The organism is Afipia sp. 1NLS2 (assembly GCF_000178995.1).
Lineage (GTDB): Bacteria > Pseudomonadota > Alphaproteobacteria > Rhizobiales > Xanthobacteraceae > Afipia.
This window is the reverse complement of record NZ_ADVZ01000003.1, coordinates 450,525-508,195: the sequence shown is the minus strand read 5'-3', so window position 1 is coordinate 508,195 and position 57,671 is coordinate 450,525. Positions and strand designations below refer to the sequence as shown.

Here is a 57,671-nt window from a genome sequence, read left to right as displayed (position 1 = left end):
CCAGCCACCCGCCCCCAATTGGTGGAAAGCCACCCCTTTGACGCGACGAGCATTTGCTGGTGGCGCTACCGCCTGTGCAATGCTGCGACTCGGATTCGCTCGTGCGGCGGTCATTGCGCGAGGTGTCAAAATCGGCCCCATCAGCTCTATTGAGGGCTACGGCGCGGCACTGCGTACGTCCAGCACGATAAGCCGCTTTGCGCTGGTCGAGATCGGCGCAGACTGGTGCGAATTCTGCCAGATCATTACCGAGCGAATTCTGCCCAATCCGGAGGTTGCCGAGCTGCTGGCTCAAATGGCGCTGATTCGCATCGATGTGACGTCAATGAGCGAGAGCAACAAGAAATTGCTCACATCGCTTGCGGTAGATGGGCCACCGACCGTCTTCGTCTCCGACACGCATACGGGGCGCGAATATCCCAAAACACGATCCGTTGGTAGCTTCGATGCCGAAAGTCTCATCACGCGACTTCAACACTTCGCGCGCTGACGCAACTGTCAAACAAACATTCCATTGAGATAGCGGACCAAAGAGAGATCCATGAAACGAACATTATTTCTGGCTTTTTTTATCGTAACCGCAATAGGAGCTTCCTACGCATCAGCCCAGACAAGCATCCTGAAAGCCGATGATGCTTTCAGACTGTCGGTTGATCGAAGCGAAAACGACCAGGTCGCTCTGCACTGGAAGATTGCTCCGGGCTACTATCTTTATCGAGATCATATCCGCGCTGGCGATACATCTAGCCAAAAGTCAATCAACCTCATTCTTCCCGCAGGCGTTACCAAGCTAGATCCAACCTTTGGATCTACCGTAATCTACCATAGTAACCTTTCGACCTCCGTTCCTGCTTCTGCTATCGCCGAGATCAAACTCCAATACCAAGGTTGCAAGGAAAACAGCATCTGCTATCCGCCGATTACAAAATTCATCGACCTGAAGACACTTTCCGTCTCAGATACTGCGAGCATTATTTCTTCGGAGACTATTCGCTCTGCTCCCGCAGAGGCAACCGCAAGCGGATTTCATCTGGCGGAAGACACCGATTCCGGACTTGTGAGCTCGCTACTTCATTCCGGAGGGCCGATCTGGGTAATAGCTAGCTTCTTCGTATTCGGCCTTTTCCTCGCGTTTACGCCCTGCGTCTTACCGATGTATCCCATCCTCGCTGCAACACTCGCTCGTTCGGGTGAACAGCTCTCCGCCTCACGCGGCGTTGCATTGTCTTCAGCGTATGTCGTCGCCATGGCCACCGCCTTCGGCATGTTGGGCATAGCGGCGGCATGGTCCGGAGAAAATCTCCAGATCGTTCTGCAATCTCCATATGCAGTTATCGCAACTGCTGGTCTGTTTGCAGTATTGGCGATGTCAATGTTCGGCTTTTTCGAAATTCAGTTGCCCTCCCGCTGGGTTAATAAGATCAGCAGCGTTCAGGAAAGCAGGACTGGATCATTCGGCTCAACCGTCTTGTTGGGATTCACATCGGCGTTGATCGTCGGTCCTTGTGTCACTGCACCATTAGCAGCGGCCCTTCTCTATATCGCGCAAACCGGTAACGCTCGGCTAGGTGCGGCCGCACTGTTTTCTCTCGGTCTCGGCCAGGGTCTTCCTTTGGTCCTGCTGGGTGTATTGGGGGGACGCATACTGCCGCGGGCGGGCGGCTGGATGGTGTATGTCAAATACACCTTCGGCTTCGTATTTCTGGCTGCTGCAATCTGGATGGCAAGCCGGATTTTGCCGCCCCACATTTCCTTGGCTCTTTGTGCGATCGCTTTGATTACGATGTCGGTATTCCTGGGTGTATTCGAAAATTTCGCCTATGACGCACCACGCTTCCGACTGCAGAAGGCAGCCGGAATTGTAGTGCTACTTTATGGCGCCATTCTCTTCGTGGGTGCGTCAAGTGGAGCCACAGACCCTCTTCGCCCTTTACAATCCATCTTCGTGACCACCAGAAGGGCTGAAGCCGAGAATATTTCTTTCACGAAGGCATCCTCAACGACAGATCTCCAGGAGCAACTTCGCCTTGCGCGCGACGACGACAAGCCGACGCTAGTCTATGTGACTGCGGAGTGGTGCGTTTCCTGCAAGACGATCGATCGAGAGGTCTTGGATTCGCCTGACGTGAAGGCTGCGCTGCATGATTATCATCGCATCAAAGTCGACGTCACGAACCTCAGCGCCGCCAACAGCGCACTGATGCGCGATATTCATGTTATCGGTCCTCCGACCATGATTTTTTTCGACAAAAGTGCGAATGAAATTCCTGCAACACGTCTGGTCGGGGAAATATCGACCCAATCGCTGTTGGCATCCTCGCGCGGCGGAGAGCAATAATGGGTGCGGTCGCGATTGGGCCGTTGATGCTCTCGACCCAGCACTTTGCTGCCGTTATCGGGGCTCTGGCATTTATTGTCGTCGCATTGCTTATGGCGACAAAGGTGGATGACCGCTTTCATTCATGGGCGTCATTGGTCATCGTCATTTTCCCTTTAGGTTCCCGGATCGGGCATATCATTCAATATCCCACAGACTTTATTCAAGAGCCGATAAGAATCCTTTCCGTTTGGCAGGGTGGTTTTTCCTGGATCGGCGGCTTAATTGCGACTTCAGCAGCAACCCTCCTCTACTTGCGAAACACTAGGTTGCTGGCATGGAGCAGTCTTCCGATCGGTGCTGCGGCGGCCGGCGTTGGAATTGTCCTTTTGGTCTCAGCACAGAGCAATATGAACATTCCGCTGCCTACGACGTCGTTTCAAACAACAGACGGCAGAGCCATCGTTTTGGGAGCGAAATTGACCCGCCCACTGGTACTCAATCTCTGGGCGACCTGGTGCCCGCCCTGTCGGCGAGAGCTACCCATGATGGCGGAATTTGCACACGGGCAATCTTCTGTTGATTTTATCTTTGCCAATCAAGGAGACGATCAATCTACGATCACCACTTTCCTAAATAGACAGAATATCTCGCTCGACACCGTTGTAGTTGATGCCGATGGCCAACTCGCTCGGCACTACAGAATACGAGGCCTGCCAACGACGTTATTCATTGGACGTGATGGAACAATTCAATCTGTCGAAGCTGGCGAACTTTCTAAGGAAACCCTGACTGGCGAAGTCAGCAGTTTGCGGTGAAGCATCTACTTGAATCCTAGAACGGAGGCCGCCATCACAGAAGGTGGTCAACCAGCGCGCGAGCACTTAAGGCTGCCTTAAGGTGGCTACGCAACAAAGAGCATGCGAATTCAGGGTATTCCATGTCTCATAGCCGAAAATTGCGCAATCTACTGGTCATCTTACCGATTGCGGCCCTCGCGACCACCTCGGCCTTCGGGGCAACGCCTGACGACCTAGATCAGAGGGTCAAGTTCAGCGTGGAACGTGACGACGAGTCAATTGGCCTCGAATTGACTTGGATTATCGCACCCAAATCATTTCTCTACCGCGACACCATAAAAGTCACGATCGATGGACGCCCCCTAAGGATGGTGAGCGCGCCAGGGTTGCGCGTGCATCCTTCAATATCCCCAACAAAAGAAATTTACCGCGGCATCGCCATGGCGAACATCATTGAGGACATACCGGAAAAAGGAGAGATACGTGTCACGTATCAAAGGTGCGAGCAAAACGCGACGTGCGATCCGCCAGTTACTCAATCAATTGACCTTGAGACGCTATCGATCCACCGACTTGACGAACGCGAGCTCTCATCTGCAACGGACGTTTCCAACGCGCGGCAATCGCGCACACTCTTCCTGAATCTTATGCACGTTTGTGACGCGGCATTGGTCGCGCAGCACATTACACCGGAGTTAAAATGACCATCGAACTCTCCAGACAGTCATTTCTGCGATTAGCCACCGCATCGACGGCGCTTTTCTTCATACCAAGAGTGAGAGCCGACGATTCGCTCGAGGAGTTGAAGCATATGCTTTTCAACGATCCCGAGTCGCCGACCGCTGGCAATTCAAACGGCAATCTGACCATCATCGATTTCTTCGATTATAATTGCCCGTTTTGCAAGGCGACCGCACCGCACCTTGAGCGGATTGTACGCTCTGACGGCAACATTCGGGTGGTCTACAAAGATTGGCCAATCTTGGAAGAAACATCGATTTCCGGGGCGAGACTGGCGTTAGCCGCAAAGTATCAAGGCAAATATCTCGCAGCTCACGAAGCGATGATGAATATTCCGGGTACTGGCGTCGCGGTCGAGAAAATGCTCGCTGCAATTAGAAAGACTGACGTCGATATAGATCGACTGAATCAGGATATGAAAATCAATGCCTCGGCCATCGACGCACTCATTAAGCGAAATCTCGAACAAGCCGACGCTATTGGTTTACAGGGCACGCCAGGGTTTCTAGTTGGAAAATTCCGGGTCAATCAAGCTCTCACCTATGAAGGCTTTCAGCATGTTGTCGCTGACGCGCGCGAGGCCGCCGCTAAAGAACCGAATCGACGTGAAGAACACCGATAGCAGCGCCTAACCCTATAATCAGCAAGACCAGAAAGGAAATGATCGCGAAAACTGTGTCTTCATCGCGGATGAATGTGAGCGTCATCACGGCGACTCCGAGAATCGGCATGGCGATAAAGATGGCAATGCCTATCGACACTAGACGCACGGAAACGGGCTGAAACTCAACAGCCGCAAATAGCCCCATGGTGATGCCGACGCTGACGATAGCGCAACCGATCCATGTTCCCCATTCCAATAATTTGGAAATCCGGCGCTCGAGAAGTGCATGCTTTGCCAGATTTTCAGTCATCACATTCCTTAAAACCGATGGTGCTGTTATGGAGGCCATTTAGATAAACCGAATTCCAAATGCGTAGAGAGCCATTTGAGCCGCGAGCGCAATCAGTACCACGACGAAAAATAGTCGAAGCTTATCGGCAGGAAGAACCACGAGCACAGCGCTCAAGAGAAACGCTATACGCCATCCCCACGCCGCAAAATCTTCCACCGTGGCATCGTACGTGTGGTTTTGCCACCCAAAGGGGAAGCCCGTGACCGCTGGCTTACCCGCGATGAGGTGGCCCATCTGCTCCGTATTTGCTGGCACGCGCGCGAGTACCAAACTGTGCACAAGGGCCATAACAAAGGCACCCCAACGGGTTTGGCTTGACACACCAACTGACCAAGCGGAGAGGCGCCGAAGGCGTTTCCCTCACGAATCGAAGTTAAGCTCCGGCTAGATAGATGAAACCATATCAATACGAAAACATTAATGAACACTCGCGCCGGGTGACAACCGGCCACAACGGGGACGATGGACGCGGTCATTTTGCCGGTTTCTGACCGCGACACCAACGCATCGGTACGCGCTGACATCTGACCTGTTCTCGACGCGAGCACACACCCCAATTAGAGGCTGGCACCCATGGCGAAGGCTAAAACTCTCAAGGATCTATTCCATGACACGCTCAAGGATATCTACTTCGCTGAAAAGAAGATCATGAGCGCATTGCCGAAGATGGCGAAGGCAGCTCAGAGCGATGACCTGCGGGCAGCTTTCGAAAAGCATCTCGAAGAAACAGAGGGGCAGGTCGAGCGCCTTGAATCCGTCTTCGAGGAGCTTGGTGAAACGACTCGCGGCAAAACCTGCGATGCAATTATGGGGATCTTGGACGAAGGCAAAGAGATCATGTCTGAGTACAAAGGCGCCCCTGCCCTGGATGCCGGCCTACTCGCTGCCGCTCAAGCCGTTGAGCATTATGAAATCTCTCGCTACGGAACGCTCATCACTTGGGCAGACGAACTCGGTTTAAAGAAAGCCAGCCAACTTCTAAAAGAGACGTTGGCCGAAGAAAGAAAAACGGACCAGACACTTTCCAGCATTGCAAAGTCCGGTGTGAACGCGGAAGCCGAGGCTGCATAACCCCATGATGGCGCGCACACAAGCTAGTTGGGGCCGGCACGATAGCGTTGCTTATAAGATTCGATGAGATGATCTGCCGACTGATTTCCAACTGCAAAAGATTTTAGAGCCTCTTCGTGCAAAATCGAAAGTGCAGTCATTTTTAATTGGTTCGCTGTATCGCTTGTCACGACATCGACCAACCGACGTGGGCGTGGCAGATCGACCTTGATGACCTGCCGCAGTCGCAGCGGAAAATTCGACATGATAAGTAGACGATCAGCGAGGAAAATCGCTTCATCAATATCCGTCGTGATAAATAAATGTGTATTCCGCGAGCTTTCAAATAGCTGTGCATAGTATTCCTGCATCAGCCCCTTCGTCATCGCATCAAGGCCGCGGAACGGTTCATCCAGGATCATGACCGCAGGATCATTGATGAGTGCACGCGCCAACTCGGCACGGCGCTGCATGCCCCCAGACAATTGATTTGGGTACGATTTCTGAAACTGATTGAGCCCGACACGGTCAATGGCATCGCGTGCGGCGTCCGCAAGCGATGCTCCCTGTCGTCCTTGGGCTTTGGGCCCGAACACAACGTTCTCATAGGTCGTCATCCAAGGATACAATGCGGATTCTTGAAACACGACAAGCCTTTCGCGATCCGGCTTTGTCACCTTCTTGCCGTCCAACAACACCGCTCCCGAGGTGGGTTGTTCAAAGCTGGCCAACAATCTCACGATCGTACTCTTGCCAGAGCCTGACGGGCCTATCATCACGGTCAGCTTGCTACGTTCCACAGTGAACGAACAATTATCTACGACCGTCTTTGGATAACGATCCGTGCCGTAGGACTTCGACACATCACGAACCTCGAGTTCGCCGCCAACCGATTTTTCTTTCATCGTCCCTGCCCGCGTTATCGTGGCTTCAACCATGGCGCGATCCTGTCTCCCAGCGCACGAATCGCCGAGCTGGAGATGTAACCGGCGATTCCGATACTGATCATGCCGACGATGATTTGCTCGTAGGATCCACCGGTATAGGAATTCCAAATGAAAAACCCGAGGCCTCCTCCGGTGCCACCGGTGCCGCTCCCCATACTACTGCCACCACCGGATATCATCTCGGCCGCCACAACCACTTCCCAGGTCACTCCCATGCCGACGGACGCGCCGACGATGATTGAGGGTAATGTCGATGGCAGGACCACCCGACGAAACACCGTCCACCGTGAGGCGCCCATTGCATAAGCGGATTGAATATATCGCGCATCAATACTTCGCGCGCCGCCAACAACGTTGATGACGATCGTATAGAATGCGCCGAGGAAAGTAATAAACGCTATCGACAGTTCTTGTGTTGGCCAAAAGAGGATCGCCGCCGGCACCCATGCGAGCGGTGGAATCGGACGCAAGACCTCAAAGGTCGGAAAGGCTGTCTGATAGAATGTTCGATTAAGGGCTAATGCCATACCGAATGGAATTCCCAGCACCATGGCTGCGCCAAAACCGCCAAGAACACGGAGAAAGCTGAGATACCAGCTCTGCCAATAGCCGTAATCGCCGATCAGATTGTACCACACCGACAGCACGCGACTTGGTGGCGGGACGACTCCGATAAATGGCAACCGCGCTCCGGTCCAATCACCGAACCTCGAGCCAATCTCCCAGAACACCACGGCTAGAGTAATGGCTATGACAGCTCGCGCAGTTGCGCGCGTTCCAAGCGCGGCAGGCAATCGGGCCAGTGCAAACATGAAGTCTACCCCTCTCGCTCGCCTAATTCGAAGGCTTTCATCGCCTCTTCATGTACGGCATCCATCGTCTCGTCCATCAACTCACGGAAGCGCCGTGACGTCACGATGCTGTAATCCCGCGGGTGAGGCAGATCGATCTTGAGCAGCTTCTTCGTTCTGCAAGGGCGCGAGGTCATGATGACGACCTGATCGCCGAGAAAAATGGCCTCTTCCAGATCATGAGTAATAAAGAAAACCGTGATGCGGTTTCGATAACAGGTCTCGAGAAGCGACTCGTGCATAACCGATTTAGTCAACGAATCGAGCGCCCGGTATGGCTCATCGAGGAGCAAAACCTTGGGATCATTCATCAGCGCGCGAACGATCTCGACACGTCGGCGCACTCCGGACGAAATCTGGCCGGGATATTCATTTTCAACGCCGGACAATCCGGCCTCAGCCATCATCATGCGTGCCTTGTCTTTGGCTTCTTTGACCGACAGTTTTCCTTGCATGACGGGGCCGAAAACAACGTTCTCGATATTTGTCTTCCACGGAAACAGTGCGCCGTTCTGAAACACGACGATGCGGTCTGAACCTGGGTCTGCTTTAGGTTTACCGGGGCCGCAAAGCATCTCATCGTCGAGATAGATCGCGCCGCTCGTCAGTGAATGAAACCCGGCAATCGCGTTCAAAAGCGTTGTCTTGCCGCAACCGGACGGGCCTACCACCATTGTGATCTGGCCAGGCGGGCATTCGAGTGAGCAATGATCGACGGCGACAACGCCGTTTTCGGGGTTTCCGTAGATTTTCACAGCACCTTCGATCCGAATGGTACCGCGAAGGGAGCGCGCTTTGGTTTGTTCGAGCGATGTCTGCATCATTGACCCCCGAGCCCGAGTTCACGAGTGCGCCAGCCCATGAGGAACATCCCGACCGAGCGGATCATGGCGCTGGAGACATAGCCAACGACGCCGAGCGTGATCATTCCAATGACAATCGTCGGATAGCTCACCATCGTGTAGGAGGTGTAGATAACGTAGCCGAGACCGTATTCGCCGGCGATCATTTCGCCTGCGACCAGCGAGAACCAAGCAAGCCCAATCGATATTTCCAGTCCGGTAAAGACGAACGGCAGAGATCCCGGCACAACGATGTGTCTAAAAACCTGCCATCGCGAAGCGCCGAGACAATCGGCAGCCCGGAAGTAACTTTCATCGATGGAATGAACGCCCAACATAGAATTGAGTGTTGTTGCGAAAAAAGCAGGCAAGAAGGTTAGAAATATAACCGGCCCTTCACTGCTCTTGAACATCAGGATCGCAAGCGGTACCCATGCGAGAGCCGGAATCGGGCGCAACATTTCCAAGACAGGAAAAATGTATTCGCGCGCGGTGCGGGACCATCCAATGATGAGCCCAAGCGGAACACCGATGACGGTCGACAACACAAAGGCAATGAAAACACGCTGCAGGCTCGTGAGGATGTGAACGTAATAATCCGGCGTGTAGAACGAAAGACCGAACATCGGCTCGCGGCTGAACCATTCGCGCACTACGGCCGTTGGGCCGGGCATTCCGGCAAAGCGCGGAAGCTTCCAAACCTCGACGCTGAGCCACCAAAATCCGATCAGCAGCGTGAACCCGAGAACCATCAAATAGGGACGCGGACTTTTTTAGCCAGCTCTTGAGCTGATAGAGCGCCGTTTCGAGCTGCATGCGATATCCGCCAAAGGACGCTGGCATGTCAGGACCCGCCGAGGGACCCTGGGTGCGATGGCGGTCCACCGCACCCATTTCTGTATCACTTGCCATGATACGCTGAACCGGGAAGTGCTGGCACGGCTCCAACCGGAGAGCTGAGCTTCCTGTCCTTCAAAACCGCCTCGGCGAACTGCGGCATGACAGCCTCAGGTCGAAGCTGAGCAGTACCGATTCCCTTTATCGAATAGAGAAAATCAGTTCCCTTCTTCATCAAACCCATGACCTCGGGAGTGAACGCAAATGGCAACTCCATCCTGGGATTGGTGCCACCCTGCTCCTTCGGATAGGTTGCATAAAGCGCCGACCATAGGGACTTTTCAGGAAATCCCGTCGTCTGCGTCATAACGAGCTTGATGACTTCCGCGGCGTTTGCCGGATCAGCCAGAAACTGCTGCGCATCGAGTTCAGCATTCAGCCACCCCTTAACGACATCAGGGCGCTGGCTGATCAATTCCGCACTCATCACGATATACGACGAGTCTTTCAGACCGTAGTCGACACCGGAGGAGATGCGGCGCGCCAAGCCTTCCTCTACAAGTCTTGCGGCGACTGGCTCCCAGATTGCGGCGCCATCAAGCTTACCTGCCCGGAAACCGCTGGTTATAACCTCGACGTTCTGATTGAGGTAAGCTGCCGGCTTAACGTTTGCCCGTTCGAACACCGAGCGCGCAAAGATATCCGAACATGTCCCCTTGGGAACGGCCATCTGTTTGCCGCTTAACCACTTGGCGGCTTCGTCGGCGGACTTGAATTCCGGAGCGTCTTTCCGCGCGAGAAGAATGTTGCACTGATCGTAGGCAACGCCGGAGACCCCCACGATCCGGACATCAGCAACATTTTCTTTGGTGGTCGCGATGATTGCAGGAAGATCGCCGATGTACCCGATATGCTGTTTCTTGGCCAACATCGAATTTACGATCGTCGAGCCTTGCAGGCCCACATCGTATGTCACGGTAGAACCCTGTGGGAGGTACTTTTTCCAAAGCTCCTTCCCGTGCAACACCATGACTGACCATACTTCGGTGTAGCAGCAAGGATGCCCGACAACCAAATGAACCGGCTCTCCCGGTTTTCCGAATTCCGCCGATTTGGCTGTCGCCGGACTTAAAACGATAAATACAGCAGCCAATAAACCGTAAACACTCCGACCCTTACACGTCCTCATGGGAGTCTCCCCTCTGGCTCGCGATGCCTGTTGATTTACGACTTTCTTATGCGGATCTTCCGTTGCTTTGCGTCAATCCATTCCTTCGCCATCTATGAAAGCGTCGTTCTCGCTCTCAAGGATATCTCCTCGAAAATAAGCCGGCTGCGGTCGCGCACGCTGAACATGCAGCGAATAAATATCCATGCGGTTGTAATAGCCCGCCATATCGTGGTGCTGTTTGTGCTCCAGGATTTCGGCGACATCGATCTCCGTATGAACAAATCCCTCCGCGTCGCTGCGAATATCGGAGCGCAACGTGCCATCAGGCCCGACGATCATCGAGCATGATCGAGGACAAGCTCTCAGTATGGCTTCCGACTCGGCATTCCCGCTCGCAATCACAGCAAGCGATTCCTCGTCGAGAAACCCGGCGCTCACAATGGTGAAGGCCTTCGCTTCAAACGAGTGAGCAGCAGCACGGACGCGGATCGCATCGCTGAGATCGTAAGGCTTCGCCCCCAGCGGGTTTCGAAATGGCCAGACCGGCGGATAGCTTGAAGTATGAATCTGCTCACTCTGTGCCATCAATGTATATCGAGAGAGCGGATTGTTGTTTTCACCGCAGATTAACGAACCAATACGACCGATACTCGTCGACACGACTTTCAGGCCGGCCCCATCTCCGCTGGTCCAACTCAGTTTCTCATAAAACGTCGGCACAAGTTTGCGGTGGTGATTGAGCAGCTCGCCACGATCAGAAATCAGGACGTTGCTGTTCCACAAGCATCCCTCGCTGTGAGGCGAAACCTCCGAAATTCCCATGCTTACGAATATGCGATGTTTAGCCGCGGCTTCCGCTATCGCCGCCATCTCCGGACCGTCAACACGAACAGAGTTGTCAGCGAACCGTCGAAACATCGAATGACCGTCGATGGGTCTGATAAGCCCATTCCACAACGGAAAGCCCGGAAGAAATGATTCAGGGAAAACCGCAAACCGGGAACCGTCCGCGGCGGCCTTTCCAATCAACTCACATGCTTTGGCGGTGCATGCGGCCTTGTCCAGCATCACGGATGCCGCGTGCACCGCAGTGACAAGCGCTCTCGTCGAACTGTGTTCTGAACCCTTGCTATTCAAAGACATCCCCTAGCTTGGTTGCGGGAAGAAGCATTTTTTCTTCCTCCGTTAATCGGCTTGCGAAATCCTTCCGCATCTGAGAGATTTAGAAAAGCAGAATTTTCCTATGATCGCGTTAGGTAAATATGAATCGCCTCTCGTTGCGCGCACTGCAATATTTTCTGGAAGCTGCCCGAAACAAGAGCGTGACAGCGGCTGCGCGACAACTTCACATCTCGCCTGCCTCGGTATCTGTCGCCATCTCCGACCTTGAAGCCGAACTCGATATTCAATTGTTCGTTCGGCAACCCGCACGCGGAATGAAGCTAACTCCTGCAGGCGAGGTCATTGTTGCAGAGGCGCGATCTCTGCTTGCGCGCGCGGATGAATTTCAATTGCGCGCCGGCGCGCTTGGTCACTCCCTGGAGGGAGAACTAAGCGTCGCCTGCTTTACAAATTTGGGGCCTGTCTATTTTTCAAACTTGCTGGCGCAGTTTTGTCGGCTTCATCCGAGTGTTTCAGTCAAGATTTACGTCTGCGATCAGCAAGAGATTCTATCCGGCCTCGTTGGCGGCCAGTATGAGTTGGCCGTGACGTTCGACCTTGATATTCCCAAACATTTCGAATGGTTGACCCTGGCAGTTATTCCACCGCAGGTGGTTCTTCCCGCCAATCACGAGCTTGCAAATGCGCGGAAGGTATCGCTAAAGCGACTTGCCTCAGAGCCGCTGATTTTGATGGATCTGCCCCATACCCGCGACTACTTCATGTCGCTCTTTCATGGGTTACATATTTCACCAAACCTGAGGTTTAGTTCGACCAACTTCGAAATGGTCCGAACGCTGGTTGGTAATGGATTGGGATATTCAATCTTGAACCTGGTCCCGCACTCCCCTGCGACCTACGACGGCACCCGCATTCGTCATCTGCCGATCGTAGAGAACTTACGCCCGCTTGAGGTTGGTTGTCTGAGCGTTGGCAGGGTGGCACAGCGCCGCGTTGCAAAGGCATTTATAGAATACACTCTCAAGTATTTTACCGAGGCGGATACCACGCAAGTTAAACGTAGCCTTGCACCTCAAAAGAGTGGTCGTAAAACTCGCATATAGGACAAACCTTAAAACTGTGAGAGTTGCCTCAGTAACCGATAAGAAAAAGCTGAACTGGATAGGTTTTCCCTAAATGCTTATCAGTGAACAGTGACTGGATAGCTTTGGCATCAAACCTTATCAGTCATCAACTGGATAGAGGCGCTCCTTCATCGATCGAAAACCTTGAGTCGTTATAGTTTTTCCGACCACTTCTCGAATTCCGCCAAGATCTCCGCAAAGCTTGGCTTCCCCGCATAATATAACGCTCCACCGCGATCGTAGGCCCGCTCATAAAGCAGGTGGGTTGCGGGGTCTTTTAGAAAGAAGGCGTCATTCTGTGTGATGTTTTCATTATCGCCTTGCCGGAATCGCTTTTGTTTATGCTTTGTATAAGCTTCCGTTCCAATGAAGTTCTGCACACTCTCCTGCTGAAGCAGTTCATACGCATCGTAATAATGACGCATGAAGCCGACCGGGTCGGTACCTTCGACCTGTTGTTGACGATATTTGGTCGAAATTGTCTGTAGCTTTTCAACAAAGGTATAGTGCGCTTCATAACAGGGCACGTCTTTCGCGCGGTTACCGTCGGCAGGACATTTCATTGGCACAACCGTTGGCACACCGGAGCGCTCCAATAAGAGGCGCCTCGCAAGTCATTGAAAAGATTGGTGGGCCCGGCAGGACTGCTTCAGCCTCACAAAATCAATAACTTAGAGAAATCCGAGACATCTGATTCTCGCGATGCTTCGCGTTATTTGTCTCAGTCAAATGGTGCGCCATTCAGAATAAAACTGCGAACTCGTATATCATTGAAATAACTATATAATTTTTACAAACCAATCTTCGTGGGAAACGCTTTGTGTCTATTTGGAAGGTATAAGCGTTCAAGGCAAACATGGGCAGAAGATGAGATAGCGGGTTTGGCGGATCTCCTAGACCGGGCAGCGCTCGCAACCTTAGCGCGATCTCCAACAACTGCTCAATTGGCGATCGCCGGCGATAGTGCTAGGTTCAATCAGACTCGGCTCTAGATTTCGGTTCTTGGCGACAGAATCTTGGAATTTGACGCTCTGGCGACCGCACTGGCGATAATAAAGAAGGACTGGTCAGTCCTGTCGTCACGTATCCATACGGCAGAGCACGATATCGTCACCAATCACAAACATCTTAACCTACGTCTGCACTATCCTGCGCTCCGGGACGCCCAGGCTACGGTCGAAGAGCTCGTTAGAACAATTGCTCTCTATCTGACGCATTTCAGCCTCCCACGGAAGCAGGTCGAGGCGGTTTATGCGACGCAAGAGACCATGAAGACAGCGTTCGAACGGCATCAAGCGATCTCACGCTTGGAGCAAGAGGCACGCTCGCTGTTTATCAGGGCGAGAAAATCATCACAGCGCACTGGAGAAGCCGGCGAGCTGCTACTGTATCTTCTTACAGAGTGGTTACTGGACGCACCGCAAATCATTGCCAAGATGTCACTCAAGACCAACGCTCAAATGCCCGTCTATGGCTCCGACGGCATACATGTCCGTTTCGACGCAAAAACTAATCGCCTTGTTCTCTTCTCTGGAGAAGCCAAACTCCACAGCGATATTACCAAAGCAATCGCGTCTGCGGTCACGTCTATCAAAACTGGCTTAAGCCGCGAAAAGATGCAGCATGAGATCGAACTCGTACAACGACACATTGACTTTTCTGGCCTCAATGAGACGGCGCGAACGGCACTCCTTCGCTACCTTGACCCCTTCGACGAGGCTTACAATAATCGGCTCGAGGTGGTGACCTGTCTGATCGGCTTCGATTTCACTGGTTACGCCGGGCGGTCGCCAAACGAACTAGAAGACTTCGATATAAATTTCAAAACCTCAGCGACTGCCAAACTTCGTGAGGTTGGGCCGATCTTTGCGGAGGCTTTAACGGATGCTGGCCTCACCAATCAAAGGGTAGAACTCTTCTTATTTCCTGTACCCTCGGTGTCGGTACTACGCGACCTCTTCCAGAATCAGATTGGCTGGACTCGCGATTAGAATGCAGCCACTCGCTGACAAGGTTTGGGCTAATCCCCACTTCCATGCCGCAGCGAGACGCCTGCAAAGGGCATGGCTCGCACACGACATCGGTGTTGGTCCCGTTGATCACCCCGGCCTTGAAGAAATCGTTCGCATCGTCCGGGCATCGGCCATCCTCGCGTGTTCGAAAACCGCTGACCATCGCGACCAAGCCTATCGAACGATAACATCCGCTTTCGATCTCTATGGTGCATCGGAACTACCTCTTGACCAAGCCACGCGCGTCGTTTTAGCCCGCTTGGGTAACTTCCCTGCCCTAGCTACGCGTCCCTCTATCCGCGACGCCATGCCCTCCCTCCCAGCCAGCCTTATCACAGAGGAACTCATCGTTTCGGATCGCCGAACCATTACACGTCGCGATCGTTCAGTTCTGCTCACCCACTACCAGTTCGGCCTCTGGCGTCGCTTGGTTGCTGGAGAACGAGTGGCGGTCGCAGCACCGACCTCCGCGGGCAAGTCATTTGTACTGCAGAATTTCATTGCCGCGCGCTTGGAGGGGTCAAGTCCCCAGACGATCGTTTACATCGTTCCGACTCGCGCTCTGATCGCGCAGGTCTCCGCTGACGTTCGCAAGCTTCTCATCGGCCATGAAGGGGCTTCAAGCGACGTCGATGTGATTACGATCCCCGTAGAGGCAGGACAGCCCCTACCCAGACGCGCCATCTACGTTCTTACCCAAGAACGGCTTAGAATGATGCTGAGCGCCCATCCCACTTTCCATGCACAGATTATCATAGTCGACGAAGCCCATTCGGTCGGCGATGGCGCGCGGGGCGTACTTCTGCAATGGACAGTAGACGACCTGTTGCAGCGTCTACCGACGACCCAACTCCTGTTTGCCAGTCCTGGCATTCGGAACCTCGACGTCTTTGGACGGATGTTCAACCTTGATGACATAACGATCATGCCCAGCGGCGACCCGACGGTCGCCCAGAACTTTCTGGTCGCGGCGTTTGATGACGCGGAAGCAGGAGACCTGACTGTCCGCTACGTTGAGCCCGCACGTACACTGACTGAGATAGGCCGATTGGCCTTGGCGCGGCGCTCGGTCACCCGTGTCGAGAAACTGGTGAACCTCGCCATCAGTTTAGGCCAGGGCGCGTCCAACATTGTCTACGCGAATGGTGCAGGCGACGCCGAGCATATCGCGCTTGAAATCGCGGCCCGACTCGATCGCTCGCCTACGCCACGAAGGCAGGCACTCGCCCAGCTGGCGGCGGAGACCGTACATTGGTCATATGCGTTGGTGGCATGCGCGAAGAAGGGGGTAGCGTTCCATTATTCGAACATGCCGACGCAAATTCGCACGGCCGTCGAAGAAGCGGTCATACGGGGCGACATCGACTATCTCGTCTGCACCACGACCCTGCTCCAAGGCGTCAACCTTCCCGCTAAAAACCTCTTTCTTTGCCGTCCTGAAAAGGGCGACCGGGTCCCGCTGGAATCGGTCGACTTCTGGAACTTAGCCGGCCGCGCAGGGCGGCTCATGAAAGAATTCCAGGGCAACATCTTCCTCATCGACTACGATCACTGGCGCAAGAAGCCGCTCGACCACCCTCGCGACGCGACCGTCATTCCAGCGGTCGAGGCGGGCCTCCTACAGAAAGGCGCCGACCTTTTACGCGTCATCGAACAGCCAGAGACCCAGCGCCGTGAGATTGATCACATCGACGCTATATTTGGCCGGCTACTGCAGGAGCATTTCTCCGGCACGCTCACGAAGATGTTAAGTCGCATCCCTTCGTACGGCGACGCAACACCGGATTCTCTAGCACTCCAAAAGGCAATTGCCGAAGCAGCCGTTGACATCACCCTACCTACCAGTGTGCTACGCATTAGCCCTAACATCTCGCCGCACAAGCAACAGGCCCTTTATCAAATACTGCGCTTGCGGGCCGAAAGTACACCAGCGAGTGCCATGGCCCTCATCCCTAAACATCCGAGTGACCGTGACGCCTACCAATCCTACGCCGACATTCTCGAAATCTGCCATAAGATCATCGAGGGCCGACCCGATACCTCGCGACTACATCGCTTCCTTGCACTCATCGCGGTGTTCTGGATGCGCGGACGGCCCCTACCACAGATCGTTCAAAATCAACTGCGCCGAAATCCTGATCGTGACCGCCGCGAAATTATTCGTGATACGCTCGAACTTGTTGAGAAGCGGGTACGATACCAATGCGTTCGGCTGTTCAGCTGCTACGGCGCAGTACTTGCCGAAGTACTCCAAGACGTTAATCTTCCGGATGCTGTCAAGACGTTGCCATCAATTCCCCTATTTCTGGAGCTTGGCGCATCGGACAAAACAACGCTCAGCCTCATGTCGAACGGACTGTCTCGTGCCACCGCAACGCGTTTAACGCCTCGTGCTCCGTCACGTGACCTGGATGCAGAAGACGCTATGGATTGGCTTCGCCAAGCCCCGGTGGAGACCTATCGCCTTCCGGCCCTTTTGCTTGAAGAGATTTTAGAGATTCGAGGTGACAAGGCTACTGCGATGACACCAGACGACACCGACAGCCGACGTAAAGAGTAAGCCTCGGGTCAGGCTCCGCATACAGCAGATAGACTTCTGCCGAACGCCGTTAAAGCAGCCGTTCAATATCTCTACGTCTAACGAGGCCAACGGTTACTGGTGTTTCTCGGTCGCACCATCCTTGTTCTTATGGTATGGTCAAAGGACGGGCATAGGGGGCGAAGCGGTATTGAATAGATCAATTGTTTGTTCGTCTTGTGCGAACGAAAAATATACCTGTGGTTTCAGTATCATATTTCGAACGTGTTGCGCTGGACCTGATGTCGCTACAGGTACGCCTCTGACAGTTCGACGACTAGTTCTGTCTCACCAATGACCCTGACGCTCGCCTCACTCGATCATGGCGAACTCTGCCACGGTTGGACATGGACCATCGACGATGAGGACGTACTCGCCGAGCGAGTCGCGCGCATCGTGCTCGGCCAATATCGTCATGTCGCCAAGATCCTGACGGGCGCGGGTGTGTCAGGCCCAGCGGCTCACGCTGAGCAAGCGAACGCCGCAATCAAGCAACTGACCCTCGCTGAGGGCGATGATCCCTGGCACCGTGACGGCTGGCTATTCCAAGCGATCTCGTGGATCGCCGCACACCAGCAGCCTTCCGCCTCACTCACCCGGATGCCGCATATACGCAAGGCTGACAAAGGCTTTGACGGCATGCAACTCGAACTCAACGAAGCTGGTACCGCGATCATCGCGGTCATCGTCTTCGAGGATAAGGCCACCGACAATGCCCGCGACACAATCCGCGACGATGTCTGGCCGGGCATCGTCGCCCTCGAAAAAGGCGAGCGGCTGAACGAACTCAGCCAAGAGGTAAGCGGGATGCTCGACGCGCGCGCCGCAGCCGATCCCGCATTCGACCTCGATACCGCGATCGCCAACACGCTATGGCACGATGCCCGACGCTACCGCGTCAGCATAACTATCGGTGACACTCACAACAACGCCGATGCCCGCGCCAGGCTGTTCAAGGGCTTCGATGAATCCGCGCCTGGCGCTGCCATTCGCCGCCGCGCCGACACCATTTACCTGCCGGCAATGCGCAGCTGGATGGCGAGCTTCGCTGCGCGTGTGATCGTTAAAATCAAGGCCATCGCCAGTGTTTGATCCGACCACTGCGGCGCTGATCCGAGCGGCGCCCCCGCTCCAAGGGCTCGACCTCAACAATCTGCCTAAGCGGCTGACCGAGGCATTTGCCGACATCGTTTCGGCGCGTATCCGCCTGCGCGGTGCGCCCGTTGAAGCGGACGACGAAGCGATGCTCACGACAATCGCTGAGCTTCGCCGCATTGCCGTCGCTCACGAAACCTACACCGCCTTGCTGCCGGATCGTGAGAATCGCGCCTCGGCGGCGTTCGTTGCGGCCTCGGCGCATCAAGCCGTCTCGCTCGCGTTGTGCAGAGCTGAGACCACTAGTCACGTCGACATGGCTGCAGTTAGCCCTGACATCTGCGCTACGCTGCTTTTCCTTCTAGCGGAAGCGCACGCCGATGCCGCCGAGGCTGCCAAGCGTATCGTGCCCGCAGCAGATGCCCGACCAATCGAGCGCGCCTTGTTGTTGGCAATCCGTGGTCTTGCGCAAGGGAGACTCGGGGAGGTTGTGGATGCGGAAGAGCCAGAAATTGATCTCGATGACAATGACCTCGGATTCCGCGCCCTCGACGCGCTTCGCCTCCTGCTGCTACGCGGCGTCACCAATCTTGCGCGGCAATTGCGCTTGCGCATTGACCTCGAGCCCGAAGCGGGGGGCGTCGTACCGGCGCGGGCGCTGTTCGCACAAGTGCGCGACCTTGCCAGCGAGCCAATTGATGGCGCGGGCGTGGCTGGTGAAACACTCCTTAGCCTTTATCCCGGCCCTTTGCATCTCGCCCATTTGCTGCTCGGACTCGAGGGCGACCTGATTGGGACCGCGCTCAGTCGCATCCCGACACCGGGCGGGGTCGATGACAATGGCTGGTGGCAGGTACTCCGTCGCATGGCCCTGCAGCGACCCTATCTCTGGCGCAATCATCGTGAGGCGATCGAGAAGGGCTATCTTGAGCAAGGCGTATCCTCGGCGATTAGTTTTCCGACGGGTGGCGGCAAGTCGACACTTGCAGAACTCAAGATCGCGACCGCGCTTCTGCGCGGAGAGAAAGTCATCTTTCTCGCACCCACCCATGCGCTCGTCGGACAGACTCAGCGCTCACTCAAAAGAACCTTCCAAGACTACAAAATTCTTGCCGATGTCGAGGATGACGTTGGCATCGGTGATGTAGTTGTGCTCGGTGAAGTCACCGTCATGACCCCCGAACGTTGTCTAATGTTGCTGTCGGTCGATCACGATGCTTTCGCTGGCTTAGGACTCATCGTTTTCGACGAATGCCATCTTCTTCATCCGCGCGAGGATGGTAGGAGCCGGCGTGGACTCGACGCGATGCTCGCCATCCTCAACTTGACTCGCATCGTCCCTGCCGCCGACCTGCTGCTACTCTCAGCCATGATGAAGAACACCCAGGAGATTGCCGGCTGGGTGGCTCACCTGACCGGCCGGCAATGTCTAACGCTCGACTTGAGCTGGAAGCCGACCCGACAGGTACGAGGCTGCGTCGTCTATCCCGCCGAGCAGATCAACGCACTTAAGACAGACCTGACTCAAGCCCGCATCGACTATCCTAATCACAACATGCCGCCCGCTTCGGTGAAGAATGCATTACTTGCGCAGCCTTTCGGCCTGTTCAGTCTCCTTCAGACCTGGTCGACCACTGACCGAAGTGACTACGCTTTGCTGCAGCTCCTCACGGATCGTCGCCTGCTATCGAGCGGCCGCGCATCGGGTGGAAGCTGGTATTTAACTCCAAACGGCAACGAGACGAGCGGCGCGATCGCCGCTGCCGCGGCGAGCGCGGGCATGAAGACATTGGTGTTCGTACAAACCACCATCTTTTGCGAGAGCTGCGTTAAGGGATATCCGGCTCGCGTCGCTGCCAGCCAGATCGCGCTTAATGAGGAAGAGCAGAAATGGCGCACCCTTGCCGAAGAAGAGATGGGTGGAGCCGGCTATTGCTACATGAAGCTCGCGGCTGACGGCACGCTTCGGATGGGAGCCGCCAGCCATCATGCGTTGCTTCTACGCGAAGAGCGCGAACTACACGAAAGCCTGTTTCGCCGCCCGGACGGGATCAAGGTGCTATTCGCGACCTCGACGCTTGCGCAGGGCATGAACCTGCCGAGTGAAGTCGTCATTATCTCGGGCGATAGCCGATTCGATCCGCAAGCTGACAAAATGCAGAAGCTCGAGGCACATGAGCTGTTAAACGCCGCAGGGCGTGCAGGACGTGCCGGTGAAGGTGCGCAAGGTTTCGTATTGCTTGTGCCGAGCAAAGTCATTGACTTCGACAATCAGAACAGCCGGATCAACGGCCATTGGATGGACCTGCAGGCAATCTTCGAACAGGCTGACCAATGCTTGGTCATCGATGACCCGCTGAAACTGGTGCTCGACAGCATACACGATGGAGTCACGCAGACCGGCGCCTCAGCTTATCTCTTGAGCAAGCTGCCGCTCGCGATCGCAGGCGCAGAGGCAGATCCAGCCGCGCTACTCCTCAACAGGAGCTTCAGCGCCTATCGCGCGCTAATTGCTGCTGATGCCGACTGGCTGAGCACGAGGGTTGCGGCAGCTTTGGCCGCACGACCAACTCTGGACCTGCCCGAACCCGACCGCTGGATCGAGCAGGTCTCTGGCGCAACCGGCCTCTCCGTCGCGTTGCTTCAACAAATCGTCGAACGATTGGATGCCAACGCCTTTTCAGGAACGGCGATCGAGGTGATCTCGGCGTTGCTCGACTGGCTCGACACGCATCCGAGCCAATTGCTCAGCTTAGCGCGGCCGGAGAGTCTGGAGGAAATGTTTGGCACACCCTACAAAAACCTCACCGACGATGAGGCACGAGGGAAACATGCGTTGTCCTGGTTGCGGAAGCTTTTGCCGATTTGGATGTCCGGCGTACCACTGTGCGAACTCGAAAAGGCATTTCTCGAACGCAGCACCAATCTCAAGCAGTGTAAAAATGCTCGCCACTTCGCGTCCCGACTCGTTCCCGATCTTGCATTTCTGGCGGGTCTCCCTGTCCGGTTACTCGCGGCCCGGCTGCGCGCCGCCGACGACCAGACACCCGTCCCCTCTGTCTTGGCTACACTGAGCAGTGTCGTCCGTGAAGGCTGCGACAGCCCGGACAGTTTGGCGGTGCGCCTCCATTTGACACGTTCGGTATCCCGCGTTGCTGCCCGCAAACACTATGATGCTATCCGCCAGCATATTCAGCCGGGTAACCGTAACGAGAGTTTTGACGACACTCTGGAGCGTATCCGCCATGCTGATGTCGTAGCTAGCTTCGACAAGCTCGACGAGCCCAGTTAACCGACCAGTTCAGACGCCACTGCCTGTTGAGCGCAAGACAGCTTTCAGTTGCTGCAGGCTAGACCGCGAACGTCCGACTTGGGTTCAATGCGACAAACAGCCTCCACATGAGGTCAGTAGTCTGAATAATAGCGAAATAGCGCCGCCGCCAGAGTTCGCAGTTTTATTCTGAGTGGTGGTAGTTTGGCGCGCCTGAAGAGATTCGAACTCTTGCTATGCCACTTCGGATCAGAAGGGGTCATCATCCCAAACGAACAGAGCGCTCTGTTAACCATCGCGCCGGATGTATCGTTTACGAGTCTAGCTTTTTGATTTGGCGGCCTCCACGTTGATGAGGCCAGAGCGCGAGAGCTTTTGGCAGCCGCCACCCGGTGCTGTAACACCGAGCGACGGCCTAACCACAACCGACTAGTTGGAGTCAGTCATGGCTGAGTGCCAGTTTATCCGCGATTCGCGGCCCCCTTCCCATCCCTTGTTGCCGATGATCGCTGCCCGTTTGAGGCGGTGCGGCCGGATCATGTTCCGTTCAGACGGCTGTATGCCCCAGGGCCTGTCCGTTCTCGGCTTCTCATCCGCCATCTAAGCCGGTTTCTCTTTCTTTAGAGAGCATCGCAAAAGGCCGCGAAGCCATTGCACGTCGTGCCAACGCCAAAGCGACGGACATCGCACCGGCCATTCGTGAACTGCAGAAATCTGGCGCGACGTCTTTGCGGGATATCGCCACTGGCCTCAACAATGCGGGAATCCCGACGCCACGCGGCCGGCAATGGTCCTCGCAGTCGCGAAGGCAATTGCATAAGCTGATCTAGGTTACGCTGGAACAGCGGGAGGCGACTTTAAATGCTCACATAGACAGATCGAACGATGGGACGCTCTAGTGCCAGTGCGCGCATTTCGAAGTCTGGCCTATTCCGGGGTTGAGACTATTGGTTGGATCAAGCCTGCGGTAGAACCCCGCCAGCTCGGGCTTGGCGTGATACAAATGGCCGACATTATGTTCGGCCGGATACTCAGCGCCACGCTTATCGAGCAGATCCCACATCTCGTGCTCGAGCGCGAGGCAGTCGTGCCCCTTTTTCACCACGTAGTCCTGATGGAAAACGTGACAGAAGAAGTGACCGTAATAGAGCTTCTTCTCAATCTTGGCGTCCATCTCCGCAGGTAAATGCTCGACCCAGTCGCGATCGTTGCGGCGTAGCGCGATGTCAAGGGCGACGATGTCTTCGACCTCGCGGGCATGGATCGCGCGATAACGCACCGCCGCTCCCGCCACCGCGAAACGGTGCAGAAAAGCAGCTGCGCCCTCCTTCGGAGTACACTCGAACATGTCACCGCGGGCGGAGGGGAAGATGCCGCTCAAATAGTCCCGTGCCTCGACGATACCCGCGCCGCCCATGCGCAGAAGTAGGTGATGTTCGTAACGATTACGGAAATCGTTCATCCGCGCCGGCAAATGCTGCGGCATGAGTCCGGCCATGGCCTGTGCGAGGTGGTCGGAGATAGTCGTCCCCAACCTCAGTCTCTCGGTCAGCGCGTCGATACGTGCCTTGGCGGCGAACAACGCAGGCATCCGGTTGGTCCCCACCTTCTGAATGAACAGGAAGGTGTCCTTGCCGTATTTTGCCGCCACGTCATAAGCTTCGCGATGAATGTATTCGCCCGAGATCGGGACGTTCTGAAAATTGGCGAGGATATAGCGACGAATTTTGGTTAGTTCAGCGGCATCATTCGTGCCTATGTAGAAGACGGCCGTCTCCTTCTCAGCTTTGAACGTGTCGAGCCGCACGGCGAAGACGGCGAGCTTGCCCGCACACCCCACCGACTCGCGAAGACGCCGCGGATCGGCATTGAACCGTGCCGGAGTCTCCGCCTCGACGTCGCGAACATGGGAGACATATTCGCGGTCGGAGGCCCAGGCGTTTGTCGGCACGGCGGCCGGCAGATCACCGCGTTCGACACGCGACAGGATCTGTTCGGGATCATCACCCAAATCCATTCCGAGATGATTAACGAGCCTGACTGAACCGTCGGCGCACACCTCTGCGTACAAGCTCATCTCTGTATAGGCGGGGCCGCGCTGGATCAGAGCGCCGCCCGAATTGTTGCAGATGCCGCCCAGCACTGAAGCTCCAATGCAGGATGAGCCAATCACCGAATGTGGCTCGCGGCCCAGTGGACTGAGGCGCTTCTCCAGCGCGTCCAATGTGGCGCCCGGCAAGCAGAGGACCTGCCGTCCATCTTCGATCAGGTGAATACCCCTCAGGCGCATCACGCTAATCAACACGATCTCGCGATCATAATCCTCGCCCCAGGGAGTAGAACCGCCTGTCAACCCGGTATTCGCCGCCTGGAAGATCATCACTCGTCCAGCCGCAACGGCAGCGTTCAGCACCTGCCACATCTCAATCAGAGAGCCGGGGCGCACCACCGCCGCCACCGGACCACAGCCACAGCGAAAACCACGCGTATAGCGCCGCGTCTTCCGACCCTCCGTCAGCACATGGGACGCCCCCACGATAGCACGCAGACGATCCAGCAAAGCGGCGCGCGACAGCTGGGCCTTGGCTTCAACTTGGATCATGGCGAATTCTTTTCTCCATCAGCAAGCGGACGCGGCAAGGACGCCGACGCGAGATCCACGCCTTCGTCACCACTTCAATGCGATTCCTGCATCACGCTCGCAATATCCGCGACAATCGCACTGACATTATTGATGCTGTTGTTCATCGCGCTCATGGCACGTCGCATTTCATCAACCGCGCCTTGCACCTTACCAATCTGGCTGCCGATATCGATCGTAGCCTTGGCTGTCTGACCCGACAGCACTTTCACTTCCTGAGCGACGACAGCGAATCCAACACCCATATCTCCAGCCCGCCCGGCCTCAATTGTCGCATTCAACGCCAACAAATTCGTTTGCTTTGCGACCTTGCCGATAGTCGTGGCAACGTCTCCGATCCGCGATGTCGTTTCGCTCAGTAATAACATGGCTTTGGCGGCCTCTTCCGCCGCATTGGCTGCTATCGCCGCGACACCCGTTGCTTTCATCATCTGACGAGAGATGTGATTGGTTCGGCTGACATCTTGGATACGCAGAGCGATCACGGACCCCACAAGACTGGTAATGATGTAAGCGAAGGGGCGGACCGCATCGAGCGGACCGGCAAGGCCGTAGGAGCCGATACGCTTTCCGTCGATATTGACGGGCATGTTAATGCCTTCCCGCATACTGCCATTGCTGGCAGCGGCCATATCGGCGTTGACTTCGAACTGATCGACCTCTCCGCCCATGACTCGCGCGGCCGCTGCATGCACGGTCCCGATCCGTTCGCGCAGATTGGAGGCCAGAATGACACCTCCCTGCCCCATGAAGGAGCAGTCGAATCCCATCTTCTCCGCAACCAGATCGCAGATCTGTTGGGTATGAGAAAGATCGATAGTTCCGGATAGCTCGTCGTGACAGTCTGCCGGCGCACTCAAGGAACATCTCCTTGTTTCAATGCAGGGCGCTATCTGAAGCGCAGGTTTTCTCGTGATAGCTGGCTGATCGAGGTGCATCCCATCAGCTTCATGTCGCGCTCGAGTTCGGTCCGCAGCAGGCCAAGCGCACGCTCCACACCGGGTTGGCCGGCGGCGGCGAGCGGATAAAGATAATAGCGTCCGAGACCCACCGCCTTGGCACCCAGCGAGAGTGCCTTGAGGATGTGTGTGCCACGCTGGATACCTCCATCCATCATGACGTCAATGCGGTCGCCTACGGCATCGACGACTTCGGCGAGATGGTCGAAAGGAGCGCGCGAGCCGTCGAGCTGCCGGCCGCCATGATTTGAGAGGATAATCCCCGCACAACCGATATCGGCCGCACGCCTGGCATCTTCGACCGATATGATACCCTTGAGACAGAACGGCCCGTTCCAGCTCTGCACCATCTCGGCCACATCGTCCCAGTTCATCGAGGGGTCCAGCATGTCCGTGAAATAGCGGCCGATCGACATCGCCCCGCCACTCATGTCGACGTGATCTTCCAGTTGCGGCAGCTTGAAGCGCTCGTGAGTGACATACTGGAGTCCCCACATCGGCTTAATCGCAAATTGCAGTATGCCGGCAGGAGTCAGGCGAAAGGGAATGCTGAAGCCCGTGCGCAGATCGCGCTCGCGATTGCCACCGGTGATGCTGTCCACCGTCAGCATCATGACTTCGACACCCGCCTCCTTGGCTCGCTGCATCATGGCGCGATTGAGACCGCGGTCCCGGTGGAAGTAGAACTGATAGATTTGCGGCGTGTCGTGGGTTTTGCGCAGCTCTTCGAGACTCACCGTGCCGAGGGAAGAGACACCGAACAACGTCCCAAGCTTCGCCGCCGCGGCTGCAACCGCGCGCTCGCCCTGGTAGTGAAACAATCGCTGCAGCGCGGTTGGCGAACAGTAGAACGGCGTGGCAAGCTTCTGGCCCATCACGGTTACTGACAGGTCGATCTCGCGCACGCCCCGCAATACATTGGGGACTAGATCGCAATCCTCGAAGCTCCTGCTGTTGCGCCGCTGGCTGCACTCGTCGTCAGCTCCACCGTCGATGTAATCAAAAATCGGCCCCGGCAACCGCTGACGCGCGAGCCGCCGGAAGTCATGGAAATTGTGACATTGATTCAGGCGCATAGCCGACCTCTAGACCATCGTTTGACTATCAAGGGATCTTCCAGAGAAAGAGGCGGGGGAGACCATCCCCCGCCTCCCTCATCAGTGCACGAGGAGACTCAACGGCCAGAGATAGGCCTGACCGAGCACCAGGAAGCCGACAAGGACGGCCAGTGCCAGGCTGTGAAAGAAAACAAAGCGCAGAATGGTGCCTTCGTGCCCGTACCATTTGGTCGCGGTCGACGCGACAACGATACTCTGGGCGTCGATCATCTTACCCATCACACCACCGGAACTGTTGGCAGCCGCCATCAGCACCGGGTTCAAACCCAGTTGTTGGGCGCTGATTTTCTGCAGCCCGCCGAACAGTACATTCGAAGACGTATCTGAGCCCGTAAGAGCAACACCGAGCCAACCGATCATGGCGCCGAAGAACGGGTAGAGAACTCCGGTCTTGGCCATGGCAAGGCCGAGTGTGGCATCAGTGCCCGAGTACTTGGTCACGAAGCCGAGCGCCAGCATGCAGGCGATCGTTAGCAACGAGTAGCGGACGAGAACCAGGGTCTTTCCGAACACTCTGGCAAGGCCAAGTGGGCTGTAGCCGAGAAGGAAGCCAGACACGAGCGCCGAGAGGAAAATACCCGTGCCAGCCGCTGACAGGATATTGAATGCGTAGACCGCTCCCTCCGGGGTTAGCTTCGCCACAACCGGAGGAGCCTTCAGGATTAGGTTATGAAGCCCTTCAACCGGAACGCTACCTATCCAGATGCTATCAAGCCAAGCTTTGATCTGAGGCGTGCCCCACGCGAATACAAACAAGGAGAGAACAATCCAAGGCATCCACGCTCGAGCAACAGCGCCAGCCGAGGTCTTATCGGCCTGATGCTCGTGCTCTTCTTCCTTTTGAACTTTTCTAAATCTCTCGGGCATCTCTTTCAAAATGCGCTTGGGCTGCCAGACTTGCAGGAATGCCCACAGGCAAAGCATCGATGAGATCGCTGCGATAACGTCGACAAGCCATGGCCCGTGGAAGTTGGACACTAGATATTGAGGAACCGCGAATGAAACGCCGGCAACGAGAATAGCGGGCCATATCTCAATCATCTTGCGGAAGCCGACGAAGGCCCAGATCAGCCAGAACGGGACTATCAAAGAGAAGAATGGTAGCTGCCGTCCGATCATGCCAGAGAGCGCTTGAAGATCGAGGCCGGTCACCGCAGCAAGCGCAATGACCGGCGTTCCCAATGCGCCGTAAGCAACCGGCGCAGTATTTGCAATAAGCGACAAACCCGAAGCAGCAAGCGGCGAGAAGCCGAGACCTATGAGCATTGCCGCGGTGACGGCAACCGGTGTGCCGAAACCAGCCGCGCCTTCAAAAAAGGCACCGAGCGAAAATGCGATGAAGAGCAGTTGCAGTCGCCGGTCATCGCTAAGGCTGCTGATCGAGCGCTGTAGAACCTCGAACTCGCCTTTTTCGTTGGTGAGCTGATAGAGAAAGATGATGTTGAGCACCAACCAGCCGATCGGAAGCACGCCAAACGCGGCGCCGTAAGCGGCGGAAAGGCCTGCCAGCTTCACCGGCATGCCGAAACCTAGAACTGCGACAACCAGCGCGGCAACCAGCCCTAATATCGCGGCCCAATGCGCCTTGATCTCGAAAATGGCGATCGCGCCCAGCAGCACGATGACCGGCAGCGCTGCCACCGCCGTCGAAAGCCAAGGGTTGTTAAAGGGGTCGTAAACTTGGGTCCACGTCACTAAGGCCTCCTCATGTTTTCTTGTAAAAAATTATCTTTGGTCATGTTATTTTAACATTTATTCGTTTGGTAAAATTGATTTACCACAACTGTCAATTATAAATTTAAAAGACCATTCGCGAAGAAGCATCGCCATGCTTGACCGACCTCCCCTTTAGTTCATAGTGACGCCGGATTCGCTCGATTTACCAAAGGGGTGGGAGTGTCTTGAGCAACGTTGTGCGAGGACCGAAAGTCTCAGAAGCGATGGCCGCGCACATCGAAAAGCTGATCCTGGAAGGCGTGTTGCGGCCGGGCGAAAAACTCGCGCCAGAACGTGAGCTTGCCGAGAAGCTGGAGATATCACGCCCATCGCTCCGTGAAGCAATTGAGATCCTCGAGGGACGCGGTTTATTGGCCAGCGGCCGATCAGGGACATTCGTCGCGCAATTCCTCACGCCGCTCTTTCAGCCACTTGCAACCCTGTTGCAGGATAGGCCGCGGGTAACCGCCGATTATTTCGAATTCCGCCGCATTCAGGAAGTGAACGCGGCGCGATTCGCGGCCATGCGCGCCACCGATGTAGACCGACAAGCGATCCAGCAATGCATGCAGCGAATGCAGAAGGCCCATCGGCTGGAGGATCCGACGCAAGAAGGTGATGCAGACGTTGATCTTCATCTTTTAATCTATGAAGCGAGCCATAATGTGGTTCTGCTGCACATTATGCGCGCACTCGCGGATCTTCTACGCAACGATATCTTCTACAATCGTGCGCAACTCTATCTGCGAGAGGGCGTCCGGCATCAATTGCTTGAACAGCACCTCGCAATTGCGCAAGCCGTGATCGCAGGTAAAGCCAAGGACGCCGAAGCCGCTGCCGCGCAGCACATCCGCTTTACTTTTGAAACAGTCGAAGAGATCCGGCGCGACAGCTTGCGGCTGGAAACGTCACTCAGCCGCGTGAACCGCAGCGACTTCCTAGCCTAGCCATATGACCTGCGGGAGATAAGCTGGGCATCATCGCCAGTTATCTCACAATCTCACATGATTGATCGCAACGAATTAGCGCCTTGATCCCGGGTTTACATCTGGAGCCGCGAAGGTCAGCCGCGGAGTATTTGACCCGCATTTAAAACCGGAAATCTCGCGCGAGACACGGAACAGGTCAGATACTGTCCTTCAGTAATCGGCTGCTTGATGAGGACCGACAAAAGAGGACAACCGTCGCAAGAGAAAACAGCGAGTTGTAGCCTCCTGGCCGGTCGTTATCGATATGCACGCTTGCTAATCATCCTGATACTCGTGGAAGCGAAGACCGGTCAGCCTGGCTTCGGCAAGCGCCTCTGCAACAAGCGTCGAGCAGAACACGGATCCACGCATGTCGGGATCCGTCCAGATCGGCGCATCACCAATGACCGCTTTGTTGAACACGCATCGGTCGCCGACCGCGGTACGCCACCGACCGCACTCCGTGCGTAACGGCGTCAGCGCACTTTCGTGGAGACTGTGGAGTCGCCGACAGATGACGAACCAATAGTGCCGAGCAAATGGTGCGCTCGCTTTGGCTCGATGAATGTCGACCGGCAAAAATTGATGGACACCGGGGTCGCGCTTTTCAACCACATGTCGGAACGCCTCGGATACGATCGGGCTGCCGACAGCAATGACATAATCGAGGATCGGCTGCGCCTGGCTTTCCCAACACACCATCCGCGGGACGGTGTCTGGGTTGACAAGATAGCCCTGCAGCATCTTATTTGCGGCGTTGTGCAGGCGACGATCGACAGCGTCCGAATCGCGATACTGAACATCAAGGATTGGGCGCCTGGAGTCGGTGCTAATCCTCCCAACTCCGAATGCTTCATTGTCGCCAAGACCATAGATCATTCGCACGCCTGCCAGCCGCCTTGACGAGTCCACCTTGCCTTCTGCTCGCATCGACGGTTTGCAGCCAGCAGTCTTCCAGGATTCCGAGCCTCAACAGCTAGAGTCCCCGGTGGTCATCATCGCATTATCGTGCGGCACAAAACTCATGAGTTGTACCAATATGACGGATTAGATTTTCTGATTTTATGCCGTGCACTGGCCGGCGGCCGACGAGGAGAAAGGCCGGGAGTACATAAAGTCGCGCCGGAATCCGGTCGCGCTGAGGATTTCGGCTGCCGGCTCCATCAAGCGCCGGGTGCGATTGCTGCCGCCGCTCACGCCACGCCGTGCAGACAAAGAGAGAATCTCACTCGCGACGCTTTCGAATGCTCTTCATAAGTCGGAACATCACGAATAGAGCGGAAGCAACGTACAAAAATCCGCCGATGAACATGATGCCGTAAACGCCGGCGAACAATTCGCGGTCTTCTCGGTAACGGTCTGGCGTGCCGGTGACGGGGTAAACATAAGCGGCGATCAGCTCACCTATTCCGTAGCCGACGATAAGACAGACCGGCACGAGGACGAAAAGACTGCCGATGAAAACGACGATCAGCTTTACCATCACTACGCATTCTCAAAATCAGCGAACGCGTCAAGCGTGAAGCGTTCGGATTGGGCATAGCGTCGATGCCAGTTCATCTGCGCATTCGCTTCGTTCTGGTGGCCATAGCACCAACCCCTCTCATTGAGAACGGCGCCATAGATCGCAGCGATTTTCACGCGACGGCGACGCGAACATCTTTGCTCCGACTGCGCAGGCAGACGTTCCCCCGCCTCTTCCCGCGGAAGCGTGAAGGTCTCCCGGACATAATAGTCGTCGGCCACGGCCCGTTTCTTGCGCCGGGATAGGCTCTCAGCTAGGTCTTTGGGTGATTTGTAGGCCATCGCAAATCAAATAGTTTCCGCCATCCCTGGAACAAGCATTTAGCCCTCGGATTATAGGCCGGGAGCCTAAGCATTATGCCTATTTTTCGATACTTTACAGTCGTCGGTTCATGCCTACTGGCATTGCTATTTTTGACTGGTTCGTACCTTCCGCCACCGCCGCAACAAATTTCTGATTTCCAAATCGACAAAACTGCAATCCGGATAACCAGCGAGGCGCGGACACTGCCTCCGGTTGTTATCGGAAATCCGGAATGAGCGACTCTCAGATCTTTCCGCACGCCAATTCTCAACAACAGAAAAAAGGCGTGGGAACATCTTCCCCCGCCCTTTTTCAGCGATCACAAGTTTGATTGATTACGAGGCGTCCTGTCGCAGGCTATCTCATTCGAAACATCACTGCTCCGACTGCGTCAAAGCGACCACGGTACCAGTGGGTTCCGGCTCGTGAGGTTTTAGACTGCCGAAGGTTTCGTCGTTCCAGTCGGCCAGACTGACAACCGAACCGGCCTGAGCTTCTGCTTCCATAGATCCTGTCGGCTCAAATACCTTTAGACCGACCTCATCAACAAAGAAGGTATGATCACCGAACACCTCACTCAATTTGCCAACCGCTGGATGGTTGTCCGGAAGAACTTGCGCGTTCATCTGGTTCAGGGTCTGCTTCACCTGCGTCGCGTTAAGTTTCATGGCTTCTCCCGCTAGATTCGAACAGAGCTTAGCTCGCGCTTCACCCACCGTGGTCGTCTGATCAGGCAGCCTTCCTCGTGAACATAGTCAGAGTATTATTGCCATCGACATTTACGGCGACAACCTGTTCAGAATTGCGCCCTTTCGCTTTGAGTGCAGAGACGGCCTCAGGCATTGCGTCGATCGACTCTCGGAGTGATTTTAGATCCTCTTGCTTTGTATTTGCCAAAACCACGTCAACCTTTGAACGCATGTCTGGCGGCAGATCTTCGACATCTACTACTTGAATACTGCGTATCGTAACCCTTTCCTGCTGCGTTTTCTTCTCTTGATTTGGCGATCCAGGAGTGCTTTGCGCCATGATAGGCGACACTCCCATGAAAAGCGACGCAACCACGATCGGCATTGCCAAGGCTCGCATGAACTGCTCCCTCTTTCATTTTGGATGAAGCTACAGTTTAGAAGCAGAAGATGGTGCATGACCGTTAATTGCGTGACCATTCAGTGGATACAGAGTGGCGATAGTGTGCTTGCCTCCGCAACACACAATCGACTAGCCCTAACTAAAATGACCCGATCTCGATTCCGTCATGCATCACGGCGGCACTTCGCCATTAAAAGAAAGCTTTCACAAAATGTCCCGCGCCATTGCTAGTGCTCTGTTGTTTGCGAGCTCAATCATCATTACCAGCGCTGCTCACGCACAAGATGCTCAAGGGCCGTATGGAACGGCGAAATTTGAGAGCTACGCCGATATAGATACCGTCAAGCAGCTAGAGGTGGTCTGGGATTTCAACTTTCAGGATCCAAAGATGGTCAATGTGGCGCTCAACAATCTGAGTGCACTGATGAAGGCGACCTCTGATTTTGGCCCAAAAGAGATTGATCCGGTCAAGGTGGTTATCGTTTCTCATGGCCCCGAAGTGGTGCTGTGGGCAAAGAAAAATTACACAAAGTACAAGAATATTGTCGACCGCGCTGCAAGCTTTGCCAAGCAGGGCGTGCGCTTCGAGATTTGTCGTAATGACGCGGCTGCTCTTGGCTTCAAACCTGAGGACCTTCACGGATTCGTAACGGTGATCCCTGCCGGGCCCTATGCGCTAACCTACTGGCAGAACAAGGGCTACGCTTATATTGCGGTGGGGGCGACGATGCCGACGCCACCAATTAGCGACTACAACAAGGCAGACCTTGGAAAATAGAGATCAGCCTGCCCTAGCCGCAATGCTGTTTCGCATCTCGCGAGAGGCGCAGCGTTGGAAATGCTTGTGGGATCGTTTCTAATAGTTGCTGCTGGGGTCATTTGTTTTTTTATGCCTACCCCCAATCACCGTCTTCTAAACCTCGGATGCGGAGCCGCGAGCATGGCGCTTCACGTTGCGCCGAAACACTGCGATTGAACAGTTAAACACCTGTTTAGCAAGGCCTCAACCATCCGGCCAGAACGCTTAATGGTGCGCGCCGTTCCGAAGGGGTGATATCATCGAATGATAATGATTGAGTACGAACAGCCGGACTGCTGAGGACAAATTTCCACCACGCCTGCGCTGGCCATCGATCTCGCTGGCCAGTGCGGACAACGTCATCCCATGCATTGACGAGATGTCCTTCATGCCTGTCCAGAACGCCTCTTCTACGCTGATATCGGTCTGGTGACGGGAGATAACGACGAAGCGTTTAACAATAGGAGACTTCGTCGAGGCTTTCCGTCCTCCCCCTGATCGGCGATCGATACCCAGCATCCAACAACAGAGATTTGACACCAATAAATTTCGTATCGCTCCCTAAGTGGCATTCTGCTCATAATCCGCGATAGCCGCGCGCACAACATCATCCATAATCGAAGCTGGCCAAATTCCAGCGTGGATGCCGAGCAATTGCAAAATTTGATACGGCTCCAACCGCCCAGAAACAGGGCATGGCTCTTGAGCAGCGATGGCCTTCGCCGTCGTGTCGAGTATGTCATCGCTGATATAGGTATTCCGCAAAATCCCCCTCCTGCTTGCGTATAGAAATCGAGTTAAGCGGCTCATGACTCCTCGCGGAGATTCACAAAGCCGCTGCAGTTCGAGGCAAGGAAGCCTTTCCGATGCCTTTCAAGTCAGTACGATCTCTTAATCAGCAATTGTGGGAAGAATGAGCCACCACCGATCCGTGTTCGCTTGGCCGTTCCGCACTCATAACACCAATGATCGCCAAGCAACGGTTAGTTGGGATGATGCCACACGCGAGGCGCGCAATCTCACGTATAATACCCAGCCAACTTCGTTTCAATTGACCGCTGGCATCGCTTTGGCTTGATGATTATTCTATGCAAGAGGTGATTGGGACAACTATTCGATTCTACGCCTGATTTGGCACATGCGAAGCTTCAAGCCAACTCCGGCCCGTTGCCACGAAGTCGAGGTTATCGCAAACCTCCTGCAGCCGTTTCCTGGCAATGAAGAACTAGCACCGGCTGTCCATCTTCTGTCATTAGACAGGCTATGAACGCCCGCTTTACACCAGAAGCAGACTTACTTCTTAATAATGGAGCCCTTCACAAAAGTAGACCCACAAACCGCACACTTATCAGCAGCATTTCCTGCAAGCGTATCATAAGGCCCTTGCTTCCAGATACAGGCATAAGACACCATTAGAGCGGTCGATCAGGTCAGACGCCCTCATGCGTCAACGACGCGGCCGCTGGCGGCAACGTCGAGTTAACTCGCCGATTCCTTTCGTCGACGAGAACAATCGAAGGCTTAAATGTGCGAGCTTCATCACTATCGAAGTTAGCGTAGGCAACGATAATGACCTTGTCTCCAGTCAACGCCAAACGCGCAGCAGCTCCATTAAGGCCGATGACTCCCGAACCCGCCGGAGCCTCAATCACGTAAGTGGAGAATCTGGCGCCAGTATCGATATTGTAAATATCAACTCTCTCATTGATGAAGAATCTAGCAGCCTCGATCAGATTGCGATCAATTGAAATCGACCCCTCATAATGCAAATCCGCCTCGGTAACCTGCGCACGGTGAATCTTGCCTTTCATCAAAGTTACTTGCATTGAGCGCCTCCTCTGTAACTGTAACGTAATTTACTAAGCTTCGCGGCAGATGCACAATGCGCTCGGCACTGCTCGGCGCTTACTGCAGACGACGCACATTCCCAAGATCAAAAAATTTAAGGTCCGCGGGCGCCCCGTCATAGACCAGCGCAACGGGATACTCATTACTGACCATAAAGCTGCTGATTCGCCACGATGCATGAACCCCTCTGAGAAAGCACGCCGGATCACCCGGCTCCAAATTCACATCGAAACTATCGAGGGCGATTTGCAAGCCGCGCCCACCTGCCTTGACGTAAGCCTCTTTGCGGGTCCAGCAGAGAAAAAAACCTTCACGTCGATTCCCTCGCGGAAGCTTGGCCAGCGATTGCATCTCACCAACTGAAAAATAATGCTGCGCGATGTCGTCGTATTCGACATCAAAGCGAACTCTCTCAACGTCCACCCCAATATTCCGATTTTGGCCGAAGGCGAAAACCGCAACATCCTGCGAATGGGACACGTTGAAACTCAACATCTCTCCGGCCGATTCAGCCGTGAGTGCCGGCTTCCCCTCCGGTCCCAGCAAAAACATCAGATCTTTAGGCCGTGCCTGAAGATATCGCGCCAGAAGTATCCTCAACGTTCCGCGAGTCGTTACGAATTTGTTTCGATCGCGATCAAGCCGGAAGCGCGCTGCGCGTTCGTTCTCGTCTTCGCTCAGATACGAATGGAGTAACGATTGGGTGCCTGCATCGGCAACCAAATGGCTCTGCCAAACGTGAATCTCATCCTCCCACAACGGAGGATGAGACTGCGGACTCTCCCACACAACTGAATCGAGCAAAGCGCCACCTCCTAAACTCTCAACCATGCTATGCGATCCGAAATTCGCATCGATGATGAATTTGATCGTCGACCATAGTGTGGCAATCGCCTCTCCATCGAGGATCAGCGATGCCACTATTCCGGATCATCGATAGTCGATTGAACCCTGATGACAGTCGGGCATTGCAACGAACGCCGTGCAGGGCAACCGGCGAGTTGCGGAGTTGCGCGTTCTGCACGTCGTGAACCACTTGGCCAACTGGTGTGGTCAGCGGCGGAACAGCTTTCGGAAAAGGCCGAGCCGACTATCTGCGTCCATGGATGCGGAGCTCTCAAGCGCACCAAACTCCTCATATCCATGCTTCTTGTAAAATCCAGAAGCCTGAAACGCATAAGAAGTCAGCCAGACCCCTATGCATCCTTGCTCTCGCGCCGCGCTTTCGATCGCCGCAAGAAGGCGGGAACCGAGGCCCTGACGACGGCCAGATTCGGCCACATACAGCAGTTCAACGAACAACCACCCATAAAGGATAGATCCCCAAACACCGCTGGATGCCTCACCAGTATCAGGGTCTCTTACGATGATGGCGATATTTCGATAGCCACTTTGCCCACCACGAGCGGTGTTATCGCGAACCAAGGAGCGCAACAGCGCTTCATGATCACGAGTATCAGGTGACCAGTCGACGAATAGCTCGTGTTCCATGCTCTAGCCCACATTATCGATGCGAGCGGTTACCTGGAGACATTTTTGCGGCTCAAGAATGTCAAATTTCTATGAGACCCACTAAAGCCTTGCAAGAAGGGGGACTCATTCGCTTGTCTCAAAAGCATCCCGGTATCGCAGCTTCTTTGGCGACGGACGATACGACGGAACCGCTACTCAACTCCGAACCCGCATCAGCGTCACAGCGTCGGACATGGTTCATGGAGCTTATCGCTCCGGGTGTTCCGCAGCATCACCTACCGTTCGCGCTTGAGGTTTTCGGAAAGCTTGATCTTGCGGCACTCCAGCTCAGCCTGGATTTTATTGTCGAGCGGCACGAGGCTCTCAGGACGTTATTCGTCGACGACAACGGAACACTACGTCAAGTTATTGGCGATCTTCGTCCTAAAGTCATGCTTGTCGATGCGCCATCCGGTCCCACACCCGACTTGAAGACGATTCTTCGCGAGCAGGTTGCCGCTCCGTTTGATCTTAGCCGTGGCCCCCTGGTTCGTCTGGCTGTCGTCACGCGCGCGCCGGGCGTCCATATTCTGGTGTTCGTCCTGCATCATATCATTGCCGACAATCTCTCACTTGGTCTGTTCGTGCGTGAGATAGCACAGGCTTATACATCATTTGATGCTCGCAATCCTCCTGAACTTACACCACTGCCTTGGCAATACGCTGACTTCGCAATAGCCGAAGCACAGTGGCTAACCACTCGTACATTTCACGCCCGCTTGCAGGATTATACGAATAAACTCAGCACGAAATTGGCGCAGCTGGACTTCGGCACAAGACGAGCCGTCCGCTCGGGGCAGATGGGGGCGAGTAATCTCCTGCCTGTTGACGCTGCAACGCTAGACCGTCTCAGGGAGGTCGCGCAAGAAACCGGAGTCACCTTGTTTACCGTATTGCTCGCAGCGCTCCAAACAGTGCTTGCGCCCTACGCGAATGGGCCTGACTTCGTCATCACCGTGCCCGTGGCCGGCCGTGGCAGCGATGGAGCTGAGGGCATCATTGGCCCGTTTGCCAACGCGATCGCACTGAAGGCCAGCGCTCACACCGCTCAGACCATCGCCGAACTTGTGGCCGATGTCGGGCACCAACTCGTGGATGCCCTCGAGTATGAAAACGTGCCCTGGGATGCGCTTGTGCGTGCCACCAATCCATCGCGCTCTCGTGATGCGGCTCCGCTCAGCCAGGTGATGTTTTCCTCGGTCGCAGTGCCCAGCCTATTCCAGCGCTTTGGACGCCTGCCTTGCCGGCCAACATGGGTCCCCTCGCCCGCCCCAACGTCCGATCTTTTTGTCACTGCTTCCGAGACACCCGATGGTCTCTTGTGGATCGGTTTTGACAGCCGGCCGGGCAAGGTGCCACCTCGCACCGTCTCCCGTATCTCGAATGCGCTACGAATCGCGCTCGATCAAATTGCTTATGGGAATATCAACACGATTGAAGCTTATCCGAGAAGGGGCACAAGCAATGCCCGCTCGTCGCACGATCCCAAGGCCGTTGGAGTTATTACCAGCCCAGCCCCCCGTCCTGTTCGCAAGGCCTCAACAGCGTCGTCGGAGCATCGTGAGGCCTTAGAGAAAGTCATCGCGGAGCTATGGCTGCAATTCCTCGGTTCTCCACCAGCCCACATGCGTGAGGATTTCTTTGACGCCGGCGGCGATTCGCTCATGGCTGTGCGGCTGATGTCCGCGCTATCGCGCCGCCTGGACCGGAAGTTGCCGGTGGCGCTGTTCTTCGAGAACCCGACGGCGAACGGACTGGTGAACGGCCTTACGGAAAGTCGTTCTAAGAACGAACCAGACCATGCCGTTACCAAGATCACCGAAGGGAGCGATGGACGACTGCTGTTCATGTGCAGTGCGCAGCGCAACAGCATCCAGATGGCAAAAGCACTCGGGCCGGGGCCGACGGTCTACAAGCTGGACGTTTACAACCTTCAGGAACAGCGGCTGCTCGCGGACCTACCCATGTTCGATAGCATTGAAGCTATCGCCAAAGAATTTCTGTCCAGGATAAGGGCCGTTCAACCCAAAGGTCCTTACCTGCTGGCAGGCGGATGCGAGGGCGGCATCGTGGCTTTCGAAATGGCGCTGCAGTTACAGCAAGCAGGCGAAGAGATTGCACTTCTTGGGCAACTCGACACGCCCGTTCGCGGCTTCTTTGAATCGAAAGCCGTCCTGCGCCCTGTCCGAATTGTCAAACGATCGTTCGAAGTTTGGTATCGCCGGACGTTTAGACCGAATGCACAAGGATATGAATGGCACCTACGCATTTGGGGAGGAATCTGGCCTGCTGTGCGCGCGTATTACCCTGGGCACTTGTTCGATGGTAACGTTCACCTCTTCAGGGCTGCCCGAACTTTTGGCATGGCCGATGTCGCCTCGAACTGGGATAGCCGGATCAGCGGTCAGGTCGTGATATACGATGTACCCGGTGGCCATCACGACTGGATGGAATATTCGCAGAGCGCCGCCACTGTTCGCGCCGCCTTGGACGAGATCGTACCCCCTGCTTCAACAGTCGCGAGGAAACAACTCGTTGTCTGAACGAACTGTCACCATCATTCGGAGCACAGTGCCTGCCCTAAGTCGTGTATCCGGCGGGCTCCGTGAACTTATGGCGTATCGCGAGCTCCTCAGATACATGACGATCAACCGACTGCGGGTGCGTTATCAGAACAGTTGGCTTGGCTGGGCGTGGGCGATCCTGCAGCCTCTCGCATTTCTGGGATTTCTGACCGTAGTCGGTTCTGCAATCGGCGGCCATTCGAACTCGGGTATTCCCTATCCGCTCTTCATTCTCGCCAGTCTCTCGCCATGGACATTCTTTGCAACTTCACTGAGTACAGCTGCTGCGGGTGTGCTGAGTAGCAGAGCACTCCTCGCCAAGGTATACTTCCCCCGCGAGGTCATACCGCTGTCTTACGTCTTTGCTGCGCTTGCCGACCTCATCATCGCAACCGCCCTGACGATGGCAGCCCTCGTCTATAGCGGACATAGCATTCCGGCGACCGTGATCGAGCTGCTGCCCATTTCCCTCATTCTGGTTATCTATGCAGCGGCCTTTTCGTTAATGCTCTCGATTGCGCAAATCGGATTCCGCGATATCGCGATCGGACTGCCTCTGCTGCTGCAAGGAATGCTATTCACAACACCTGTGCTGTATCCTTTGGCTGCCGTTCCAGCGCAGTGGCGAGCAATCTACGAACTCAATCCTCTGGCGCTTCTAGTCGAGGCCTTCCGGGGCGCACTGATCGGCAAGCAAACCATCAGCGTCGAACAGCTTATTTACGCGTCCGCTATTGGATTGGTTCTGTTCGGCATCGCATATTTCATATTCAAGACGGCCGAGCCGAACATGGTCGACGAAATTTAGCCATGGCTCCCGTCGATATCGCCGTCCGTAATGTGTCGAAGTCCTATCGCGCTCAACGCGACGGCAGGCGCAGCATACTCGGTTCGACAAAACGCATTCAGGCCCTGAAAGAGATCAGCTTCAACGTTCAGCGTGGCGAAGCGCTGGGCATTGTCGGGCCGAATGGCTCCGGCAAGACGACGTTGATCAAGTTGCTAGCCCGCATCACTTCTCCTGACAGTGGCGATATTACCATCTCTGGTCGGCTCATGTCACTCGTGGAGGTCGGAGCGGGCTTTCACCCTGAACTCAGCGGCCGTGAGAATATTTTCTTGAACGCGGCGATCTTCGGAGTGTCGGTCGCCGAGGTGCACGAGCGCTTCGAGCGCATATTGGAATTCTCAGGCCTCGCCAACTTTATCGATGCCCCGATCAAAACCTATTCATCGGGCATGTTCGTCAGGTTGGGATTCGCGATTGCCTCGCAGCTTGACGCAGACATCCTTCTGCTCGACGAAGTGCTGGCTGTTGGCGATCTGGCTTTCCAGGCCCGCTGTATCGATCGGATCGAGGAAATCCGGCGTTCGGGGCAAACGATACTTCTTGTTTCGCACGATCTCGCAGCGGTTGAGAGGCTCTGCGACAGAGTTCTTCTGCTCACCTCAGGTGAGATGGCTGGCGAAGGCAGCCCGCGCGACATGATCGAAAAATATCAAATCAGTGCGACCAAGCGCATTCCAGATTCAAATTTGAATTTCGAGAATGGCGGCATCACCCTGCGTGGTGTCAGCTTCATTTGCCATGATGGCGCCCAGCCCAGAACTGGGGCCCCGCTGACTGTTCGCGTCGGCTATGAGTCCGATATATCCATTGACGACGTCGTCTTCACCGTCAGCTTCATCTGGCCTAGTGGTTATATCTGTACCGAGTTGGTATCGCCCTCTACGACACTCGCCGCAGGACAGGGGTATGTCGTTTTCGACTGTCCTATCCTCGCTATTCAGCGCGGGCTATACACAATCGATCTCACAGTCACGACCGTCTCCGGAAACGTTCTGGCCAAGCGCATACGCGCGGCGCCATTCCGTGTAGATCCCGGCCTTATCGTGCAAGGCGATTTCTACATGACGCACAGCGCAAGGCTTGAACGGGACAAAATCTAAATCGCCTCAGTTCACGCCCAGCTTGACACTTCGTATCAGCGCATCCAGTTCTTCCGGCGGAAGCTTGGCAAGGCGGTTACGTAAATCATTCAATCCCGTTCTTGAGCGCGCTCGAGGCCTGATTTCCGTCAACTCCTCATCGTCAACCGGAGGAGCGTCTTTTACGGCATTCGAGAAACCTGCCAGCGTCGGGTTGTCGAACAGCGCCCGGATAGGAATGTCAATGCTAAATCGGCGCCGTACACGCACGATGACTTGCATAGCAAGCAATGAATTGCCTCCGAGGTCAAAGAAATCGTCGGTGGAGCTAATTGCTTCGTCACGCAATACGGCCCGCCAAATCTCTGCCACATCGGCATTCACCGGCATCGCGCTCGGTTCAACCTCATGACGCGCGGGCGCATCAGCCAGCGATTTGAGAGCCATCTGGTCGATCTTGCCGCTCGGCAAAAGCGGAAGCGCGTCAACCACGAACAGCTTGGCCGGCACCGCTGCCGACGGCAAACGTTCCTGAAGGAATGCACGTAGCTCGCCCGGCACAGGAGCCCTCTGTTTCTGGTGGCCGACGGCGAATGCGACCAGCCGTTGCTGGTCCGCATCGCCCACGATCATCGCCGCGGCGTCCTTCACTGTGGTGTGGCTGCGGAGCGCGCCCAGAACCTCATCGAGCTCCAGCCTGACACCCCGCAACTTCACCTGATTGTCGTTGCGGCCGAGATAAAGGATTGTGCCATCCGCCCGGCAAACCCCGCGATCGCCAGTATTGAACAGTATCGACGAAGGATCGCCCGTGATCGGGTTGGCCATGAAGCGCTCAGCAGTCAGATCAGGCTTGCCCCAATAGCCAAGTGCCAGGCAAGCGCCGCCTGCATGGATCACGCCGGGCATACCTACCGGCGCAGGCTGGCCCAAGCGATCGAGAACGTAGACCTGCGTATTGGCAATCGGTTTGCCGATCGGCACGGGCCCTTCGATGTCCGCATCCTGAATTTCGTGAACAAGAACGTCGGCCGCAACCTCCGACGATCCATAGAGATTGATCAGCTTTCGGTCAGGGCAAGCAAGCTTGAAACGTCCCACAAGATCGGAGGTGAGAACTTCGCCACTCACCGACCACATCCGGAGCGCCGGCAGGCGCCGGCCCAGATCGGGGGCGTGATCGAGCAGCACGCGCAACAACGTCGGCACCAGTACAATTCGGGTGACGCTGTGCTGTTTAAGCAAAGCGATAAATCTTTCAGGATCAAGAAGGTCTTCATCCGGAATGATTACCGTTGGTACACCTGCCAGCAACGAACCCAGCATTTCCCAGACAGAATCAACGAATCCTATCGATGTCTTGCAGCAGGTCACCTCGTCGCGTGCAAACGGATAAGTCTCATGCATCCAGTCGATACGATTCATCAAGGCCTTCGTCGCGCCCATGACGCCCTTTGGCACTCCGGTGGAGCCAGACGTGAAGAGGACATAAGCGAGATCGGCACTCGCTGCTGTATCGATCGTCTCGGCCGGGTTGCTCCAAAGCAGCGCGTCCCGGTCCATCACAATCACTGAGAGCCCGGCAGGTAAGCGGCCGGACAGAACACGAAGGGTAAGCACGGCCCGACAACCCGCCAACTCGACGAGTTGCGCAAGCCGTTTATCCGGTTGCGCCGTATCGAGAGGAACCCACGGTATGCCAGCGATCAAGCAGCCCAGGATCGCCGCAAAGGCATCGATCGAGCGGGGTAGAAAAATGCCGACCAGCTCTGCCGGATGACCACGCAAAGCTGTTGCGACCTGCCCTGCACACCGAGCAAGCTCGCCAAAGCTGATCCGCTGATCATCAGAAATGAGCGCAACGTCGTCCGGCCTTTTGGCCGCCATCATAAGAAAGAGCTCTGCGGGTGTGTGTCTCGGATATTCACGTGACGTGGAATTCCACTCAAACACCGCACGTTGCCACTCGCCTTTATCAAGAAATTTAACGCTACTGATCGGTCGCTCAGGTTCTTCGACACCTGCTTTCAGAATACGCTCAAACTGATCAGCCATTCGCGCCATCATCGACGGATCGAAAAGTTCGCTGTCATACTCGAATGAACAAGCCAGCCCCTCCCCTTCGATGATCTCAAGCGTCAGATCCAGTTTGGAGACGCCCGGATCGGTGTCCATGTCCTGAACATGCAGGCCGGCCAGCTTCGGCACCTGATGCCGGAAGTTCTGAAGTACGAACATGACCTGAAAGATCGGGGAGTGGTCGCGGGTTCGCGGACCAACCATATCAGCCACGATCCGCTCGAACGGAACGTGCTGGTGTTCAAACGCGTCAAGCAAAACGGAGCGGTTGCGAGCCAACATCGCAGCAAATGAGGGATCACCTGATAGATCCCCGCGCAGCGCCAGGGTGTTCACAAAGCAACCGATGAGATGCGAGAAATCCTCGTCACGACTTCCCGACACTGGCGTGCCGACCACGACATCGTCCGTATCGGCCCAACGTTGCAAAAGGATTTGAAACGCCGATAGAAGCCCCATGAAAAGAGTGGCACCATGGCGGGAGCACACTGCCCGCAGCGTCCTGGTGAGACGTTCATTGATGTCGAATACAAAACGTTTGCCGCAGTGGCCCCGCTGGGCTGAACGCGGACGAACGGTCGGCAGCGCAAGAACAGGGGGGGCACCAGCAAGCGCTTTCCGCCAGAACGCGACGTCCTGTTCATATGCAGGCCTCGCATACAGCCGTTCTTGCCGCTCAGCGAAATCAACATATTGAAACGCAAGCTCCGGTAGGAGCGCCGACTTGCCGCTCCGGCTAGCCTCGTAGAGATCGGCAAGCTCGTCAAAGAAAGATCCCATGGACGAGCCATCGATGATGACATGGTGAAACACGACCAGGAGTACGTGCTCTTCATCTGACATCCGAACAAGGGCAACCCTTAAGTGCGGCGGAACAGCAAGATCAAAGGTTGTTTGACACATTCGTGTCGCGAGAAGGTCCACTTGAACTCGACGCTCAGATTCCGGTAGCGAACTGATGTCGCGTTCTTCGACAGCGAATGAGATTTCACCATGCACATGCTGCAGAATCACCCCATTTCGCTCGACCAATCCCGTCCGCAGGACGTCGTGGCGTGCGATAAGTTCATCAAAAGCACGTGCGAGGCTATGCTTGTGGAGCGTTCCTTCGAGCCGCAACACCCTTAACAGATTGAATACGGGCGTTCCTGGATCGATTTCATTTGTCAACCAGAACGCGCGTTGCTGAGCAGAGGCTACCAAGTCCTGCAAAAGCGGGCTCCATTCTCGATGAGGAACAAATGATCATTCCCCGATTTCACATCTTGCTTGAGCGCATCCTCAACTGCGCGCAAGTTGCGGCATGGAACCTGCCGCTTTCAGGGGTGAAGTACTTACCTCAGATTGGCCAGTGAATGGGGCGGCACAGCGACCGCAATATGCCCTCGTTTAGAGTGGCGCGCTGAAAGAAAGGTGGGATACGGGCCGAGTGATCAACCGCGCTGGAGCCGCGACATTTCTCGCTTATTGATCAGTTTTTTCGCAGAAAAAATTATGCCCGTATTGGAAGATACGCGAGTTTTCAATCTGGCAGTCAATAATTCAGGCAACAATCCGAGCTAACTCACTCAGATAAATCCTCAGACAAACCGAAAATCATCCACCGATAGATGATCGAGGCGTGTATTTTGAAGATCGATCGTATTGTTTGCATCGGCTGTAATGATCACGTCAGTTCCCTCTTGAATCATATGTGACTGCAGCGAGTTGAAATCTGAAAAAACGGTGTGATCAAACTGGATAATATCCCGTTCGCCATTCGTATTATGAAAGTCTGAAATCACATCCTTGCCGAAACCCGGTCCGAAGATAAACGTATCATTGCCCGAACCACCGCTCAGATAATCGTTTCCGGCTCCGCCCGTCAGCTTGTCATTGTCGTTACCGCCATAAAGAAATTCATTGCCGGTGCCCCCTTGGAGAGTATCGCTCCCATCATCTCCATACATCCTATCAGCTGCGGGACCACCCTTCAGGGTATCGTCGCCGTCGTTCCCGTGCATGATGTCATTTCCACCGCCGCCAGACAGATAGTCCGCGTCGGGTCCGCCATTCATCACATTTGCTGTCCATCCGCCGTAAAGCTGGTCTTTTCCGCGCCCCCCATCGAGCAGAGCCCCATTATCTATGGATACGGTCTTGATGATATCGTTGCCGTCATCGCCATAAAGCTGGCTGTAAGCTGTCGCCGTGCCCGGACCACCGATGATCTGATCATCTCCGGTTCCGCCGTGGATGACGTCTGCACCCGCGCCTCCGGTAATCACATCGTTACCCGGTCCTCCATCAATCGTATCGTTATCGGTTTGATCACCGGAAAATAGATTCTGATGATCGTCCATGTCGAAGTGGATGGCCCGATTTCCGTATAGACTACCGGTACCGGGCGAGCTTGGGTTAATCGCATCCGGTATCGACAGTTCATGGCCGTTCACGGTGACATCTTTGATGAAAAGATTGCGATCTGCACCAGTCACATCATCATATCCGTCGTTGATGAATCCGACGTCGAGACTCGTCACAGCACTCGGATTATGAAATGTGAAGGTGTGGCTCTGGTATTCAGTGGAGTCTGCTGCATTGTGGAACTCGACCGTGCCTCCGACTTGCTGACCGTTGATCAGCAATTGCATTTGCGCTCCGATACCATTGACGACCGTTCCGTAGCCGGTCACCGTGATCATGGTCTCCGACAAAGGCGAAATCGTGCTTGGGCCGCCAGTGATCGTATCATTTCCGGCTCCGCCGTGAATTACGTCGTTCCCAAGGCCGCCGGCAACCATGTCGTTGCCACTTCCCGCATCAATCACATCAGCCACCGGTGAGCCATTTTCGGCAAGTGGAGGCGGCTGGATATGTCCTCCAAACCAGTCAGTGATTAACGACTGTGCAGGTTTTCCCATCGGGGAGTAACCAGTCGGCGAATAAAGATTATTGGTATCCCAATTCCAGATTTGAACGCCCTTAAACCAGCTGCCGCCTTCGGAGCTCCACACCTGAAAAAGAGCATTAAAGGCATCCGCCTGCTCCTTCACGTCAGGCGTCGTGCTGCCGCTCCATCCACCCGGGCTAATATTAGTTCCATCGAGACTCCGATAACCCGTCTCAGTAAAAAGAACCTGCTTGCCGTATTCTGTCGCAAGTGAATGAAAAAAATCGACCGGGGATTTGTAATCCAACGCAGCCGCCCAATAATTATCTTTGGGCACATTATTCCAGGCTGCAATCATCTCATTGACAGATGGGTCGAGTTGCGATGTCAGCGGCGGATAAGCATTAATTCCGATCTCATCCAGCTGGTCCCAGAAACTGACATGACTCGCCTCGTCCGTTGCAGCCGAATAAGTAAGCTGGCCGTGATAAACTTGCCGGATAGAATCAATGAGATCAGTCCAATCGCTTTGGTATTGTGGTCCGCTCAGGCTGCTGAGTTCATTGCCAATTGACAGCGATCCCGCACCCGCCTGCTGGGCGACTTGTGCAAAATCCAACATCTGCGCCTTGTAGGATGCGAAGAATGCAGCCGGATCAGACGGCACGATTTTTGACCCCGCAGTCGTTCCATCCAACCCCGAAAGCATCGGCTTGAGTAAAACCGACAGACCCAGTGCGTGTGCGTTGGAGATGGCTGCTGCGATATTGGCATCACTTTCAGTCTTATTCGGATCGTCGATGACGTCATTTGAATTCTTTGTTTGAAGAAAAATCCGCGGCGCAAGTTCTATGGAGTTGGCGTTGGTACCGGCTATTTCCTGCATCGCCGCTTGGGCTGAGCTGCTAACGAACGCCCCGTTATAGTTCGACAAGAATCCAAATCCTTGAATCGGAAAGACGTCAGCCATCGCATTCTCCACCGGTCGCTTAGCGCCACAACTCCTTCGACCGCTCTCCGTTCCAAATTAGAAACTACAACACAAATGATGCGGGATACGCCGCATTTTTGATCTCATCTGAGCGGACCAATGGCTTTCGTATGTCGTTGCTTACACGAAGCGACGCCAATCGAGAGAGTCGAGCGATGACAAAAATGAGAGCCGACCCTGCCGACACGGCATCATCCCCTCGTACGATCGGGGCAAGCCTGAGAGCGCGCAGCGGCGAGTTAGCCGCGGTCGCCATCTATAGCGGCGCAATCAATATCCTGATGCTCACCGGCTCACTCTTCATGCTCCAAGTGTACGATCGCGTCCTACCGAGCCACAGTGTGCCAACCCTGATCGGCCTTTTCGTCATTGTCGTCTTTCTTTATTTAGCGCAGGGATCGTTGGATATGATCCGCTCCCGTATCATGGTACGGGTTGGGCGCTCGCTTGACCAAGATCTAAGCCAACGCGTGTGCCGCGCTGTACTCCAACTTCCTCTTCATAAGCCGAGCAACGCTGACGGTTTGCAGCCGCTGCGCGATCTCGACCAATTGCGCAGCTTTCTGTCTAGCGCCGGTCCGATCGCATTTTTTGATCTTCCATGGATCCCGCTCTATCTCGCGCTGTGCTTCGCATTTCATTTCTGGATCGGCATGACGGCGACAGCGGGTGCTCTCGTGTTGATTGGCCTCGCGCTAACGACCGAATTTCTCGTGCGCCGCTCGAGCAGGAACGCTGTCGGCCATGGAATAGTGCGATTAACGATGGCTGAAGCAGGTCGGCGCAATGCCGAAGTTATCGCTGCAATGAGTATGACGTCTGCGCTCTGCAGAAGATGGCAGGAAATCAACACGAACTATATGGACGGCCAGCAGCAAGTATCCGACATTTCGGTAACACTCGGCGCATTTTCGCGGGTTTTCCGTATTCTTCTGCAGTCGGCGGTTCTCGCGGTGGGCGCCTATCTGGTGATTCAGCAGTCTGCAACCACCGGCGTCATCATTGCAAGCTCCATCCTCACCTCGCGCGCGCTGGCGCCGGTTGAACTCGCGATCGGACACTGGAAAGCGTTTCTCGCCATCCGCCAAGGTTGGCACCGTCTTGCAATCCTCTTGGAAAAACCGACTGTGGTCAAAGATCCGCTCCCTTTGCCTGCGCCTTACCGGAGCATCTCGGTCCAAGGCGTACATGTCGCACCACCGGGACAAAGTACGCACGTTGTCCGTGAAGCTACATTCGAACTTGCCGCAGGCGAGGCATTGGGACTGATTGGCCCGAGCGCATCAGGAAAATCCTCACTGGCCCGAGCACTCGTTGGTATCTGGCAACCCACAAGCGGAACGGTTCGACTCGATGGAGCACCGCTTGAGCGTTGGTCGGCAGAAGCCTTGGGGCGACATATCGGTTTCTTGCCTCAAAATATTGAGCTGTTCGATGGCTCGGTTACCGAAAATATCGCGAGGTTCGAAGCTTGCCCTGATCCGAATGCCGTGATCTCGGCAGCACGGGCTGCAGGAATTCACGAGATGATTCTCGCTCTGCCAGATGGGTACGAAACCAGAATCGGGGAAGACGGCACGGTCCTCTCCGCCGGTCAGCGCCAGAGAGTTGCGCTGGCGCGAGCCCTCTATCGCGATCCATTTCTTATCGTGCTTGACGAGCCGAATTCCAATCTGGATGCAGAAGGAGAGTGTGCTTTGACGTCCGCTATCCTAAACGTAAGGGAACGCGGCGGCATCGTCATCATCATCGCCCACCGACCCTCGGCGCTAATCGCGGTCGATCGTCTCGCCGCGATGGCTAAAAGCCGAATTCAAGCCGTTGGTGCGAAGGAAGATATACTACGGCGGGTGCTGCTTCCTCCAACAGAATCTGAGCGAATTCCCGCGAAGAACACCTGCGGAGCGGCGACATGACCGCTGTGGCCCTGCCCCCTTCATCACAGATAATACGATCCACCCGGCGCCACGTCATAGCCGGTGCCATTGTCCTGATAACGCTGACTTGTGGATTTGGGGGCTGGGCGGCTATTACAAACATTGCAGGTGCGGTGATCGCAACCGGGACGATTACAGTCGATAGCAATGTCAAAAAGGTACAGCATTTGACCGCGGGCATCGTCGGGGAATTACACGTCCGCGACGGCGATGAGGTCAAAGCCGGACAAGTCTTGATTCGTCTTGACGATACGGTACCTCGCGCAAATCTCGCGGTTATCGTCAAAAGTCTTGATGAATTAACAGCACGAGAGGCGCGCCTCACCGCCGAGCGCGATGGATCGCATGAAATAAGTTTTCCGAAAAGACTTCTGTCCCACGCGCAAAGTTCGGAAGCCGCGCATTTGATGGCTGGCGAAACACGATTGTTCATTTTCCGCAGCGATGCACGACAGGGACAGAAGAAGCAGCTTCAGGAACAGATCATTCAGTTGCGGGAACAAATTCGGGGCTATATCGGGCAAGTCGAGGCTGGGAAGCGGCAAAACGAACTCATTCAGAAAGAAATCGAGGGCGTCGGCGAGCTATGGAAGAAGAATCTCGTTCCTCTGTCTCGTCTCACGGCACTTCAGCGGGAAGCTGCGCGTCTAGACGGTGAAAACAATCGACTTACCGCCTCGATCGCGGAATCGAGAGGAAAAATTTCCGAAATTGAATTGAAGATTATTCAAATCGACCAGGATTTGAGAAGTGACGTCGCCAGAGAATTGAGGGAAATCCAAGGCAAAATCGCCGAACTGGACGAGCGCAGAATTGCGGCAGAAGATGAACTCAAACGAATTGATATCCGTGCGCCGCAGGATGGCATCATCCATGAATTATCGGTTCACACTATCGGAGGAGTCGTTTCACCCGGCGAACAGATCCTGCTGGTCGTTCCGGACCACGACGCGCTGATGGCTGAAACGAAGGTTGCCCCCCGCGACATCAATAATGTCTCTGTGGGACAACGGGTCGTTTTGCGTTTTCCAGCATTCGACATACGAACGACACCTGAAATCAACGGCACCGTGACGATCGTTTCGGCCGATGCGACCCAGGACCAGAAATCCGATGCAAGTTACTATCGAGTTCGCATTCAAATTCCTTCGGACGAGATAAGACGGCTCGGGAAAAACAAGCTCGTGCCGGGCATGCCTGTTGAATCCTTTATCGAAACAACTCCGCGAACAGCGCTGTCGTATTTCGTCAAGCCTCTCCGGGATCAAATTACAAAAGCGTTTCGAGGATAAACGCCGTTATGCGCTAAAAGCGGCTATTCACGACATCGGCAATCTCTGAAGCACCGCGCTCCCCGTTGGAGAAACCTGGTATTATCCATACCCTTCCTTTGGCCCGCGTCCATTGCGGGCACACCCGTTCCGGTTTCCCTCGATCGCCGCTCGAGCGAGGCTCTTGGTAATCGTCGTGTTTCCTGCCAAGGTACTCCGACATCTTGCTGCTCAGACTGTGCCGATGAACCGAGAACCAGTGCTGATTGATCTCGCTCTTCAGGGAGGCGGCTCTCACGGTGCATTCACGTGGGGGGTCCTCGACCGGTTTCTGGACGAACCTTGGCTGCAGATCGCAGGAATCTCCGGCACCTCCGCCGGCGCCATGAATGCAGCAGTCCTGGTAGACGGCTGGATGAGGGGTGGGGCTGACGGGGCGCGCGCAGCGCTTGAGCAATACTGGCGACGTGTATCCGACGCCGCCGTCTTAAGCCCGCTGCAGCGTTCTCCGCTCGACCGGCTTCTCGGGCGCTGGTCGCTCGATACGTCACCAGCCTATATCGCCACGGATCTGATGTCGCGCCTCTGGTCGCCTTACGATCTCAACCCGACGGGGTTCAACCCGCTGCGTGATATTCTCGCCGAAAGCATCGACTTCGAGCGCCTTGTCCAGTCGCCGATTAAGCTGTTCGTCACCACAACACATGTCCGCACCGGCCGCGGTCGCATCTTTCGCAACGCAGAGATCACGGTGGATGTGCTGTTGGCCTCGGCCTGTTTGCCGACGATGTTCCGTGCGGTCACGATCGACGGAGAGTTCTACTGGGATGGCGGCTACGCTGGCAATCCAACGATCACACCGCTCGTTCGCGAAACCGACTCGCACGATACAATCATCGTTCAGATCAACCCGACCGAACGGTCGGAGGAGCCGCGCAGCTCGGCTGAGATTCTCAACCGCCTCAACGAAATCTCCTTCAACGCGACACTATCGAAGGAACTGCGCATGATCGCGCTGCTGCGTCAGGTCGCCGATCCGGGGCACGGTGAAGGCGAGCGATGGGCGAAGATGCGCATGCATCGGATCAAGAGCGACATGCTGACCGGATTGGGCGCCTCTTCCAAACTCAATGCCGAGCGTGCGTTCATCTCCAAACTACACAAGGAGGGTCGCCGGGCCGCCAATGAATTCATCGAGACCTACGGCGCCGATCTGGGCAACCGCTCCACCACCGATCTCGATATCCTGTTGACGGAGTGCTAGGCACATGGATCTTCTCGGCATCCTTGCCGGGCTTGGCCTCCTCATCTGGCTCGCCTTCCGGGGGTGGAGCGTCCTGCTACTTGCGCCAATCGCTGCGCTTGTCGCAGCATTGTTCGGCGGTGAACCGCTGCTTGCCCACTGGACGCAGACGTTCATGGGCAGCGCCGCAACGTTCATCGCACAATTCTTTCCGATCTTTCTGCTGGGGGCGGTATTCGGGAAGCTGATGGACGACAGCGGTGCGGTATCGTCCGTTGCCGACTTCATCACGCGGCACCTGGGCGAGAAGCGAGTCATCCTCGCGGTCGTCCTTGCAGGTGCTTTCGTCACCTATGGTGGCGTCAGCCTGTTTGTCGCCTTCTTCGTGATCGTACCGATGGCACAATCCTTGTTCGTCAAGGCCTCCATTCCTCGCCGACTTCTGCCCGCAGCCGTTATTCTTGGTACGTCAACCTTCACCATGTCGGCATTGCCGGGCACGCCCTCGATCCAAAATGCAATCCCGATGCCGTTCTTCGGCACGACACCTTTCGCAGCGCCCGGCCTCGGCCTCGTCGCCTCGCTCGTCATGCTGGGCACAGGGCTCTGGTGGCTCGGGAGGGCAGAAAGAATAGCTCGCCTTTCCGGCGAAGGTTACGGCACCGACGCTCCTTCCCCCGGCGAAGCGATGGCGAACGAACTGGTACGCGAACGCGCCACCGCCACCGGAGAATTCGACCCAGCGGAAATCGCCCATGGTCAGCGCAGCCAGATGGCAGCACCTGTTCTGAGTGCCGCCACGCCGCTCGTCGTAGTCGTCGTGGTCAATCTTCTGATGTCGCTCGTTATCCTGCCAAGGATCGACACCACCTTCTTAGCGGAAGCACGATGGGGCGGTACATCGCTTGCCGCCGTCGCCGGCGTCTGGTCTGTGATCACCGCGCTCGCGGCGGCGATCGTAACGGCCATTGCCTGCAATTGGAGACGGCTGCCATCCCTACGGAAGACCATCGACGCAGGCGCCAATGCCTCTGTACTCCCAGCGCTGAGCGTTGCCAGCCTCGTCGGCTTCGGTGCGGTGGTCGCCGCCCTACCAGCCTTCGCCACAGTAAGAGACTGGGTTCTCGACATGGAAGGTGGCCCGCTCGTATCGCTTGCGATCGCCACCAACCTGCTGGCGGCGCTAACAGGCTCGGCCTCCGGCGGTCTGACGATCGCACTCGACGCGCTCGGAAATATCTATATGGGGATCGCTGTGCGGGAAGGCATCAACCCCGCTCTCCTGCACCGTATCGCCGTCATCGGATCGGGAACGCTGGACATCCTACCGCACAATGGTGCCGTCGTGAGCCTTCTTGCCATTTGTGGCGTGACCCATCGCGAGAGCTATTTCGATATCGTCATGGTAGGCATCGCAACCTCGCTCCTTGCCCTGATTGCAGTGATCGTCCTCAGCACGATCTTCGGCTCGTTTTGATAACTTAGGCCGACACCTCACCCTACCTACTCCGGCTCGCTAAACAGTTCAAAAATCCATCTGCCGGAAGGGTGCATTTCGCAAAGAGCGCTCTATTAACCATCGCGCCGGATGTATCGTTTACGAGTCTAGCTTTTTGATTTGGCGGCCTCCACGTTGATGGGGCCAGAGCGCGAGAGCTTTGGCGGCCGCCGTCCGGTGCTTGCAACACCAAACGACGGCCTAACCACAACCGACTTGTAAGGAGTCAGTCATGGCTGAGTGCCAGTTTATCCGCGATTCGCGGCGCCCTTCCCATCCCTTGTTGCCAATGATCGCTGCCCATTTGGGGCGGCATGGTCGGACCATGTTCCGCCCTGCCGGCTCTATGCCGCTGGGCCTGCCCGTTATCGGCTTCTCATCCGCCATCTAGCGATCGGTCGCCTTGAGCGGCGTGCGTGAGGCACGCTCAGGGTTCGCGGTCTCATGATCCGCGCTCATCAGCGTGATCGCGGCAACGGATGCGCGCGCCCTGCCCTCAGGACCCGATCCCTTTCAGCAAGGGATTCCCATCACATGTCTTCCGTTTGTCAGCCTGCCTTTGACGCGGGCACCACCACCATCATCCATCGCCCGAAGTCCGGGATCATCGGCTTTCGGGATATCATCGACGAAGCCTCGAGGCTCTCGGTCTGCGCCTTCCCGTTTGCGCCGGTCGACGAGGAACTGCGCAACCGTCTGTCCTGGCTGCCGGCCTGTTATATCCTCTCCAACGACCGCGAGATCTATGTCGGCGAGACCGGCAACATGGCGCGCCGCCTCGGCGAGCATCTGGCCGATCCGGACAAGTCGTTCGCCAATGAAGTTTTCGTGGTCAGCGGCCTCGCCCACCGCTGGTACGACAAGTCCGGCCCGATGTTCCTGCAGGAGCGCCTGACGCGTTTGGCGGAATCGGCCGGCTTCGTCACCGTGCGGAAAGACAAGAACCCGCCACAGACCGAACCAACGTCCTGGCATCGCACGACGCTGGAGCGGATCGTCACGGATGGGGAGCGGCTGCTGTTCGATGCCGGCTGCCGCGCGTTCCACTCCAACAATACCAGACCGGCGGCTTCTTCGATGTCCGCGTTGGCGTCATCCGACACGCTAGATGACGAGGACGACGAGAACAGCCTGATGCAAATTGGCGTCTCGACCGCGCCGATCGGCTCACAGGAGTACGAGCTGAACTACTGCGGTATCTGGGCGCGAGGTTATCCGCTCGGCGACAGCTTTGTTGTGGCCGCAGGGTCGGAGGTTCGCAGCAGCATCAACCCCAGTGCGCGGCCGATCGTCAAAACCCGTCATGAGGCCCTGCGGGACGCCGCGGCTCTCGCTCCGATCACCGGGGTCGAGGACCGGCTTCGTCTCACTGTGGCGGTTGCCTTCCACTCGCTCAACACCGCCGCCCAGGTGGTGTGCGGCGCACAGGCCACGGCACGGCTCTGGCAACGGCTCAGCCATGCCAGTCCCATCATCGTGGCCGCGTGAGGAGGGTGAGACCATGACACATGCTCTCGACAAGACCTTCCCATGGGATTGGTGGCGGACAACGCCGCCCAACCGTCTCGACGCGACGCACCGCTACGCCCTGCGACGGTCGCTGTCACAGATCGCCGTCCTTGGCGAGCCGGGATGGCAACAGGCTGTGGCCGGTGATGCCGCGGAAGCGATCGGCATTGCCTTGCCGCTCATCCACAGCGGCGAATCCGGCTTGCGCCTCGATGTCGTGATGAGCGCAGTTCTGCTGTGTGCCCTGAACGGCAATCCCGCCGCGGTGCTGATGCTCGCCCATGCCCTCGATAGCAGGTCCCATCAGGACCTGTGGCCTCTCACCGAGCGCTGGCTGGCCAGGATCCCGACGCCAAAGACGCCCAAGTCCGAGCGTTCGCAGGGAGGTGCAGCATGAAGCTTCAGATCTTTAGCGACCTTCATGCCGATATCTATCCAGCTAAAGCGATCCAGCTTCAGCCGGACATCGATGCGGTGATCGTGGCCGGTGATACCTGCGAGGGCGCCGACAAGGCCTTCGCTACGTTGCGCGGGATCGTGCCTTCCGAGATCCCGATCATCATGGTGCTGGGCAACCACGAGTTCTATCGCCGCTGCTTGCCGGAGGAAGTTGCCCTGGCAGAGAGGCTCGCCCCTGAGTTCAACATCCACTTGCTCGAGAACGAGACAGTGGTCTTGCACGGCGTTCGCTTCATCGGCGCTTCGCTGTGGACCGACTACAGACTCTTCGGGGAGCACGCCGCACCGCTCATCATGGCGCACGCCCGGGAGGTCATGAACGACCATCGCCTGATCGCTTGGTCCAAGCAGCCATTCCACCGCTTCCGCCCGACTGACGCCTGGCGGCTGCACCTGGAGTCACGCCAGTACCTGGAGACTGTGCTGAGAACGCCGTTTGACGGCGCCAGCATCGTCGTCACCCATCATGCGCCGCATCCCGGATCGCTGCATCCGGTCTACAAGGATGATCTGCTATCGGCGGCCTTCGTGTCCGACCTGTCGACGCTGCTGGAAGGTCCTCATGGGCCTGACCTGTGGGTGCATGGCCACGTCCATCACTCCTTCGACTATGCCATCCATAAGACGCGCATCGTCTGCAACCCCAATGGCTATGGCGACGAGAACCCGGCCTTCAACCCCTCCTTGCTCGTGGAGGTGGGGTCATGAGCAAGCCGTTCGATGACAACGACGATGACGACAACAACAGCAACCTTGGCCCCGACGACAACGGGGATGCGGGCGAGGAGATCAGCATCACGGTCGACGACGAGCGGCTCCTGTTGGGGACAGCCGCCGACAGTGGCGACCTCAAAGACGAGCGGCTCAGCCTGCATCGGCTGTTCCGTTACGGCCTGCTCAGCGACGAGCATTCAAGCCTTGTCGAAGAGCGGCTTGCCGCCGAGATCAATCAGGTTGCACCAAAAGTGGCGCTGGAGCCCTGGCTGATCGCCAAGGACTATGCCACCGGCGCACTTCTGGCCGAGGAGCTGGATCGTCTTGCCACGGCAGAGGACCGGGCGATCCTGCGCAGTCTTTCCGACTGCGTGCGGCTATTGTCCTTGCCAGCACCCCATATCGCCTATGATGCGAAGGCCTACTGGCGTGTCACGGCCGCCCTGTTCGCCGCCCGCAAGAAACGCTGGCATGTGTTGAGCAAGCCGATGCTGGCCGAGGTGGAATCCTTCCTCTACGGCTGGGCGGCAGCACCTCTCGTGCTGCAGGTCACACCCGAACTGCAGCACTACGACCTCGCGGTGGATGCCGCCCTCGGTTTGGGCCACTTCATGGTGACCTGCCGCATCCAGGCCGCCCAGGAGGAAGTTCGCAACGAGTACCGCCATCGCGACGACGACCAAACATCGGATAAGACGGCCACCAGTAAGGATTCTGCTCCCGATGACGTGCCGGAGGACCATGTCATGGTCTGCTCGTTGCCCGAACAGGGGGCCAGTTCTTCAAGCCTGACCAGGACCTACAAGTCCGCGATCAACTCTCCTTTGCCGCTCACCTTGGCGCCACCGCTTCCCAAGGTGCGCGCAACGCTACTGTTCGAGTTCCCTTACGCGCAGGAGGCGATCGACGCCATCCTGTCCGATCTCATCGGCCAGCGGATCGTCAGATTGAAACCCACCTTGCTGGTTGGCCAACCTGGCGCCGGCAAGTCGCGCTTTGCCAGGCGTCTGGCCGAAGAGCTCGGCCTTATTGTCTGGCGCGTCGATGGCGCCCAATCCGACGGCTCAATCTTTGCCGGCACCGACCGGCGCTGGCACTCGACCGAGCCCTGTCATCCGTTCATGGCGGTTCATCGCGCGGCCCACGCCAATCCGCTCGTCCTGATTGATGAGCTCGAGAAGGCCGCAACCCGAAGCGACCATGGCCGGCTCTGGGATTGCCTGCTCGGCTTCTTCGAGCCGGAGACCGCCGCGCGTTATCCGGATCCCGCGCTGCAGACAACTCTCGACCTGTCGCACGTCAATTACGTCATGACCGCCAACAGCACCGATGCCCTGCCCTCGCCGCTGCGAGATCGGCTGCGCATAATCAACTTTCCCACGCCGCAAGCAAACGATCTCGATCAATTATTGCCCGCAGTGCTCGCCGGCATCGCCATTGAGCGTCAGCTCGATCCGCGCTGGATCACCCCACTCAACGGCGACGAGTACCACGCCACTGCGTATCATTGGCGCGGCGGCTCCGTCCGGCAACTCAAGCGGATCGTCGAGGTTATTCTCAAAGCACGAGAGAAAAACACCGTGCCGAACTAAGCCCGATCGCAAAGAAGGCAGCCGCCGGATGCGGCTGCCTGTACAATTGATTCAGGCAATCACTTTTCGTCGGCCTGACACCACGCAACACTTCCGCCGACAATGCCGGTGAACGGCTCAAAGCCTGCAGAACGCGCGCATGGAATGATCCCTTGAGAAAACTAGGGGCTGCTGCATGTGGAAGTCGCCAGCCCTTCGGCGCTTGGCAGCTGAGCACAGGTCAATCCTGATTGAATGTACGTTAAATCTGGAACCCGAACTGCGTTGATCCCCTTCGTCATAGTCAGCCCGTATCAGGCAATCTTTTTGCGTTGGGCAGACTGTGCTACTCGGTTTAATTCAAGCCGGTCGTTAACGTTTTTCACTGTCTCATCGAGCACGCCATTGCGCATGCCGAACTGGGCCGCAATCTTCTGAACAAGGAGATCAACGCGCTCAATATTTGGAGCCCCTGCGAACAATGCGCGTGCTGCCGACGACGGCTTTGACAATCCCTGCGCCGCTGCTGCATATTTTTCGAACGGAACAAGATCACTCGGCGCAGCACCAAGCTTTATGCAGACCTGCTGCACCCAACTGTAGATCGCCCGCGACTCTTCAGGATCAGAGTGCACAGCATCTCGAATCGAGCGGATCTCGCTAGCCTGAACGCATCGATAATTTCCCGTCAGCAGCATTGCCCATTTTGCGGTCGGAACGAATAGCGAGTCGTGCACTTTCAACTTTACGGGAACTTCGAGATCCCCATCCTTTACTGAAATGCGCGCGGCCTCAATATCGGCCTGGATCGCTCGTAGCATCGCTGTGTCTTGCGGCCG

The 57,671-nt window shown here is 56.0% G+C and carries 49 protein-coding genes (2 of these 49 cut by a window edge); 24 read left to right on the top strand and 25 right to left on the bottom strand.

Going from position 1 to position 57,671, the window contains the following annotated elements:
- From AFIDRAFT_RS13845 to AFIDRAFT_RS13825, 5 genes are all read left to right on the top strand, one after another.
- On the top strand, positions 1–490 hold the 3' portion of the coding sequence (locus tag AFIDRAFT_RS13845; protein WP_156786900.1) for a thioredoxin family protein. 23 nt of this gene lie to the left of the window's left edge; 490 of the gene's 513 nt are visible here — the last part of the coding sequence; its start codon lies beyond the left edge, outside the window; it ends in the stop codon at positions 488–490.
- 51 nt (positions 491–541) lie between these two features.
- Positions 542–2,338 carry a protein-disulfide reductase DsbD gene (dsbD, locus tag AFIDRAFT_RS13840; RefSeq protein WP_009340097.1) on the top strand — a complete coding sequence of 599 codons (1,797 nt, stop codon included), beginning with the start codon at positions 542–544 and terminating at the stop codon, positions 2,336–2,338.
- Entirely contained in the window at positions 2,338–3,135 is a 798-nt protein-coding gene (locus AFIDRAFT_RS13835; RefSeq protein WP_009340095.1) for a TlpA disulfide reductase family protein, read from the top strand. Before dsbD ends, AFIDRAFT_RS13835 begins: the two co-directional genes overlap by 1 nt.
- A gap of 122 nt (positions 3,136–3,257) precedes the next feature.
- Positions 3,258–3,821, top strand: a complete 564-nt coding sequence (locus AFIDRAFT_RS13830) for a protein-disulfide reductase DsbD domain-containing protein (protein WP_009340094.1) — start codon at positions 3,258–3,260, stop codon at positions 3,819–3,821.
- The gene (locus AFIDRAFT_RS13825) at positions 3,818–4,480 is read left to right on the top strand and encodes a DsbA family protein (RefSeq protein ID WP_009340093.1); all 663 of its coding nucleotides are present in this window, start codon (positions 3,818–3,820) and stop codon (positions 4,478–4,480) included. The genes AFIDRAFT_RS13830 and AFIDRAFT_RS13825 overlap by 4 nt, the downstream gene beginning before the upstream one ends.
- On the opposite strand, the gene AFIDRAFT_RS13820 is transcribed toward AFIDRAFT_RS13825, so the two are convergent.
- On the bottom strand, positions 4,446–4,772 hold the full coding sequence (locus AFIDRAFT_RS13820; protein ID WP_009340092.1) for a DUF1634 domain-containing protein: 327 nt from the start codon (positions 4,770–4,772) through the stop codon (positions 4,446–4,448). The two genes, AFIDRAFT_RS13825 and AFIDRAFT_RS13820, sit on opposite strands and share 35 nt — an antisense overlap.
- A 615-nt stretch (positions 4,773–5,387) precedes the next feature.
- On the opposite strand from AFIDRAFT_RS13820, the gene AFIDRAFT_RS13810 reads away from it, so the two are divergent.
- Positions 5,388–5,885, top strand: a complete 498-nt coding sequence (locus AFIDRAFT_RS13810; RefSeq protein WP_009340090.1) for a YciE/YciF ferroxidase family protein — start codon at positions 5,388–5,390, stop codon at positions 5,883–5,885.
- Positions 5,886–5,908: 23 nt separating this feature from the next.
- Here AFIDRAFT_RS13810 and AFIDRAFT_RS13805 read toward each other — a convergent pair whose 3' ends face one another.
- From AFIDRAFT_RS13805 to AFIDRAFT_RS13780, 6 genes are all read right to left on the bottom strand, one after another.
- On the bottom strand, positions 5,909–6,802 hold the full coding sequence (locus tag AFIDRAFT_RS13805; RefSeq protein ID WP_009340089.1) for an ABC transporter ATP-binding protein: 894 nt from the start codon (positions 6,800–6,802) through the stop codon (positions 5,909–5,911).
- Positions 6,784–7,623 carry an ABC transporter permease gene (locus AFIDRAFT_RS13800; protein WP_009340088.1) on the bottom strand — a complete coding sequence of 280 codons (840 nt, stop codon included), beginning with the start codon at positions 7,621–7,623 and terminating at the stop codon, positions 6,784–6,786. The genes AFIDRAFT_RS13805 and AFIDRAFT_RS13800 overlap by 19 nt, the downstream gene beginning before the upstream one ends.
- A 5-nt stretch (positions 7,624–7,628) precedes the next feature.
- Entirely contained in the window at positions 7,629–8,483 is an 855-nt protein-coding gene (locus AFIDRAFT_RS13795; protein WP_040298474.1) for an ABC transporter ATP-binding protein, read from the bottom strand.
- Positions 8,483–9,256, bottom strand: a complete 774-nt coding sequence (locus AFIDRAFT_RS13790) for an ABC transporter permease (protein WP_009340086.1) — start codon at positions 9,254–9,256, stop codon at positions 8,483–8,485. The genes AFIDRAFT_RS13795 and AFIDRAFT_RS13790 overlap by 1 nt, the downstream gene beginning before the upstream one ends.
- A 149-nt stretch (positions 9,257–9,405) precedes the next feature.
- Positions 9,406–10,530, bottom strand: coding sequence for an ABC transporter substrate-binding protein (locus tag AFIDRAFT_RS13785; RefSeq protein ID WP_009340085.1), 1,125 nt, complete (start codon positions 10,528–10,530; stop codon positions 9,406–9,408).
- 72 nt (positions 10,531–10,602) lie between these two features.
- Positions 10,603–11,655, bottom strand: a complete 1,053-nt coding sequence (locus tag AFIDRAFT_RS13780) for a carbon-nitrogen hydrolase family protein (RefSeq protein ID WP_048756786.1) — start codon at positions 11,653–11,655, stop codon at positions 10,603–10,605.
- A 119-nt stretch (positions 11,656–11,774) separates the two neighbouring features.
- Between AFIDRAFT_RS13780 and AFIDRAFT_RS13775 the strand changes: the two genes are divergently transcribed.
- Complete coding sequence (locus AFIDRAFT_RS13775; protein ID WP_009340083.1) at positions 11,775–12,737, top strand: LysR family transcriptional regulator; 963 nt, start codon at positions 11,775–11,777, stop codon at positions 12,735–12,737.
- 173 nt (positions 12,738–12,910) lie between these two features.
- Here the strand turns inward: AFIDRAFT_RS13775 and AFIDRAFT_RS13770 are convergent, their stop codons facing one another.
- Complete coding sequence (locus tag AFIDRAFT_RS13770) at positions 12,911–13,321, bottom strand: nucleotidyl transferase AbiEii/AbiGii toxin family protein (protein ID WP_050789606.1); 411 nt, start codon at positions 13,319–13,321, stop codon at positions 12,911–12,913.
- A gap of 453 nt (positions 13,322–13,774) precedes the next feature.
- On the opposite strand from AFIDRAFT_RS13770, the gene AFIDRAFT_RS13765 reads away from it, so the two are divergent.
- The 4 genes from AFIDRAFT_RS13765 (at position 13,775) to AFIDRAFT_RS13750 (ending at position 21,735) form a co-directional block, all read left to right on the top strand.
- Entirely contained in the window at positions 13,775–14,749 is a 975-nt protein-coding gene (locus tag AFIDRAFT_RS13765; RefSeq protein ID WP_009340081.1) for a HamA C-terminal domain-containing protein, read from the top strand.
- Between the two features lies 1 nt (position 14,750).
- Positions 14,751–17,330: a DEAD/DEAH box helicase gene (locus AFIDRAFT_RS13760; protein ID WP_009340080.1), complete on the top strand. Its 2,580-nt coding sequence runs from the start codon at positions 14,751–14,753 to the stop codon at positions 17,328–17,330.
- Between the two features lie 312 nt (positions 17,331–17,642).
- Positions 17,643–18,440, top strand: coding sequence for a hypothetical protein (locus AFIDRAFT_RS13755; protein WP_009340079.1), 798 nt, complete (start codon positions 17,643–17,645; stop codon positions 18,438–18,440).
- On the top strand, positions 18,433–21,735 hold the full coding sequence (locus AFIDRAFT_RS13750; RefSeq protein WP_009340078.1) for a DEAD/DEAH box helicase: 3,303 nt from the start codon (positions 18,433–18,435) through the stop codon (positions 21,733–21,735). The genes AFIDRAFT_RS13755 and AFIDRAFT_RS13750 overlap by 8 nt, the downstream gene beginning before the upstream one ends.
- Before the next feature lie 874 nt (positions 21,736–22,609).
- On the opposite strand, the gene dld is transcribed toward AFIDRAFT_RS13750, so the two are convergent.
- The 4 genes from dld to AFIDRAFT_RS13730 all read right to left on the bottom strand — a co-directional run bounded on the left by dld (position 22,610) and on the right by AFIDRAFT_RS13730 (position 28,127).
- Positions 22,610–24,316 (bottom strand): D-lactate dehydrogenase, encoded by a 1,707-nt coding sequence (gene dld / locus AFIDRAFT_RS13745; protein ID WP_002716776.1) that lies wholly within the window; start codon positions 24,314–24,316, stop codon positions 22,610–22,612.
- 74 nt (positions 24,317–24,390) lie between these two features.
- Entirely contained in the window at positions 24,391–25,215 is an 825-nt protein-coding gene (locus tag AFIDRAFT_RS20355) for a methyl-accepting chemotaxis protein (RefSeq protein WP_002716777.1), read from the bottom strand.
- Positions 25,216–25,244: 29 nt separating this feature from the next.
- Entirely contained in the window at positions 25,245–26,390 is a 1,146-nt protein-coding gene (locus tag AFIDRAFT_RS13735) for an alpha-hydroxy acid oxidase (protein WP_009340077.1), read from the bottom strand.
- Between the two features lie 81 nt (positions 26,391–26,471).
- Positions 26,472–28,127, bottom strand: coding sequence for an L-lactate permease (locus tag AFIDRAFT_RS13730; protein WP_009340076.1), 1,656 nt, complete (start codon positions 28,125–28,127; stop codon positions 26,472–26,474).
- Positions 28,128–28,333: 206 nt separating this feature from the next.
- On the opposite strand from AFIDRAFT_RS13730, the gene AFIDRAFT_RS13725 reads away from it, so the two are divergent.
- The gene (locus tag AFIDRAFT_RS13725) at positions 28,334–29,095 is read left to right on the top strand and encodes an FCD domain-containing protein (RefSeq protein ID WP_244597912.1); all 762 of its coding nucleotides are present in this window, start codon (positions 28,334–28,336) and stop codon (positions 29,093–29,095) included.
- A gap of 297 nt (positions 29,096–29,392) precedes the next feature.
- Here the strand turns inward: AFIDRAFT_RS13725 and AFIDRAFT_RS13720 are convergent, their stop codons facing one another.
- From AFIDRAFT_RS13720 to AFIDRAFT_RS13700, 5 genes are all read right to left on the bottom strand, one after another.
- Entirely contained in the window at positions 29,393–29,995 is a 603-nt protein-coding gene (locus AFIDRAFT_RS13720; RefSeq protein WP_009340075.1) for an imm11 family protein, read from the bottom strand.
- A gap of 346 nt (positions 29,996–30,341) precedes the next feature.
- Positions 30,342–30,599, bottom strand: coding sequence for a hypothetical protein (locus tag AFIDRAFT_RS13715; protein WP_009340074.1), 258 nt, complete (start codon positions 30,597–30,599; stop codon positions 30,342–30,344).
- Positions 30,600–30,601: 2 nt separating this feature from the next.
- Positions 30,602–30,862, bottom strand: a complete 261-nt coding sequence (locus tag AFIDRAFT_RS13710; RefSeq protein ID WP_245258181.1) for a hypothetical protein — start codon at positions 30,860–30,862, stop codon at positions 30,602–30,604.
- 456 nt (positions 30,863–31,318) lie between these two features.
- A complete protein-coding gene (locus AFIDRAFT_RS13705; protein ID WP_002716784.1) occupies positions 31,319–31,612 on the bottom strand; it encodes a hypothetical protein in 294 nt (97 codons plus the stop codon).
- Positions 31,613–31,673: 61 nt separating this feature from the next.
- Positions 31,674–32,033 carry a hypothetical protein gene (locus AFIDRAFT_RS13700; RefSeq protein WP_009340072.1) on the bottom strand — a complete coding sequence of 120 codons (360 nt, stop codon included), beginning with the start codon at positions 32,031–32,033 and terminating at the stop codon, positions 31,674–31,676.
- Positions 32,034–32,202: 169 nt separating this feature from the next.
- On the opposite strand from AFIDRAFT_RS13700, the gene AFIDRAFT_RS13695 reads away from it, so the two are divergent.
- Positions 32,203–32,814 carry a DsrE family protein gene (locus AFIDRAFT_RS13695; RefSeq protein ID WP_002716786.1) on the top strand — a complete coding sequence of 204 codons (612 nt, stop codon included), beginning with the start codon at positions 32,203–32,205 and terminating at the stop codon, positions 32,812–32,814.
- 246 nt (positions 32,815–33,060) lie between these two features.
- On the opposite strand, the gene AFIDRAFT_RS19520 is transcribed toward AFIDRAFT_RS13695, so the two are convergent.
- From AFIDRAFT_RS19520 to AFIDRAFT_RS13675, 5 genes are all read right to left on the bottom strand, one after another.
- Complete coding sequence (locus AFIDRAFT_RS19520; protein WP_083801653.1) at positions 33,061–33,354, bottom strand: ribbon-helix-helix domain-containing protein; 294 nt, start codon at positions 33,352–33,354, stop codon at positions 33,061–33,063.
- 42 nt (positions 33,355–33,396) lie between these two features.
- Entirely contained in the window at positions 33,397–33,600 is a 204-nt protein-coding gene (locus AFIDRAFT_RS13690; protein ID WP_147293882.1) for a hypothetical protein, read from the bottom strand.
- A 665-nt stretch (positions 33,601–34,265) separates the two neighbouring features.
- Complete coding sequence (gene panD / locus AFIDRAFT_RS13685; RefSeq protein ID WP_009340070.1) at positions 34,266–34,661, bottom strand: aspartate 1-decarboxylase; 396 nt, start codon at positions 34,659–34,661, stop codon at positions 34,266–34,268.
- Between the two features lie 79 nt (positions 34,662–34,740).
- A complete protein-coding gene (locus tag AFIDRAFT_RS13680) occupies positions 34,741–35,604 on the bottom strand; it encodes a 4'-phosphopantetheinyl transferase family protein (RefSeq protein WP_245258180.1) in 864 nt (287 codons plus the stop codon).
- Positions 35,605–35,736: 132 nt separating this feature from the next.
- Entirely contained in the window at positions 35,737–36,174 is a 438-nt protein-coding gene (locus AFIDRAFT_RS13675) for a GNAT family N-acetyltransferase (RefSeq protein ID WP_040298414.1), read from the bottom strand.
- Positions 36,175–36,245: 71 nt separating this feature from the next.
- Here AFIDRAFT_RS13675 and AFIDRAFT_RS13670 point away from each other — a divergent pair, with 71 nt between their 5' ends.
- The 3 genes from AFIDRAFT_RS13670 (at position 36,246) to AFIDRAFT_RS13660 (ending at position 40,709) form a co-directional block, all read left to right on the top strand.
- Positions 36,246–38,738, top strand: a complete 2,493-nt coding sequence (locus AFIDRAFT_RS13670; protein WP_283804993.1) for a condensation domain-containing protein — start codon at positions 36,246–36,248, stop codon at positions 38,736–38,738.
- Between the two features lie 97 nt (positions 38,739–38,835).
- Positions 38,836–39,567, top strand: coding sequence for an ABC transporter permease (locus tag AFIDRAFT_RS13665; RefSeq protein ID WP_244597916.1), 732 nt, complete (start codon positions 38,836–38,838; stop codon positions 39,565–39,567).
- A gap of 2 nt (positions 39,568–39,569) precedes the next feature.
- The gene (locus tag AFIDRAFT_RS13660) at positions 39,570–40,709 is read left to right on the top strand and encodes an ABC transporter ATP-binding protein (protein WP_002716791.1); all 1,140 of its coding nucleotides are present in this window, start codon (positions 39,570–39,572) and stop codon (positions 40,707–40,709) included.
- A gap of 6 nt (positions 40,710–40,715) precedes the next feature.
- Here the strand turns inward: AFIDRAFT_RS13660 and AFIDRAFT_RS13655 are convergent, their stop codons facing one another.
- Together AFIDRAFT_RS13655 and AFIDRAFT_RS13650 are read right to left on the bottom strand one after the other, a co-directional pair.
- On the bottom strand, positions 40,716–43,979 hold the full coding sequence (locus AFIDRAFT_RS13655) for a non-ribosomal peptide synthetase (RefSeq protein WP_245258179.1): 3,264 nt from the start codon (positions 43,977–43,979) through the stop codon (positions 40,716–40,718).
- Positions 43,980–44,347: 368 nt separating this feature from the next.
- Positions 44,348–46,609, bottom strand: coding sequence for a glycoside hydrolase family 113 (locus AFIDRAFT_RS13650; protein ID WP_009340065.1), 2,262 nt, complete (start codon positions 46,607–46,609; stop codon positions 44,348–44,350).
- A gap of 176 nt (positions 46,610–46,785) precedes the next feature.
- Between AFIDRAFT_RS13650 and AFIDRAFT_RS13645 the strand changes: the two genes are divergently transcribed.
- The 8 genes from AFIDRAFT_RS13645 to AFIDRAFT_RS20060 all read left to right on the top strand — a co-directional run bounded on the left by AFIDRAFT_RS13645 (position 46,786) and on the right by AFIDRAFT_RS20060 (position 56,853).
- Positions 46,786–48,546 carry a type I secretion system permease/ATPase gene (locus tag AFIDRAFT_RS13645; protein WP_009340064.1) on the top strand — a complete coding sequence of 587 codons (1,761 nt, stop codon included), beginning with the start codon at positions 46,786–46,788 and terminating at the stop codon, positions 48,544–48,546.
- Positions 48,543–49,859, top strand: a complete 1,317-nt coding sequence (locus tag AFIDRAFT_RS13640; protein WP_009340063.1) for an HlyD family type I secretion periplasmic adaptor subunit — start codon at positions 48,543–48,545, stop codon at positions 49,857–49,859. Before AFIDRAFT_RS13645 ends, AFIDRAFT_RS13640 begins: the two co-directional genes overlap by 4 nt.
- 223 nt (positions 49,860–50,082) lie before the next feature.
- On the top strand, positions 50,083–51,102 hold the full coding sequence (locus AFIDRAFT_RS13635; protein WP_002716798.1) for a patatin-like phospholipase family protein: 1,020 nt from the start codon (positions 50,083–50,085) through the stop codon (positions 51,100–51,102).
- Between the two features lie 4 nt (positions 51,103–51,106).
- On the top strand, positions 51,107–52,558 hold the full coding sequence (locus AFIDRAFT_RS13630) for a GntP family permease (protein ID WP_002716799.1): 1,452 nt from the start codon (positions 51,107–51,109) through the stop codon (positions 52,556–52,558).
- 555 nt (positions 52,559–53,113) lie between these two features.
- A complete protein-coding gene (locus AFIDRAFT_RS13625; RefSeq protein WP_009340061.1) occupies positions 53,114–54,067 on the top strand; it encodes a DUF4357 domain-containing protein in 954 nt (317 codons plus the stop codon).
- 13 nt (positions 54,068–54,080) lie between these two features.
- Positions 54,081–54,485: a hypothetical protein gene (locus AFIDRAFT_RS13620; protein WP_009340060.1), complete on the top strand. Its 405-nt coding sequence runs from the start codon at positions 54,081–54,083 to the stop codon at positions 54,483–54,485.
- Entirely contained in the window at positions 54,482–55,255 is a 774-nt protein-coding gene (locus AFIDRAFT_RS13615; protein ID WP_009340059.1) for a metallophosphoesterase, read from the top strand. Before AFIDRAFT_RS13620 ends, AFIDRAFT_RS13615 begins: the two co-directional genes overlap by 4 nt.
- Positions 55,252–56,853: an AAA family ATPase gene (locus AFIDRAFT_RS20060; RefSeq protein WP_009340058.1), complete on the top strand. Its 1,602-nt coding sequence runs from the start codon at positions 55,252–55,254 to the stop codon at positions 56,851–56,853. The genes AFIDRAFT_RS13615 and AFIDRAFT_RS20060 overlap by 4 nt, the downstream gene beginning before the upstream one ends.
- Positions 56,854–57,146: 293 nt before the next feature.
- Here the strand turns inward: AFIDRAFT_RS20060 and AFIDRAFT_RS13605 are convergent, their stop codons facing one another.
- On the bottom strand, positions 57,147–57,671 hold the 3' portion of the coding sequence (locus AFIDRAFT_RS13605; RefSeq protein WP_002716805.1) for a ketopantoate reductase family protein. It continues 567 nt past the right edge of the window; 525 of the gene's 1,092 nt are visible here — the last part of the coding sequence; its start codon lies beyond the right edge, outside the window; the stop codon is at positions 57,147–57,149.

Coding starts and splice junctions, on each gene's coding strand:
- AFIDRAFT_RS13645 (WP_009340064.1), top strand. CDS start 46,786: ATGACAAAAATGAGAGCCGACCCTGCCGACACGGCATCATCCCCTCGT.
- AFIDRAFT_RS13705 (WP_002716784.1), bottom strand. CDS start 31,612: ATGAAACTTAACGCGACGCAGGTGAAGCAGACCCTGAACCAGATGAAC.
- AFIDRAFT_RS19520 (WP_083801653.1), bottom strand. CDS start 33,354: ATGCTGGGTATCGATCGCCGATCAGGGGGAGGACGGAAAGCCTCGACG.
- AFIDRAFT_RS13635 (WP_002716798.1), top strand. CDS start 50,083: ATGAACCGAGAACCAGTGCTGATTGATCTCGCTCTTCAGGGAGGCGGC.
- AFIDRAFT_RS13720 (WP_009340075.1), bottom strand. CDS start 29,995: ATGATCTATGGTCTTGGCGACAATGAAGCATTCGGAGTTGGGAGGATT.
- AFIDRAFT_RS13640 (WP_009340063.1), top strand. CDS start 48,543: ATGACCGCTGTGGCCCTGCCCCCTTCATCACAGATAATACGATCCACC.
- AFIDRAFT_RS13790 (WP_009340086.1), bottom strand. CDS start 9,256: ATGGTTCTCGGGTTCACGCTGCTGATCGGATTTTGGTGGCTCAGCGTC.
- AFIDRAFT_RS13820 (WP_009340092.1), bottom strand. CDS start 4,772: ATGACTGAAAATCTGGCAAAGCATGCACTTCTCGAGCGCCGGATTTCC.
- AFIDRAFT_RS13780 (WP_048756786.1), bottom strand. CDS start 11,655: ATGTCTTTGAATAGCAAGGGTTCAGAACACAGTTCGACGAGAGCGCTT.
- dld (WP_002716776.1), bottom strand. CDS start 24,316: ATGATCCAAGTTGAAGCCAAGGCCCAGCTGTCGCGCGCCGCTTTGCTG.
- AFIDRAFT_RS13695 (WP_002716786.1), top strand. CDS start 32,203: ATGCATCACGGCGGCACTTCGCCATTAAAAGAAAGCTTTCACAAAATG.
- AFIDRAFT_RS13810 (WP_009340090.1), top strand. CDS start 5,388: ATGGCGAAGGCTAAAACTCTCAAGGATCTATTCCATGACACGCTCAAG.
- AFIDRAFT_RS13795 (WP_040298474.1), bottom strand. CDS start 8,483: ATGCAGACATCGCTCGAACAAACCAAAGCGCGCTCCCTTCGCGGTACC.
- AFIDRAFT_RS13770 (WP_050789606.1), bottom strand. CDS start 13,321: ATGAAATGTCCTGCCGACGGTAACCGCGCGAAAGACGTGCCCTGTTAT.
- AFIDRAFT_RS13615 (WP_009340059.1), top strand. CDS start 54,482: ATGAAGCTTCAGATCTTTAGCGACCTTCATGCCGATATCTATCCAGCT.
- AFIDRAFT_RS13650 (WP_009340065.1), bottom strand. CDS start 46,609: ATGGCTGACGTCTTTCCGATTCAAGGATTTGGATTCTTGTCGAACTAT.
- panD (WP_009340070.1), bottom strand. CDS start 34,661: ATGCAAGTAACTTTGATGAAAGGCAAGATTCACCGTGCGCAGGTTACC.
- AFIDRAFT_RS13715 (WP_009340074.1), bottom strand. CDS start 30,599: ATGGTAAAGCTGATCGTCGTTTTCATCGGCAGTCTTTTCGTCCTCGTG.
- AFIDRAFT_RS13660 (WP_002716791.1), top strand. CDS start 39,570: ATGGCTCCCGTCGATATCGCCGTCCGTAATGTGTCGAAGTCCTATCGC.
- AFIDRAFT_RS13675 (WP_040298414.1), bottom strand. CDS start 36,174: ATGGAACACGAGCTATTCGTCGACTGGTCACCTGATACTCGTGATCAT.
- AFIDRAFT_RS13760 (WP_009340080.1), top strand. CDS start 14,751: ATGCAGCCACTCGCTGACAAGGTTTGGGCTAATCCCCACTTCCATGCC.
- AFIDRAFT_RS20060 (WP_009340058.1), top strand. CDS start 55,252: ATGAGCAAGCCGTTCGATGACAACGACGATGACGACAACAACAGCAAC.
- AFIDRAFT_RS13825 (WP_009340093.1), top strand. CDS start 3,818: ATGACCATCGAACTCTCCAGACAGTCATTTCTGCGATTAGCCACCGCA.
- AFIDRAFT_RS13735 (WP_009340077.1), bottom strand. CDS start 26,390: ATGCGCCTGAATCAATGTCACAATTTCCATGACTTCCGGCGGCTCGCG.
- AFIDRAFT_RS13630 (WP_002716799.1), top strand. CDS start 51,107: ATGGATCTTCTCGGCATCCTTGCCGGGCTTGGCCTCCTCATCTGGCTC.
- AFIDRAFT_RS13700 (WP_009340072.1), bottom strand. CDS start 32,033: ATGCGAGCCTTGGCAATGCCGATCGTGGTTGCGTCGCTTTTCATGGGA.
- AFIDRAFT_RS13670 (WP_283804993.1), top strand. CDS start 36,246: ATGAGACCCACTAAAGCCTTGCAAGAAGGGGGACTCATTCGCTTGTCT.
- AFIDRAFT_RS13785 (WP_009340085.1), bottom strand. CDS start 10,530: ATGAGGACGTGTAAGGGTCGGAGTGTTTACGGTTTATTGGCTGCTGTA.
- AFIDRAFT_RS13665 (WP_244597916.1), top strand. CDS start 38,836: ATGACGATCAACCGACTGCGGGTGCGTTATCAGAACAGTTGGCTTGGC.
- AFIDRAFT_RS13625 (WP_009340061.1), top strand. CDS start 53,114: ATGTCTTCCGTTTGTCAGCCTGCCTTTGACGCGGGCACCACCACCATC.
- AFIDRAFT_RS13775 (WP_009340083.1), top strand. CDS start 11,775: ATGAATCGCCTCTCGTTGCGCGCACTGCAATATTTTCTGGAAGCTGCC.
- AFIDRAFT_RS13805 (WP_009340089.1), bottom strand. CDS start 6,802: ATGGTTGAAGCCACGATAACGCGGGCAGGGACGATGAAAGAAAAATCG.
- AFIDRAFT_RS13835 (WP_009340095.1), top strand. CDS start 2,338: ATGGGTGCGGTCGCGATTGGGCCGTTGATGCTCTCGACCCAGCACTTT.
- dsbD (WP_009340097.1), top strand. CDS start 542: ATGAAACGAACATTATTTCTGGCTTTTTTTATCGTAACCGCAATAGGA.
- AFIDRAFT_RS13800 (WP_009340088.1), bottom strand. CDS start 7,623: ATGTTTGCACTGGCCCGATTGCCTGCCGCGCTTGGAACGCGCGCAACT.
- AFIDRAFT_RS13620 (WP_009340060.1), top strand. CDS start 54,081: ATGACACATGCTCTCGACAAGACCTTCCCATGGGATTGGTGGCGGACA.
- AFIDRAFT_RS13830 (WP_009340094.1), top strand. CDS start 3,258: ATGTCTCATAGCCGAAAATTGCGCAATCTACTGGTCATCTTACCGATT.
- AFIDRAFT_RS13755 (WP_009340079.1), top strand. CDS start 17,643: ATGACCCTGACGCTCGCCTCACTCGATCATGGCGAACTCTGCCACGGT.